The sequence below is a fragment of the Pseudomonas japonica genome, assembly GCF_900188455.1.
In the GTDB taxonomy this organism is placed as follows: domain Bacteria; phylum Pseudomonadota; class Gammaproteobacteria; order Pseudomonadales; family Pseudomonadaceae; genus Aquipseudomonas; species Aquipseudomonas japonica.
Genome location: NZ_FZOL01000022.1, coordinates 1 through 57,039 on the forward strand (window position 1 = coordinate 1; position 57,039 = coordinate 57,039).

Annotated in this window: 51 protein-coding genes and 1 pseudogene (1 of these 52 only partly in view); 25 read left to right on the top strand and 27 right to left on the bottom strand. The window is 64.9% G+C overall.

Features of this window, described 5'->3' with window-relative positions; translation table 11 throughout:
• Positions 1 to 262 precede the first annotated feature (262 nt).
• Entirely contained in the window at positions 263 to 496 is a 234-nt protein-coding gene (locus CHB99_RS29630) for a hypothetical protein (protein ID WP_141137323.1), read from the top strand.
• Between the two features lie 54 nt (positions 497 to 550).
• On the opposite strand, the gene CHB99_RS30200 is transcribed toward CHB99_RS29630, so the two are convergent.
• Positions 551 to 1,822, bottom strand: a complete 1,272-nt coding sequence (locus tag CHB99_RS30200; RefSeq protein ID WP_245655667.1) for a cyclic-phosphate processing receiver domain-containing protein — start codon at positions 1,820 to 1,822, stop codon at positions 551 to 553.
• Between the two features lie 126 nt (positions 1,823 to 1,948).
• The gene (locus CHB99_RS22800; protein WP_042129746.1) at positions 1,949 to 3,259 is read right to left on the bottom strand and encodes an SIR2 family NAD-dependent protein deacylase; all 1,311 of its coding nucleotides are present in this window, start codon (positions 3,257 to 3,259) and stop codon (positions 1,949 to 1,951) included.
• A 239-nt stretch (positions 3,260 to 3,498) separates the two neighbouring features.
• Here CHB99_RS22800 and CHB99_RS22805 point away from each other — a divergent pair, with 239 nt between their 5' ends.
• The 5 genes from CHB99_RS22805 to CHB99_RS22825 all read left to right on the top strand — a co-directional run bounded on the left by CHB99_RS22805 (position 3,499) and on the right by CHB99_RS22825 (position 9,324).
• Positions 3,499 to 4,011 carry an RNA polymerase sigma factor gene (locus CHB99_RS22805; protein WP_042129745.1) on the top strand — a complete coding sequence of 171 codons (513 nt, stop codon included), beginning with the start codon at positions 3,499 to 3,501 and terminating at the stop codon, positions 4,009 to 4,011.
• A gap of 3 nt (positions 4,012 to 4,014) precedes the next feature.
• Positions 4,015 to 4,968 (top strand): FecR family protein, encoded by a 954-nt coding sequence (locus CHB99_RS22810; RefSeq protein ID WP_042129743.1) that lies wholly within the window; start codon positions 4,015 to 4,017, stop codon positions 4,966 to 4,968.
• Between the two features lie 99 nt (positions 4,969 to 5,067).
• A complete protein-coding gene (locus CHB99_RS22815) occupies positions 5,068 to 7,512 on the top strand; it encodes a TonB-dependent siderophore receptor (RefSeq protein ID WP_042129740.1) in 2,445 nt (814 codons plus the stop codon).
• Positions 7,513 to 7,592: 80 nt separating this feature from the next.
• A complete protein-coding gene (locus CHB99_RS22820; protein WP_042129738.1) occupies positions 7,593 to 7,790 on the top strand; it encodes a DUF2986 domain-containing protein in 198 nt (65 codons plus the stop codon).
• A 190-nt stretch (positions 7,791 to 7,980) separates the two neighbouring features.
• The gene (locus tag CHB99_RS22825) at positions 7,981 to 9,324 is read left to right on the top strand and encodes an MFS transporter (RefSeq protein ID WP_042129736.1); all 1,344 of its coding nucleotides are present in this window, start codon (positions 7,981 to 7,983) and stop codon (positions 9,322 to 9,324) included.
• Between the two features lie 16 nt (positions 9,325 to 9,340).
• On the opposite strand, the gene CHB99_RS22830 is transcribed toward CHB99_RS22825, so the two are convergent.
• From CHB99_RS22830 to CHB99_RS22845, 4 genes are all read right to left on the bottom strand, one after another.
• On the bottom strand, positions 9,341 to 10,117 hold the full coding sequence (locus tag CHB99_RS22830; RefSeq protein WP_052419551.1) for a hypothetical protein: 777 nt from the start codon (positions 10,115 to 10,117) through the stop codon (positions 9,341 to 9,343).
• Between the two features lie 82 nt (positions 10,118 to 10,199).
• The gene (locus tag CHB99_RS22835) at positions 10,200 to 11,294 is read right to left on the bottom strand and encodes an HNH endonuclease family protein (RefSeq protein ID WP_042129732.1); all 1,095 of its coding nucleotides are present in this window, start codon (positions 11,292 to 11,294) and stop codon (positions 10,200 to 10,202) included.
• 111 nt (positions 11,295 to 11,405) lie between these two features.
• Positions 11,406 to 11,885, bottom strand: coding sequence for an MAPEG family protein (locus CHB99_RS22840; RefSeq protein ID WP_084702988.1), 480 nt, complete (start codon positions 11,883 to 11,885; stop codon positions 11,406 to 11,408).
• Positions 11,882 to 12,184: a DUF2834 domain-containing protein gene (locus CHB99_RS22845; protein WP_042129730.1), complete on the bottom strand. Its 303-nt coding sequence runs from the start codon at positions 12,182 to 12,184 to the stop codon at positions 11,882 to 11,884. Before CHB99_RS22845 ends, CHB99_RS22840 begins: the two co-directional genes overlap by 4 nt.
• 109 nt (positions 12,185 to 12,293) lie before the next feature.
• On the opposite strand from CHB99_RS22845, the gene CHB99_RS22850 reads away from it, so the two are divergent.
• The 7 genes from CHB99_RS22850 to CHB99_RS22875 all read left to right on the top strand — a co-directional run bounded on the left by CHB99_RS22850 (position 12,294) and on the right by CHB99_RS22875 (position 18,096).
• A complete protein-coding gene (locus CHB99_RS22850) occupies positions 12,294 to 13,118 on the top strand; it encodes a helix-turn-helix domain-containing protein (protein WP_042129750.1) in 825 nt (274 codons plus the stop codon).
• A 103-nt stretch (positions 13,119 to 13,221) separates the two neighbouring features.
• Positions 13,222 to 13,977, top strand: coding sequence for a nucleotidyltransferase domain-containing protein (locus CHB99_RS22855; protein ID WP_042129728.1), 756 nt, complete (start codon positions 13,222 to 13,224; stop codon positions 13,975 to 13,977).
• An 88-nt stretch (positions 13,978 to 14,065) separates the two neighbouring features.
• Positions 14,066 to 14,251: a hypothetical protein gene (locus CHB99_RS29635; RefSeq protein WP_141137324.1), complete on the top strand. Its 186-nt coding sequence runs from the start codon at positions 14,066 to 14,068 to the stop codon at positions 14,249 to 14,251.
• A 121-nt stretch (positions 14,252 to 14,372) separates the two neighbouring features.
• Positions 14,373 to 15,356 (top strand): DUF1852 domain-containing protein, encoded by a 984-nt coding sequence (locus CHB99_RS22860; RefSeq protein WP_042129727.1) that lies wholly within the window; start codon positions 14,373 to 14,375, stop codon positions 15,354 to 15,356.
• Positions 15,357 to 15,384: 28 nt separating this feature from the next.
• Positions 15,385 to 16,413 (top strand): methionine synthase, encoded by a 1,029-nt coding sequence (locus CHB99_RS22865; protein ID WP_042129725.1) that lies wholly within the window; start codon positions 15,385 to 15,387, stop codon positions 16,411 to 16,413.
• 200 nt (positions 16,414 to 16,613) lie between these two features.
• Positions 16,614 to 17,123 (top strand): flavin reductase family protein, encoded by a 510-nt coding sequence (locus tag CHB99_RS22870; RefSeq protein ID WP_042129723.1) that lies wholly within the window; start codon positions 16,614 to 16,616, stop codon positions 17,121 to 17,123.
• Between the two features lie 43 nt (positions 17,124 to 17,166).
• Positions 17,167 to 18,096, top strand: coding sequence for a LysR family transcriptional regulator (locus CHB99_RS22875; protein WP_042129721.1), 930 nt, complete (start codon positions 17,167 to 17,169; stop codon positions 18,094 to 18,096).
• 33 nt (positions 18,097 to 18,129) lie between these two features.
• Here CHB99_RS22875 and CHB99_RS22880 read toward each other — a convergent pair whose 3' ends face one another.
• Entirely contained in the window at positions 18,130 to 19,434 is a 1,305-nt protein-coding gene (locus CHB99_RS22880; protein ID WP_084702986.1) for a PDZ domain-containing protein, read from the bottom strand.
• Positions 19,435 to 19,713: 279 nt separating this feature from the next.
• Here CHB99_RS22880 and CHB99_RS22885 point away from each other — a divergent pair, with 279 nt between their 5' ends.
• Complete coding sequence (locus CHB99_RS22885; protein WP_042129718.1) at positions 19,714 to 19,971, top strand: hypothetical protein; 258 nt, start codon at positions 19,714 to 19,716, stop codon at positions 19,969 to 19,971.
• Between the two features lie 50 nt (positions 19,972 to 20,021).
• Here CHB99_RS22885 and CHB99_RS22890 read toward each other — a convergent pair whose 3' ends face one another.
• From CHB99_RS22890 to CHB99_RS22905, 4 genes and pseudogenes are all read right to left on the bottom strand, one after another.
• On the bottom strand, positions 20,022 to 22,532 hold the full coding sequence (locus CHB99_RS22890; RefSeq protein ID WP_042129716.1) for a TonB-dependent siderophore receptor: 2,511 nt from the start codon (positions 22,530 to 22,532) through the stop codon (positions 20,022 to 20,024).
• 105 nt (positions 22,533 to 22,637) lie between these two features.
• Positions 22,638 to 23,600 (bottom strand): FecR domain-containing protein, encoded by a 963-nt coding sequence (locus CHB99_RS22895; protein WP_245655666.1) that lies wholly within the window; start codon positions 23,598 to 23,600, stop codon positions 22,638 to 22,640.
• Positions 23,597 to 24,112: a sigma-70 family RNA polymerase sigma factor gene (locus CHB99_RS22900; RefSeq protein ID WP_042129711.1), complete on the bottom strand. Its 516-nt coding sequence runs from the start codon at positions 24,110 to 24,112 to the stop codon at positions 23,597 to 23,599. The genes CHB99_RS22895 and CHB99_RS22900 overlap by 4 nt, the downstream gene beginning before the upstream one ends.
• Positions 24,113 to 24,179: 67 nt before the next feature.
• Positions 24,180 to 24,335: pseudogene (locus CHB99_RS22905) on the bottom strand (XRE family transcriptional regulator); the annotation flags it as partial.
• A 451-nt stretch (positions 24,336 to 24,786) separates the two neighbouring features.
• On the opposite strand from CHB99_RS22905, the gene CHB99_RS22910 reads away from it, so the two are divergent.
• Positions 24,787 to 25,599 carry an aminoglycoside phosphotransferase family protein gene (locus CHB99_RS22910; protein ID WP_042128624.1) on the top strand — a complete coding sequence of 271 codons (813 nt, stop codon included), beginning with the start codon at positions 24,787 to 24,789 and terminating at the stop codon, positions 25,597 to 25,599.
• Here the strand turns inward: CHB99_RS22910 and CHB99_RS22915 are convergent.
• A complete protein-coding gene (locus tag CHB99_RS22915) occupies positions 25,563 to 27,302 on the bottom strand; it encodes a SulP family inorganic anion transporter (RefSeq protein WP_042128615.1) in 1,740 nt (579 codons plus the stop codon). The two genes, CHB99_RS22910 and CHB99_RS22915, sit on opposite strands and share 37 nt — an antisense overlap.
• Positions 27,303 to 27,433: 131 nt before the next feature.
• Entirely contained in the window at positions 27,434 to 28,066 is a 633-nt protein-coding gene (gene yfcF, locus CHB99_RS22920) for a glutathione transferase (RefSeq protein ID WP_042128613.1), read from the bottom strand.
• Between the two features lie 227 nt (positions 28,067 to 28,293).
• Between yfcF and CHB99_RS22925 the strand changes: the two genes are divergently transcribed.
• Positions 28,294 to 28,776 (top strand): hypothetical protein, encoded by a 483-nt coding sequence (locus CHB99_RS22925; protein WP_042128611.1) that lies wholly within the window; start codon positions 28,294 to 28,296, stop codon positions 28,774 to 28,776.
• Between the two features lie 55 nt (positions 28,777 to 28,831).
• Here CHB99_RS22925 and CHB99_RS22930 read toward each other — a convergent pair whose 3' ends face one another.
• From CHB99_RS22930 to CHB99_RS22955, 6 genes are all read right to left on the bottom strand, one after another.
• Complete coding sequence (locus CHB99_RS22930) at positions 28,832 to 31,816, bottom strand: autotransporter outer membrane beta-barrel domain-containing protein (protein WP_042128609.1); 2,985 nt, start codon at positions 31,814 to 31,816, stop codon at positions 28,832 to 28,834.
• Between the two features lie 119 nt (positions 31,817 to 31,935).
• Positions 31,936 to 33,549, bottom strand: coding sequence for a GMC family oxidoreductase (locus CHB99_RS22935; RefSeq protein ID WP_042128607.1), 1,614 nt, complete (start codon positions 33,547 to 33,549; stop codon positions 31,936 to 31,938).
• Between the two features lie 54 nt (positions 33,550 to 33,603).
• Positions 33,604 to 34,821, bottom strand: a complete 1,218-nt coding sequence (locus CHB99_RS22940) for a mandelate racemase/muconate lactonizing enzyme family protein (RefSeq protein WP_042128605.1) — start codon at positions 34,819 to 34,821, stop codon at positions 33,604 to 33,606.
• Between the two features lies 1 nt (position 34,822).
• On the bottom strand, positions 34,823 to 36,145 hold the full coding sequence (locus CHB99_RS22945; protein WP_042128603.1) for an MFS transporter: 1,323 nt from the start codon (positions 36,143 to 36,145) through the stop codon (positions 34,823 to 34,825).
• A 101-nt stretch (positions 36,146 to 36,246) separates the two neighbouring features.
• Positions 36,247 to 37,671, bottom strand: a complete 1,425-nt coding sequence (gene aldA / locus CHB99_RS22950) for an aldehyde dehydrogenase (RefSeq protein WP_042128601.1) — start codon at positions 37,669 to 37,671, stop codon at positions 36,247 to 36,249.
• A gap of 298 nt (positions 37,672 to 37,969) precedes the next feature.
• The gene (locus CHB99_RS22955; RefSeq protein WP_042128599.1) at positions 37,970 to 38,902 is read right to left on the bottom strand and encodes a LysR substrate-binding domain-containing protein; all 933 of its coding nucleotides are present in this window, start codon (positions 38,900 to 38,902) and stop codon (positions 37,970 to 37,972) included.
• Between the two features lie 195 nt (positions 38,903 to 39,097).
• On the opposite strand from CHB99_RS22955, the gene CHB99_RS22960 reads away from it, so the two are divergent.
• Positions 39,098 to 40,276: a hypothetical protein gene (locus tag CHB99_RS22960; RefSeq protein WP_042128597.1), complete on the top strand. Its 1,179-nt coding sequence runs from the start codon at positions 39,098 to 39,100 to the stop codon at positions 40,274 to 40,276.
• A 26-nt stretch (positions 40,277 to 40,302) separates the two neighbouring features.
• Positions 40,303 to 41,175 (top strand): LysR substrate-binding domain-containing protein, encoded by an 873-nt coding sequence (locus tag CHB99_RS22965; RefSeq protein ID WP_042128595.1) that lies wholly within the window; start codon positions 40,303 to 40,305, stop codon positions 41,173 to 41,175.
• Between the two features lie 70 nt (positions 41,176 to 41,245).
• On the opposite strand, the gene CHB99_RS22970 is transcribed toward CHB99_RS22965, so the two are convergent.
• From CHB99_RS22970 to fae, 4 genes are all read right to left on the bottom strand, one after another.
• On the bottom strand, positions 41,246 to 42,601 hold the full coding sequence (locus tag CHB99_RS22970; protein WP_042128593.1) for an MFS transporter: 1,356 nt from the start codon (positions 42,599 to 42,601) through the stop codon (positions 41,246 to 41,248).
• A gap of 82 nt (positions 42,602 to 42,683) precedes the next feature.
• On the bottom strand, positions 42,684 to 44,117 hold the full coding sequence (locus CHB99_RS22975) for an NAD-dependent succinate-semialdehyde dehydrogenase (protein ID WP_042128591.1): 1,434 nt from the start codon (positions 44,115 to 44,117) through the stop codon (positions 42,684 to 42,686).
• Positions 44,114 to 45,148: an aldo/keto reductase gene (locus CHB99_RS22980; RefSeq protein WP_042128590.1), complete on the bottom strand. Its 1,035-nt coding sequence runs from the start codon at positions 45,146 to 45,148 to the stop codon at positions 44,114 to 44,116. Before CHB99_RS22980 ends, CHB99_RS22975 begins: the two co-directional genes overlap by 4 nt.
• Positions 45,149 to 45,158: 10 nt before the next feature.
• Positions 45,159 to 45,671 carry a formaldehyde-activating enzyme gene (fae, locus tag CHB99_RS22985; RefSeq protein ID WP_042128588.1) on the bottom strand — a complete coding sequence of 171 codons (513 nt, stop codon included), beginning with the start codon at positions 45,669 to 45,671 and terminating at the stop codon, positions 45,159 to 45,161.
• Positions 45,672 to 45,991: 320 nt separating this feature from the next.
• Between fae and CHB99_RS22990 the strand changes: the two genes are divergently transcribed.
• The 7 genes from CHB99_RS22990 (at position 45,992) to CHB99_RS23020 (ending at position 53,404) form a co-directional block, all read left to right on the top strand.
• Positions 45,992 to 46,717, top strand: a complete 726-nt coding sequence (locus CHB99_RS22990) for a 2OG-Fe(II) oxygenase (RefSeq protein ID WP_042128586.1) — start codon at positions 45,992 to 45,994, stop codon at positions 46,715 to 46,717.
• Entirely contained in the window at positions 46,704 to 47,288 is a 585-nt protein-coding gene (locus CHB99_RS22995) for a 2OG-Fe(II) oxygenase (RefSeq protein WP_042128584.1), read from the top strand. Before CHB99_RS22990 ends, CHB99_RS22995 begins: the two co-directional genes overlap by 14 nt.
• A 104-nt stretch (positions 47,289 to 47,392) precedes the next feature.
• Positions 47,393 to 47,932, top strand: a complete 540-nt coding sequence (locus CHB99_RS23000) for a P-loop NTPase family protein (RefSeq protein ID WP_042128582.1) — start codon at positions 47,393 to 47,395, stop codon at positions 47,930 to 47,932.
• A gap of 125 nt (positions 47,933 to 48,057) precedes the next feature.
• On the top strand, positions 48,058 to 49,281 hold the full coding sequence (locus CHB99_RS23005; RefSeq protein ID WP_042128580.1) for a DUF1444 domain-containing protein: 1,224 nt from the start codon (positions 48,058 to 48,060) through the stop codon (positions 49,279 to 49,281).
• An 80-nt stretch (positions 49,282 to 49,361) separates the two neighbouring features.
• A complete protein-coding gene (locus CHB99_RS23010; protein WP_042128578.1) occupies positions 49,362 to 49,880 on the top strand; it encodes a sigma-70 family RNA polymerase sigma factor in 519 nt (172 codons plus the stop codon).
• A complete protein-coding gene (locus CHB99_RS23015; RefSeq protein WP_042128576.1) occupies positions 49,877 to 50,842 on the top strand; it encodes a FecR domain-containing protein in 966 nt (321 codons plus the stop codon). Before CHB99_RS23010 ends, CHB99_RS23015 begins: the two co-directional genes overlap by 4 nt.
• Before the next feature lie 114 nt (positions 50,843 to 50,956).
• The gene (locus CHB99_RS23020; RefSeq protein ID WP_042128573.1) at positions 50,957 to 53,404 is read left to right on the top strand and encodes a TonB-dependent siderophore receptor; all 2,448 of its coding nucleotides are present in this window, start codon (positions 50,957 to 50,959) and stop codon (positions 53,402 to 53,404) included.
• A gap of 255 nt (positions 53,405 to 53,659) precedes the next feature.
• On the opposite strand, the gene CHB99_RS23025 is transcribed toward CHB99_RS23020, so the two are convergent.
• The 4 genes from CHB99_RS23025 to CHB99_RS23040 form a co-directional block, all read right to left on the bottom strand.
• On the bottom strand, positions 53,660 to 54,346 hold the full coding sequence (locus CHB99_RS23025) for a DAPG hydrolase family protein (RefSeq protein WP_042128571.1): 687 nt from the start codon (positions 54,344 to 54,346) through the stop codon (positions 53,660 to 53,662).
• Between the two features lie 102 nt (positions 54,347 to 54,448).
• Positions 54,449 to 55,378, bottom strand: a complete 930-nt coding sequence (kce, locus tag CHB99_RS23030; RefSeq protein ID WP_042128569.1) for a 3,5-dioxohexanoate:acetyl-CoA acetone transferase — start codon at positions 55,376 to 55,378, stop codon at positions 54,449 to 54,451.
• Complete coding sequence (locus tag CHB99_RS23035; protein WP_042128567.1) at positions 55,365 to 56,312, bottom strand: 3-hydroxyacyl-CoA dehydrogenase family protein; 948 nt, start codon at positions 56,310 to 56,312, stop codon at positions 55,365 to 55,367. The genes kce and CHB99_RS23035 overlap by 14 nt, the downstream gene beginning before the upstream one ends.
• Positions 56,313 to 56,319: 7 nt before the next feature.
• Positions 56,320 to 57,039 carry the 3' portion of an SDR family NAD(P)-dependent oxidoreductase gene (locus tag CHB99_RS23040; protein ID WP_042128565.1) on the bottom strand. The gene runs 78 nt beyond the window's last position, so the window shows 720 of its 798 coding nt (coding positions 79–798); its start codon lies off the right edge, out of view — the gene reads right to left on this strand; the stop codon is at positions 56,320 to 56,322.

Sequence of the window (57,039 nt, forward strand, 5' to 3'; positions counted from 1 at the left end):
GCATTCGACCCTGGGCTATCTACCGCCCAACCGGTATGAGCGGCAGATAGCCTGAGCTCCCACATTGCGGTGTCCGGAAAAAGTTGACCAGCTCACATAACTACCCCCCCTGAAACAGATAACGCCCCCTCGCCACATCTCGTCGACCAGCCCCTCCACACCACCCCCAACTGGCACGAATTTCTCATACCCAAACAAATCCCACCCAAATAGGTAGTCAACTACCCACTTTCCCCACCCAACAACGACGTCAGGGGGTCCCATGAGCTGTCTGATCTGCGCCGGAAGCGCCGAATCCATCGAATGTTCCCCTGGCTGGGAAGAGCGCCGCTGCCCGAAATGCGGGTGTTACCGGATGTCCCAATCATTGGTGCTGCTGATGATGGACGAGGGGCAGATATTCGATTCCACGAAAATGCGCGAATGGCTGCAAGTTCGTCGTTATTCGGTTCCGGTGCCTTCCATCGATATGAACCAGGCGATCATCGTCCGCTAATCCGGCCTCTCATATTGCAGATGGCCAGTCGACCGTATCGACTGGCCACACCTCTTACACCAACCCGGCACATATCTCTTCGAGCAAGTGCCAATGCCCCCGGCTCAAATACCCGGGGTGATAAGTCCGCCACGCCTTCGCCGGCAACGCACCATGGGTCAGTTTCGAGAAGCGCCGCTGCCGGTGCTCTCCAACCATCCCCCACTCAAGCCCGGCAAATTCCAGTTCCAGATAACGGTCATAATCCGGCCCAGTGAAGAAGATCACCGCATCCGGCTTGAGGATCTCGATCTCCCTGGTCAGCAGCCCCGCGGAAATCCGCCAGACACTGTCGGCCTCCTCCCAGGTACCGTTCTTGACGATGCTCTTCTCGTCAACGGCGGTCTTGAACAGGTTGGTGTACAGCACCTGGGTGTCGAAACCGGTCTCCTCCTCCCCTATCGCCTGCCTGACCCGCCGGTGCGCGCGCCAGAACGGGCTGTTGAAGTTGCCCGGCTGATACCGCGCGAACTCGAAGGCGCGGTAGCCATGCATCATCGCTTCGACGCTGTCGGGTTGCGCGAGAAATTCCTCCAGACGGGTGATCGGCGCGTAGGGCCAGTCGTAGTAGTCACCCGGCTGGAAATCCCAGCCAAGGGTTTCCTGGCCCACGATCAGTACCCGCTGCCCCGCGCTCGCCCAGCCTTGCGGGACATCCATGAGGATCAGCGGTTCGATCTTGCCGGAGGGCAGGTCCTGCAGGCCCTGAAGACTGGTCTTGTGCTGCTCGTACAGCGCCCGCAGTTGCTCACGCGGCTTCAGCGCGCGCCATTGCGAAAGGGCGTGGTCTCGCTGGATGGCCCCCGCAGCCTCAAGACGACCCACCACCTCCGTCGCCCGCTGATGACCAAAGCCAGTGATGCGCTGCACCATCGCCACGCCAAAGGTTTCATGCTGTTCGAGGCGCGCCAGCAGTTCCAGGTCTTCCATCGGGTCGTTCCTTCCATGAGGGGGCATTTTTGCGGCGGGGATTATCTGGGTATCGCAACGCTCTGCGCCAGCCCGAAGGCGGTCGATGGCGCTCACCGCCAGGGCCCTGCGTCGCGCGGCGACAGGGTTGGCCGAGTGGATGAGCAGGGTGGGCGGCTTGAAGCCATGCAGCGCAACCGCCCGCTCGATCCACACCAGTACGTCGTAACCGGTACCACGGTTGTCGTCGCCCAGGTCGTGATCGAGGCTCAAGGCGGTGACCCGGCCACTTTCGAGGAGTCCGATGACCTCGTCCGGCCAGTACGCCCGAGTCCAGCCCGGGGGCGCGGGGCGCAGGTCATCCAGAAAGACTTTCATTGCAGTTCCACCTTTTCGGTTTGGGAATCGGTGGAAACCCTTTGAGGGGTCGATTTGCGTCAGGAATGTGAAATTTTTTTCGCAGCACCCGGTTTGGCTTCAGCGCGGGGACTCCGCCCGCTCACTTCACCCCAACGACTCCACAATCAACTGCGCATCACTACCAACCGCCTGCGCCGTAATGTACTCGCGAATCAGCAAGCGATTCGCCGCGCTGACCGACGCCCAGTTGCTCTGCCACAACTTGTACGCCTGCCAGGAATAGCCGAGCCGCTTCTCCCTGCTCATGGTCGCCATCGAGCGCCGTACCGCGTTCAGGTACACCGCCCTGATCGAGGTGTTGCCCACTTCGAACAACGACCCCAGATGGATCAGCCAGTTGGCCAGGTGCTCGTACTGCTCCCAGGCCCCGGGGAAAAGGGTGAACTGGCGCTTGCGTTCGAGAAAGTCGCCGATCACCGCGACGACCTTCGGGTCTTTCAGACTGAAGCCCTTGGCCGACAACGAGGCGATGACCTGGAAGAAGGAATCCTCCAGCTTGATGAACGACTCGACGAACTGATAGCCGTTGTTCATCACGTTGACGATCGACTCCAGCGACTCCTCCACCACCGCCGCAACCTGGTCCACCTGCCGATTGAGGCGGGTGAAGAACTGGTCGACTTCCATGCCGTCGATGACGCGAATGCCAAAGCTGTGGAAGTAGAAGTCCTTGATCACCTGGTCCACCGGCTTTCTCGACACGAAGAACAGGTTGGAGCCGATGACGTGGTTGTTGGCGAAGGTCTTGTAGTCGCTGATGATGCGCTTGAGGTTGGTGTCCGCCAGCGAGTAGCCGAGGATGACCACGGTGTTCTCGTGCAGGATGGTGCTCAACTTGCGCGAGAAGTAGGAGTCGCTGTTCATGAAGCGGAAATAGTCGTCGGAGGTGACCACCAGGTTTTCCGGCGAGTCCACCGAACCGTGTACGTGATACACCTTGACCTTGGCCGAAGAGCGCGGAATCGGCATGCCCGGGGCGATGCTCTGGACCCGCCTGGCACCCGCCAGTTGCTCGGACAACTTGTCGTAGTTGGTGGTGATCACCCGGAACGAATGATAGGAATAGAAGGCTTCGACCTCCGCGACATCACCCTTGATCCGCAGTGGCTGGATGAGGTCCTTGATGCAGTCGTTGATGTTCATGCCAACCCGGGTGAGGCGCAGGGCGATGACCTGCGCCGCCTCTTCCAGGCTCAACGGCGGCACGCCGGCCGCGGGAAACAGCGACGCGCGCAAGGCGGCGCCGTCCGGCAGGCAATCGCAGACCTGTTCCAGCAGGTGCTGCCAGCCCGGCGCGTCGTTCGCCGAAACCGCCTTGGAGAATCCGGTCCCGGTGAACAGGCACAGACGCTGGGTAGCGGCTGCATAAGCGATTTCAAACAGGCTGCTGCTCACCTTCAACTCCTGTAGTGCCTTACCCCGCCCAGACCCTGGCCCTGGCCGATAGCGCAAAGCCATCCCCGCACGCGGGTTCGAGCATGCCAGCAGCCAGCGCTGGCGCGCAAGCGACGCCCGGCGCGTGGTCAGGGCGGATCGTCGGCAACGGCAGATTTACGAACGATTCTTAATCACTATACTCTTCGCGTTTTCGCCGCCGCCCTTCCCTTCCGGCTTTCGCACATGTGAGGTTCGCCTTGGCTGACGATCTCGACCGCCTGTTTCGTCTCTACCACCGCGACCTGCAGAACATCGCCTACCGCCGCCTGGGTGATCGCGAGCTGGCGGCGGACCTCACCCAGGACACCTTCGTGCGCTACGCCGGCCTCGGCCGCGAGCAGCGCAGCGAGGGCATTCTCAACCCGCGGTTCTTTCTGATGCGGGTCCTCGGCAACCTGATCATCGACCTCGCCCGCGGGCGCAAGCGCCAAGGGACGCACAGCGCGCTGGCGGACGTGCAGGACGAGTTGTTCGATCCCCGTCCCGGTCCAGAGCGCCTGTTCGAACTGCGCCAGCAACTGCAGCGCCTGCACCTGGCCCTCGGCGAGCTGCCGCACAACTGTCGCAGCGCGCTGCTGCTCAACCGTGTCGAAGGCCTCAGTCACCAGGCCATCGCCGAACGCCTGGACGTGTCGCCAAGCATGGTCAGCAAGTACATCATGCGGGCCCTGCGCCACTGCGCGCGGCGTCTCGACCTGCTGGAGGACTGACGGATGGCGACGATCCCCGTGGAAGAACTCGACCGTCCCCTGCCCGGCCTCACCGACGAGGCCCTGCAATGGCTGGTGGACCTACACAGCGGCACGGCCGGCGACCGCGAGTGGGACGCCTACCAGCGCTGGTGCGAGCGCTCCCCCGCGCATCAGAGCGCGGCGCTGGCCGCCGAACGCCTGTGGGAACGGCTCGGCAGCGCCTTGCAGCGACCGCCGGCGAAACGCCGCGCCGCGCCGCTGCTCGGTCTGCTGCTGGCCCTGGGACTGGCCGGCGGTGCGACCTGGCAAGCCCGCGAGGACGGCTGGCTGGCCGACCAGCGCACCGGCGCCGGCGAGCGCCGCGAGCTGCGTCTGAGCGACGGATCGCAACTGGTGCTGGCACCGCACACACGCGTCGATGTAACCCTCGATGGCAACCGCCGCACCCTGCGCCTGTATGCCGGCGAGCTGTTCGTCCAGGTCGCCGCGGACGCCTCGCGGCCCTTCGAGGTGCAGGCGGCGAACGGTACCCTGCGCGCCTTGGGCACCGGCTTCGACGTGCGCCGCGACGGCGCGCGGGTACGCCTGGTGGTGACCGAACACAGCGTCGGCGTCAGCCGCGCGGGGGACGCGCAGCAGACCGTGGTCAAGGAGGGCCAGAGCATCACCTTCGACGCCGACACCCTCTCGCCACCGCGCAACGTGGACAGCGCCAGCCTCACCGCCTGGCGCCGCGACCGTCTGATCTTCGACCGCCAACCCCTGGGCGAGGTGCTCGACGAGCTGTCGCGCTACCACCACGGCCTGCTCTGGGTCCGCGATCCGGCCTTGCGCCAGTTGCCGGTCACCGGTCTGTTCGACACCCGCGACCTGGAGGCGCAACTGGCGCTGCTGCAACAGTCGCTGCCGATCCGCATTCGCAAGCTGCCGTGGTTGACCGTGGTGGAGCGCGACGAACAGCGCGGCGGCGACTGAAGCGAAAAATTTTCAGGGGCCGCTGTCAGGTTTTCAGCGCCCAGCGTCTTTCCCGTTTGAGAGTGATTTTTAATCAGCTGATTTTCAGCGGGGAGAACCATGCAGCAATCCTTCAAGCGCGCCGCCCTCGGCCTGGCCATAAGCACCGCCTGCGGCCTGGCGTTCATCAGCAGCACCCAGGCCCTGGCCGCGGAATCGGCGCAGCGTGCGACGCGCGCCTTCGCCATCCCGGCGGGACCGGTGGGCACGGCCCTGACCCGCTTCAGCGACCAGAGCGGCCTGCGCCTGATCGTCAACAGCGAGTTGCTGGCCGGGCGCAGCAGCCCGGGCCTGAACGGTCAATTCAGTGTCGCCGAGGGCGTGCAGCGCCTGTTGGCCGGCAGCGGCCTGCGCGCGGCGCTGAGCGGCGACACCCTGCTGATCGAGGCCGCGGCCGAAGCCGAACAAGCCATGGAACTGGGTCTGACCCGGATCAACTCCGAGCAGTTGGGCACCACCACCGAAGGCAGCGGCTCCTACACCACCGGCGCGGTCACCCTGGGCAAGAGCGCGCAGAAGCTCAAGGACATCCCGCAATCGGTCAGCGTGCTGACGCGCCAGCGCATGAACGACCAGAACATCGTCAGCCTCACGCAGGCCCTGGAAAACACCACCGGCCTCAGCGCGATCAAGTCGCCGGGCTCCGGTCTGTTCATCTTTTCCCGCGGCTTCGACATCGAGAGCATCCAGTACGACGGCGTGCCGGTGCCGCGCAACGTCTACTCGCTGGGCAGCTATATCAGCGAGAACATGTCGATCTACGACCGCATGGAAGTCATGCGCGGCGCCGCTGCCCTGCTGCAGGGCGCCAACAGCCCCGGCGGCGCCATCAACATGGTGCGCAAGCGCCCGCAGGCCGAACCGAGCCTGACCCTGACCACCAAGGCCGGCAGTTGGGACCGCTACGGCATGCAACTGGACGCCGGCAACGCGCTCAACGCCGAAGGCACGGTGCGCGGTCGCATGGTGGTGGATTATCAGAAAGGCAACTCGTTCACCGACTCGCTGTGGAACTGGGAACAGACCGTCTATGGCGCGCTGGACTTCGATCTGAGCGAGGACACCACCCTCGGCGTCGGCGTGAGCAACAAGAAGACCCACTACCAGCCCCACATGATCGCCCTGCCGCGCAACCGCGACGGCAGCCGCCTCGATGTCGGCCGCTCGACCTACATCGGCGCCGACTGGAACCGCGCCAGCAGCGACCAGACCAGCGTCTACCTCGACCTCGAACACCGCTTCAACGACGCCTGGCGCTTCAAGGCCTCGGCCCTGGGGATGCGCGAATCCAACGAAGCGGTGTACCAGTTCATCACCGGCGCCATCGGGACGGGCCCCGCGCCGATCTACGCCGACTACGGCACCGACTTCAGCAACCACAACCTCGGCCTGGACCTGTACGTCGATGGCCAGTTCGAGGGCCTGGGCTTCAAGCAGAGCCTGGTGCTGGGCGCCAACTACTCGAAGTTCACCACCGACGACGCCTACGCCCGCGCCTTCACCCCAGGCGTGGACATCAACCACATCAACCATGATCGTCCGTACCAGACCTTCGACATCATCGCCAACCGCGCCAACCTCACTGAAAGCGAGTACGACGTACGCCAGAAAGGTATCTACGGCAGCTACCGGATCAACCTGCTCGATCCGCTGACCCTGGTCCTCGGCGGTCGGGTGAGCTGGTACGAAATGAGCTACGACGCCAACAACTACCTGCGCCGCGAAGCCAACGGCGACCCGATCCACTCGCCGGCGCAGAGCAATGGCAAGGTCACGCCCTTCGTCGGCCTGGTGTATGCGCTGAACGAACAGTGGTCGGCCTATGCCAGCTACGCCGACGTGTTCATCCCGCAGAGCGAGCGCGGCCTCAACCAGGCGCCACTCAAGCCGATCACCGGAAAAAACTACGAACTCGGCATCAAGGGCGAGCTGTTCGATGGGCGCCTGAACACCTCGCTGGCGGTGTTCCGCTACCTGCATGAAAACCGCGCGGTGGCCGACCTCGACAGCGGCTTCGCCTGCGATGGCTGGTACTGCTCGGTGGCCAGCGGCAAGGTGCGCAGCCAGGGCATCGAGCTGGAGCTGAACGGCGAAGTGCTGCCAGGCCTGCAGGTGTCCAGCGGCTACACCTACAACACCACGCGCTTCATGGATGACCCGGAACTCAAGGGCAAGGTGTTCAGCACCCTCACGCCCAAGCACATGCTGCGGGTGTGGGCCGACTACCGCCTGCCGGGTGAGCTGGAAAAGGTCAGCGTCGGCGCCGGCGTCAACAGCCAGAGCAGCACCCTGGGCTTCGACCGCGCCTATGAAGCCAGCGGCTTCTCGATCTGGAGCGCGCGGGTGGCCTACAAGGTCAGCGACCAGGTCAGTGTCGCGGCCAACCTCAACAACCTGTTCGACAAGGACTACGTGATACCTTCGTACGGCACGCTGACCGGCAACAACTACTTCGGCGATCCGCGCAACGTGATGTTCACCCTGACCTATACCCCGACCTTCTGAGGCGTCGCTCCACGCCATGGACACGATGGCGGCCAGCCCGTAAGGTGGCGGCCGTCGTGCAACCCACCGGGCAGAGAACCATGAATCGCCGCAAGAAGATCAACCAGTTGCTCAAGGCCCACGCGAAGAAGGCCAGTGCCAAGCTGGCGCCGAAGAGCAAGCCGAAGTACATCAGCAAGGCCGACCGGGCGAAGCTGGCGGACGAGGCCGCCGCTGCTCCCGAGCCGACCACGCCTCTCCCGGACGCCGCACAGACCGGCGCTGTTACCCAGGACTGAACGGCGAGCGCCGGCGACACGCCCCCGGCCACATCCATTGCGACACCCACCATCCTGAACGAGACATGCACCTTGCCGAGCGCGAGGACGGCATTACATCGTGCGCAGAACCCGCGGAGCAGAAGCCCCCGCACCACGGCATCCACTGCCGTCCTTTCTGTCAGCCGCACGATCCAGGAGAGCACCGGTCATGAACGACCCGATCAACGTATCGCCCGCGACATTGCGCAAGGTGACCGCGGCGGCGGCCCTGGGCAACTTCGTCGAGTGGTTCGATTTCGCCGTCTACGGCTTTCTCGCCACCATCATCGCCAGGCAGTTCTTCGCCAGCGACGACGCCAATGCCGCCCTGCTGCAGACCTTCGCGGTCTTCGCCGTGGCCTTCGCCCTGCGGCCGCTGGGCGGCATCGTGTTCGGCGCGCTGGGCGACCGCCTCGGCCGCAAGCGCGTGCTCTCGGCGACCGTGTTGATGATGGCCGGCGCCACCACGGTGATCGGCCTGTTGCCGACCTACGCCAGCATCGGCCTGCTGGCGCCCGTGCTGCTCACCCTGACCCGCTGTGTCCAGGGCTTTTCCGCGGGCGGCGAGTACGCCGGTGCCTGCGCCTACCTGATGGAGCACGCACCGAATCACCGGCGCGCCTGGTATGGCAGTTTTCTTCCGGTATCGACCTTCTCCGCGTTCGCCTGCGCCGCGGTCATCGCCTACCTGCTCGACGCCAGCCTGAGCCCCGAGGCGATGGCCGAATGGGGCTGGCGCGTGCCGTTCCTGGTGGCGGCGCCGCTGGGTGTGGTCGGTCTCTACCTGCGCTGGCGCATGGAGGAAACCCCGGCATTCCGCCTGGCCATGGCCGAACAGAAGGAACACGCCCACTCGCCGCTGCGGGAAACCCTGACGCAGCAGAAAGGCGCGATGCTGCGCCTGGGCGCGTTCATTTCCCTGACGGCGCTGTCGTTCTATATGTTCACCACCTACTTCGCCACCTACCTGCAGGTGGTCGGTCACCTGAGCCGGGCGCAGTCGCTGATGGTGTCGACCATCGCCCTGCTGTTCGCCGCCGGCGCCTGCCCGGCGGCGGGGGCCTTCGCCGACCGCTTCGGCCGGCGCCGGACCATCGGTGTGACCTGCCTGTGGGTGATTGTCATGGTGTTCCCGGCCTACTGGCTGGCCAGTTCCGGCAGCGTTGCGGCGGCGGTCGTCGGCGTCATGCTGCTGGCCGTGGGCGCGGTCATGTCCGGGGTGGTCACCGCCGCGCTGCTCTCGGAAACCTTCCCCACCCGCACCCGCTATACCGCTTCGGCGATGACCTACAACGTCGCCTACACGCTGTTCGGCGGCACCGCGCCGCTGATGGCGACCTGGCTGATCGGCCTCAGCGGCAGCAGCCTGGCGCCGGCGTTCTATCTGGTGGTCATCGCCCTGCTGGCCTTGCTCGGCGGGCTGGCGCTGCCGGAGACGTACCGGATTTCGCTGCACGACGAACCTGTCGCGGTGCCGCGCGCGGGCCTCGGGGGCGCGCGCAACAGCGCCTGAACAACGGGCGGCAGGTTCATTCGAATACGTTTCGGGTACCGGGAAAAGTGTGATGCGGTCCGCTGCCGCGAAACAGGGCGGACTCACCGGGGTTGAAGCCTTCGATGAAGACATCCCGCCCTGCCGATTCGGCCGCGTCGACGAATATCCGCCGGCGCAGCCCGGGATCGCGCATGCGGGCAGCCGCCGTTGCGGCGGCGGACCAATAGCCGCTGAGCCCGGCCATCTGGCGAAACTGCTCGATGACGACCGATTCCAACCCGTATGAAAACGACCTCAGCACCCGTTTGGCCAACGCCTCGGCTTCGAGCCATGTGCGGGTCCGCTGCTCCATGCGCCGGTCTTCCAGCGAGAGGTGGTCCTGCCAGGGAATGCGCAGCGTCTGCGTCTCGTCGTCGTAGTAGCGGGTATTGAGCTTGAAGTAGTCGATCGTCGCCAGCGCACGGGCGCTGCGACCGTTGATCAACACGCTGGGAACGAGCTCGTGCGTCACCGGCCGAGCGTCGTCATCCAGCAGCGTGCGCAGCAGCGGCTGCAGCGAATAGTGCAACTGGCTTTCCCCGTGCAGGTCGAACACGTTCTCCTCCGTCGGCAACAGCAGCGTACCCGGATCGATCGCGCTCGACGCCTGCTGCGCCTGGTGGCAGTTGTGGTCCAGCAGGTAGAGATGCGACCAGTCGTCGACGTCGTACGACTCACGGTCAAGACAAGTGCCGGTGCGGGCGTTCCAGACCCAGTGCTGGTCAGGCAGGGGGCGCTCGCAAAACGCGCAGAAATGGCCGAAGGCACTCATCAGCAGACTCGCTGCCGTATAGCGCCCCCTGACCTGGTCCGGAAGTGGCGGACGTAGCAACGGTCTCATGCGGGTGCCTCTCTCACGGCAAGTGGGCCGTTTCGGTGTTGGGGTAATACAGCGGAACATTGGTGTCGGCAACCAGACGCGATGCGTAGTTCACCCCGGATGGGTCGCGGAAATGCTGCAGGACCGTCAACCACACCGAATAGAATGCCGAGCCCGCGGCCCAGCCGGGAATCGGCTGCCAGAGGAAGTCGAAGGTCTTCTGATCCGTTGCAATGCTGAGCTGGCGACAGGCATCCAGGGCATTGAACCAGGCCCGGGTTCGATTCATCTGCCGGCGGTCATAGGTAGCCTTCGCGGGGTTGACCAGATCCTCGTTGAGTTGCAGCAGGTCGATCATGTCGTCCACCCACGGTTTAAGGAGGACCGCCTCCACCCTGACCGCTACCTGGACGTTCTGCAGTATCGCGTTGCCGTGCTTGATGTCGGCGAGCACTCGATGATTCGGCACGTCATAAACAAGGAACTTGTTGGCGAAATCCACGCTGTCGGCCACGGAGACTGGCAGCCACTGGTTCGTCGCGACATCCAGGTAGAAAAGGTGTGCCGGCGCATCCTCCCAGCAGGTAGGGTCCAGATCGGGCCACAGGTAACGGCGACGGATTTCATCATAGAGATCCCGTTCCGTGGGCCTCTTCAATTTGCTCCACTGGATGACGTCCGCACGGGCAGGGCTTTGTCGTTTGGCCTTGTTGCAAGGGCTGCAGGACAGCAGAAAACCCCGCCAGTCGGTGGAGAACAGCGGATACAGCGACTTCGGCACGGTGTGCTCGACTTCGACCTGTGCAGGCAGATCGCTGCCGCAGTAGGAGCAGTACGCGCCCAGGTCCTGGACCAGCGGCGCGGCGGCGGTCTTGTAGATTGTCGCTATCCGTCCTTCCAGTGCTGCGACCAGGGTCTTCTGTTCAGCCGCGGTAAGCCTGGTGAAACGTCTGCCACGGGCGATCCCGAGCAACCAGCGCAGGACTTGCGCAAGCGAGACGGTGTAGTTGCCCACCGGCGGTACGGCCCCGGTCATTTTTCTCAGCAACTGGGCGTTGGCCCGGGCAAAGGTGATGGACGCCGGAGGGGCGTAGAGCGAGTTGCTGGAGGGCTTGTTGACCGGTCGCATCTGTTCGCAGCTCCGCACGATGAAGAAGAGTTCCCTGCCCGGCCGCGGGCCAAGCCCTGGCTTTCAGCATCACTTGGCATTCTTCGCACCGCGAAACAGCAACATGCCGCCTCATGAGGGTATAGCCAATGAAACCGGACCTTGCCTGGGCAGGACAACTGCCAGCGACGCTGTTGCTGAAGCCAGGATCATTGCGCAAAAGCCCAGCAGGCAGAGGATCCCGAGACCGTAGCACAGGGTTCGCCAGGGTTGCACGCCGGCGAGATAGGCCAGCGTGTGCAGGACCCGGGCGACGGTGAACAGGATGCTCAGGCCGATGCAGGCCGGCGCCGACGTGTCGAGGAGCAGCGCCAGGCCGCCGAGGACGAAGAACGCCGGGAGGTTTTCCAGATCGTTGGCCCAGACCCTGGCGGCCCGCCGCACCTGCGGATGCTCGCGGCGCTGGGCGGGCCGGGCGAACACGGCGGCATCCTCCGGGTTGGTGAAGGCCAGCCAGCGCAAGCGGAAATAGCCCTGGTAACAGGACACCGCGAACATCTTGCCGAACAGCACGACCACGCACAGCGCATACACGGACAAGGCGCCGCTCATTGCCGCTCCCCCCTGAGCGCCAGATACAGCAGCGGGCCCAATGAAACGAAGACCGCGGTCAGCAGCAGCCAGGGCAGCAGCGCCACGACCGAGCCGCCGCGCGCACGGTGGTCGCGCGCCATCCAGACGCAGGCCAGCCCGGCCATCAGGTACAGGTCGATGACCACCTGGGCGGTGTCGGGTCGCGACAGCAGTTGCAGACCGAAGGCGGCAAGGGATTGCTCGGCGATCAGCATCGTCCAGCCGGTATAGAGCGCAAACGGCACCAGCAGTGCCCACGCGATGTAGCGAAGCGGCATCGTGCCTCTCCCTGGTAGTGTTCGCCGCCACGGTAGTGATAGGGTTGCCCACCGCTCAATGACCTCACAGGTCATGGACGCTGCGCGCAAGGACGGCCAGAGTCGACACATGCCCCATCACCCTTTCCACCATAGCCATTCCCCAGCCCCCGACTCGGCGGGCCTGCGCCTGCGCCAGCTGCGGCGCCAGGCGGGGCTCAGCCAGCTGCAACTGGCACTGATCGCCGGCGTCTCGCAGCGTCATCTCAGCTGTGTGGAAACCGGGCGCGCCAAGGCCGGCCCGGCAACCCTGCATGCCTTGCTGGCGGCGCTCGGCACGCCGCTGGAGCAGTGCAACGAGGTCTTTCTCGCCGCCGGCTATGCCCCGCGCTACGCGGCCTCGGCGCTGGACGCGCCGGAGCTTGCGATGGTGCACGCCGCCATCGGCCACATCCTGCGGGCGAACAACCCGGCGCCGGCGATCGTCATCGACCGCAACTGGGACGTCACCGCGGCCAATGCCAGTGCCGGCGTGCTGTTCGCCCTGGCGGGTGTGGCCGCGGACCCGGCGGCGGGGCTCAACCTGCTGCACACCCTGCTGCATCCCGAGGGCCTGGGCAGTCGCCTGGCCAATGCCCGGGAGATCCGCGCTGTCGCCTGGCAACGCGCCTCGCGGGAGGCCGCCGACAATCCGCTGCTGGCCGAGCGCCTGCGCGAACTGCCGGTTCCAGATGATCCAGGCCAGGCCACGGCGGCCGCGCCGGTGCTGCTGACCCGGGTGAACACCGCGCAAGGCGAGCTGTGCTTCCTGTCCACCTTCACCACCTTCGGCATGCCACAGGACATCACCGTGGAGTCGCTGCGCATCGAGCACCTGATTCCCGCCGATGACCTGACCTGGCAGCGGATGAGTGCGGCGTTGCAGCAGTACACGGGGGTTGGCGGCGAGCATTGAGGACGCGCTCCGGCTGTTGCCAACAGGTCTGCTCAGGCGGCTTGACGCCAATCCGGCGCATGAGATGATCCGCCGATCACTCAAGCACGGATGCAATGATCTGATGAACACCGGACACCTCTCTCCCGCCGAAGCATTGGCTATCGCCGAAACGATCCTGCGCACCCGCTATCCCGGTGCATCCCTCGCCTGTGTCGCGGGCTCGATCATGCGCGGACAGGGCACCTATCTTTCCGACATCGACCTCGTCGTGGTCTACCAGCACCTGGAGGCGGCACGCCGAGAGTCGTTCGTGACTCAAGGCGTACCCGTCGAAGCCTTTGTCCACGATCAGCAGACCCTGGCCTGGTTCATCGACCAGGACGCGGAGCGTGGCCGTCCAAGCCTGCTCAACATGGTTACCGAAGGCGCTGTCATCGGCCCCGCGCCAGGGCTTGCGCAGGGGTTGAAGCAACGTGTCGCGGAGCGCCTGGCACAAGGCCCGGAACGCCTGACGCCCGCTGCGCTCAACACGCTGCGCTACGAAATCACCGATGCCGTCGATGACCTGCGCGGGACTCGACCCGCCAGTGAAACCCTGGCGATCGGCGCCCTGCTGCATGCCAGGCTGGTGGAGCTGGCGTTGCGCGGCAGAGGTCGCTGGTACGGCACGGGCAAATGGGCGCCACGCCTGCTGAGTGAAGTGGATGCGTCTTTGGCGGATCGATTCGACGAGGCCTTTCGCACGCTGTTCAGCGAGGGCAAGGCCGAATCCCTGATCGCGTTGGCCGAGGCCGAACTGGCTGCGCACGGTGGTTTTCTGTTTGACGGCGATTGCCGCACGGCGCCTGCGTCATGGCGCAGTCAAGCGCGATCATGAGCAGAACTAAATCTGTATGCAAAAAAAACGAGTTTGTCAGCTGAGCGTTTGAGCCCGACAATTCCCTGCGCTTTTGCAAGGAATGGCCATGAGCATCATCGATCGACCCCGATTACGTTCTTGCAAGCACTTGGAAAGTGCGGCAACGAAGATCCCAGAGCCCATGAATTCAGTCGTGCGCGGTTTTCTGCAACTGAGCACGAATTCCATCATGAATTTGGCTAAAGAACTTCCTCGATCCATTCATTATCAATCGATCAATGGATCGACCTAAAATACTTCCCCATTACAGACATTGAAAATACTGCCGAACAGGAAAGCCCTGAAGAACACCAGGCGCTGAAAGGCAGGGAACGCATTCGGATTCATTTCAAGATTCAGGGCAGCCGATCACCATGAGCAAAGAGTTTGCATTTGCCGTCAAAAGCATTTGTTTCGATGAAGACTATCAGCCGTCGAACAACACCCGCGCCACCACCAACTTTGCCAACCTGGCAAGAGGCAACAGCCGCCAGGAGAACTTGCGCAATACCCTGCAGATGATCGACAACCGTTTCAATGCCCTGGCGCACTGGGACAACCCCAAGGGCGATCGTTACGCCGTCGAGCTGGAAATCATTTCGGTCGAGATGAACTTCGATGCTGAACACAGTGACACGCCCCTGCCCCTGATCGAAATCCTGAAAACGACTATTGTCGATCGAAACACCGGCGAGCGTATCGAGGGTATTGCCGGGAACAACTTTTCCTCCTACGTGCGTGACTATGACTTCAGCGTCGTGTTGCTTGAGCACAACAAGGGCCAGTCCGGATTCAGCACGCCCGAGTGTTTCGGAGAGCTGCATGGCAAGCTGTTCAAGTCGTTCGTCAGTTCAAGCACCTACAACGATAATTTCAAGAAACCGCCGGTCATCTGCCTGAGTGTATCGAGCAGCAAGACCTATCACCGGACTGAGAACCAGCACCCGGTACTGGGCATTGAATACCAGCAGGATGAATATTCACTGACCGATGAATACTTCAACAAAATGGGCCTGAAAGTGCGCTATTTCATGCCGCCTAACAGCGTTGCGCCGTTGGCGTTCTACTTTACCGGTGACTTGCTCGGTGACTACACCAATCTCGAACTGATCAGCACCATCAGCACCATGGATACCTTCCAGAAGATCTACCGTCCGGAAATCTACAACGCGAACTCCGCGGCGGGAAAATCCTATCAACCCAGCCTGCACCATCAGGACTATTCACTGACCCGGATCGTCTATGACCGGGAAGAGCGCAGCCGTCTGGCCATCGAACAGGGCAGGTTCGCCGAGGAACACTTCATCAAACCCCATCAGGCCCTGCTCGAGCAGTGGTCGGCCAATTTCGCGCTCTGAATCAGGCAAGCACACAAGGTCATCCGTCATGAAAAAACTGCTCCCTACTTCAACTGCCGGCAGCTTGCCCAAACCTTCCTGGCTTGCCCAACCCGAGGCACTCTGGTCGCCGTGGAAACTCCAGGGCGATGAATGGGTCGAGGGCAAACAGGATGCCTTGCGCTTGTCGCTGCAGGAACAACAGCACGCCGGCATCGACATCGTCAGCGACGGCGAACAGACCCGCCAGCACTTCGTCACCACCTTTATCGAACACCTCAGCGGCGTCGATTTCGAGAAGCGCGAGACCGTCAGGATTCGTGACCGCTACGATGCCAGTGTGCCGACGGTTGTCGGTGCTGTTGCACGGCCCAAGTCGGTCTTCGTCGACGATGCCAGGTTCCTGCGCGAGCAAACCCGGCAACCGATCAAATGGGCCCTGCCAGGCCCGATGACGATGATCGATACGCTGTATGACAGCCACTATAAAAGCCGCGAAAAACTGGCATGGGAATTTGCAAAGATTCTCAATCAGGAAGCCCGGGAACTGGAGGCCGCCGGCGTCGATATCATCCAGTTCGATGAACCCGCGTTCAATGTGTTCTTCGACGAGGTGAACGACTGGGGCGTTGCCACCCTGGAGCGGGCGATCGAAGGTCTCAAGTGCGAGACGGCCGTGCATATCTGCTATGGCTACGGCATCAAGGCCAATACCGACTGGAAACAGACCCTGGGCTCCGAGTGGCGCCAGTATGAAAAGGCATTCCCCAGGCTGCGGGAATCCAGTATCGATATCGTCTCGCTCGAATGTCACAACTCGCGCGTCCCCATGGACCTGATCGAACTCATTCGCGGCAAGAAAGTGATGGTCGGCGCCATCGATGTGGCAACCCACACCATCGAAACGCCGGAAGAAGTCGCCAACACCCTGCGCAAGGCCCTGCAGTTCGTCGATGCCGACAAACTCTATCCGTGCACCAACTGCGGCATGGCGCCGCTGCCTCGTGGCGTGGCGAGAGGCAAGTTGAAGGCGTTGAGTGCCGGCGCGGAAATCGTTCGCAGAGAACTGTCGAACTAGGTTCCGTACGCACTGCATGTTTGCCAATAACCGTAGGAGCTGGCTTGCCTGCGATCGGCGGCGCAGCCGTCGTGAAATCAGGATCCACGGGGTGCCAGGCCCACTGAGGATTCAGGGTTTACGACGGCTGCGCCGCCGATCGCAGGCAAGCCAGCTCCTACAGGTTCAGCACCAGCCGAACCCTCATTCAGGATCTCCCCATGGCACTTCCCAGCACGGCCATCGAGCCACTGCGCTTTCGCGAAGCGCTCGGGCACTACGCCTCCGGCATCACGGTCATCACCTCACACATCGACGACCAACCGATTGGTTTCACCTGCCAGTCGTTCTACAGCGTGTCGATGAATCCGCCGCTGGTGTCCTTCAGTGTGATGTCCAGTTCGGCCAGCTATCCCGGGATTCGCCAGGCGGGTCGATTCGCCGTCAACATCCTTTCGGGCGAGCAGATCGGGATTTCCAACCAGTTCGCCCGGCGCGGCACGGACAAATGGCACGGTGTCGACTGGCGGAATTCGCCGCTGGGCAATCCGATCATTGCCGGCAGCCTGCACTGGCTCGACTGCGAAATTCACGCCGAACACGCCGCGGGGGATCACCTGATCGTCATCGGTGAAGTGAAAGCGCTCAACCTGCAAGAGGCTGCCGCCGCGCAGCCCTTGCTGTATTTCAGGGGACAGTATTGCAACCTCGCCGCGCCGGGCGCGGTGTGAGCCTGCTGCTGCCCTTCCCTCGCATACGACTGTAGTTCTGTTCATGATCGATTTGAGACACCTGCGCACCATCGAGGCCCTGCGGGAAACAGACAGCCTGCACGAAGCCGCCGAACGCCTGCACCTGACGCAGTCGGCGCTGTCCCATCATTTCCGCGAGATGGAAGAGCGCATCGGCATGCCGGTGTTCGTGCGCAAATCCAAGCCCGTGCGCTTTACCAACGCCGGCCTCAAGCTGCTGCAACTGGCAGGACAGGTGCTGCCGCTCATTCGCACCGCGGAGCGCGAACTGGGCAGGCTGGCGGGAGGCACCGCCGGACGGCTGCACATCGCGATCGAATGCCACAGCTGCTACCAGTGGCTGATGCCCTCGGTGGACGAATTCCGCAGCGCCTGGCCGGAAGTCGAGCTGGACCTGGCGTCGGGGTTTTCCTTCGCGCCCTTGCCGGCGCTGGAACGCGGTGATCTCGACCTGGTGGTGACGTCCGACCCCGTGCCCCTGCCAGGGATCACCTATGTGCCGCTGTTCGGTTACGAAGCCATGCTGGCCATCGACAAGCATCATGTCCTGCGCGACAAGGCCTGGCTGGAGCCTGGCGACCTCGCCAGCCAGACCCTGATCACCTACCCGATCGAACGCAACCGCCTGGATATCTTCACCCGCTTCCTCGACCCGGCCGACATCGAACCCGCCCAGGTGCGCACCTCGGAACTGACGGTGATGATGATGCAACTGGTGGCCAGCGGCCGCGGCGTGTGCTGCCTGCCGAACTGGGCCGTGCACGAGTACACCTCGCGAGGCTATGTCATCGCCAGGCGCCTGGGGCAGAACGGCCTGCAGGCCAGTCTGTTCGCGGCGGTCCGCAGCGACATGCTCGACGTGCCCTACGTGAGTGATTTCCTGCTTACGGCAAAGGACATTTCCTTCGCGACGCTGGAAGGCGTCAATGCGGTGGCGGCGGTCGCGGTCTGATCGATGGACCGCGCCGCCACTCGGCCCGGCCCATCAGTCTCCGTTCAAGACCAGCTTCAGTTCCTTCCGGCCCTGGTCACGCCACACCACCACCGAGGCGTTGTAGCCCTTGCGCGTTTTCGAGGCGACCGCGGCGAAGTCATCCGGCGAGCCGATTTCCTGTCCGGACACTTCGAGAATCACGTCCAGCGCCTTGAGGCCCGCGCGTTCGGCCTGTCCGCCCTTGCTGGTCTCGACCACCCAGGCACCCTTGGCTTCGACCAGGCCCACGGCCTTGGCGTAGTCGGGGCTGAGGCTCGCCAGTTGCATGTCCAGCAGTTGTGGACTCGCCGCCGGTTGCGCGCGGCTGGCCGTGCGGGTCGCGGGTACCGTGGAGGGCTTGCGCGGGCCGACCTGCACCGGCACGTCGATGAAGCCGTTGCCTCGCCAGACCTTGAGCATCGCGGTCGAACCCGTGTCCAGCTTGCCGATGGCGACGAGGAACTCTTCGGCGTCGGTCACCGGCGTGGCGTCCACCGAAACCACCACATCGGCGAACTTCAGCCCCGCCCGCTCGGCGTTGCCACCCGGCAGCACGCTCTGCACGGAAGCCCCCTGGGCCGGCATGTTCAGGCGTGACGCCTTCACCGGGTCCATGCTGCTGACGGGGGCGCCGATGCGTCCCGCGCCATTGCCATTCCAGGCGGGACAGTCGCGGCTGTCGAAGACCTTGCGCACGGCCACGCGCTTGTACGCGCCCCAGGCCTGGGCTTCAGGGGTCGTGAGGTCCTCCATTGCCCGGCTGTAGACCAACGCCTGGTTGAGGTAGTCGCAGGAGCGGTTCTGATAGCGCGCGGGCGTTTCCTGGGCGATCCACCCCGCCAGCGAGGTTTGTGGCAAGCCCGTCGGGGAGACACTGCCCCACCCCGGGGAAGGGTTCGCCAGCACCGCGGCGAAACTCGCCGGGTCACGTTCCACCGGCGCCGCGGCGGGAGACGCAGGATCGGCCGTGGCCATCGCCTGCGGCACGGCGCAGCCCTTTTCGCCGATCACCTGCTGCGCTGCTTCCAGCGCCGGCCGGCCACCCCAGCTGTTGGGGTCGCGGGCCACGGAAGCCATACGCTCCGGCCAGAAGGCGGTGATCTGGGCGCAGGTCTCGCCGCGGTACTCGTTGATGAAGACGTTCTTCATGTCCGCATCGAGCTGGGCCTTGTACTCGGCCTCGGTCGGACCCGCCGCGGCGGCGGCATACATGATCGGATCGGTGATGATGGAAATCGGGTCCAGCACGCAGCCGCCGAGCAACGTGAAGGTGGAACCCAGCGCCATGGCGCGCGAAACGGCAACGACGTCACTCATGGAGTTGAACGGTTTCAAGTTGGCGACCCTCCCCAGGGCAAACTGACATCATGTCTTACCGCTGCTTGTCCAGCATAGAGGGCATGGGCGGAATTTCCCTGCGCATCCTGCACTGCGTCGAAAAGGGGGGGCGTCAGCGTCGCCCCGGAGAGCGTAGCGGCCAACGCCGGCCTCAAGCCGATGGACGTCATCCTGGTGGCGGAACCCCCGGGCGTGGTCTAGTGTGCCGTTCAAGAGCCCGTTCCACGGGCTGTTGAGCCCATGCCCGGGGAAACAGTCATGAAGGCCACCCTGATCACCGCGTTGCTGCTGGGCATCCTCGGTGCCCACCTCGCCTTCGCCACCCTCGACGCCTCCCGGGCACCGGACGGCATCCTCCCCGACGACCTGCTGGACAAGCAGAACTGCCGCTACTTCGAACAGCAATGCCGCAGAAAGGGCGGACAGGATTGCACGAACCGGTGTGGCACCATCGCGGCCGGCAAGCGCGTCGCCTGGCCCGATCTGGCCAACCCGCCGGTGCTGGCCGGCAAATGAAACGGGGCCGCGGAAGCGGCCCCGTCGACGACAGCGAAGCGCATCCGCGATCAGAAGGTACCCTTGAGCGTCACCATGAAGTTGCGTGGCTCACCATAGAAGTTGCCCCACGAAACCGCGCCCACGCTCTGGTAGTACTTCCTGTCGAGCAGGTTGTTGCCATTGAGCGCGACCGACCAGTGATCGTCGATGCGGTAGCCGATGCGCCCGCTCCAGATGGCGTAGCCGGACTGCACCGACTCCACCGCCGGCCGCACGTTGGCGTCACGCACCGAGACGTCGCTCTGCGCGGTGACCCCCGCCCCGACACTGAAGCGCTCCAGCGCACCGCTCAACTGATAGTCGGACCACAGGCGGAACAGGTGGCGCGGGAAGTAGCTGACCGTGAACGTCGGCTCCTGCGGATTGGCGTTGGCGCTGTCCAGGTACTTGGTCTGGGTATAGGTGTAGCCCGCCAGCACCTGCAGGCGGTCGATCACCTCGCCGCTGATTTCCGCCTCGAAGCCCTGCGCCCGCACCTTGCCCGCGTCGGTGTAGCAGTAGCCGTCCGACGAGCCCGGGCAGGAGGTGTTGTAGTTGGCCTCGGCGCGATGTTCCTCGACGGTGCGGAACAGGTTGAAGGCGGTATTGACCCGGCCGTCCAGCAGCTCACCCTTGATCCCGACCTCGTAGCTGGCGCCGGTCTTGGGCTGCAGCGGGCTGCCGGACGCGTCGGTGTAGGTGCTCTGCGGCTGGAAGATATCGGCGTAGCTGGCATAGACCGACCACTGCGCGTCGAGGTCGTAGATCAGCGCGGCGAACGGCGTGACCTGGCCGTTTTCCTGGCTGCGGTCGTGCTGCCAGTAGTCCCAGGCCTGGGTGTAGGAGTCGCGGCTGTTGCGGTACCAACTGACCCGGGTGCCGAGCACCGCGGTCAGCGGCTCGGCCAGTTTCAGGCGCAGGGTGGCATAGGTGCCGAACTGGCGGGTGTCCGACTCGGTGGGGTGCGGACCGCCACGGTAGGAGTTCGGCGGGTAGTAGCTGTCCGGCGGCTGCGGCAGGTGGGCGTCGGGGTTGAACGGATCCTGGGACACCCCGAGCAGGCCGCTCATGTTGATCAGCGCCCAGTGGTCGCGGGTCTGGGCACGGCTGGCATTGGCGCCGACGACCAGTTCGTGGCGCAGGCCGAAAGCATCGAACTTGCCATTCAGGTAGGCATCGAAGCCGTAGTCGCTCTGGTCGTAGTCGAACACCCCGGAATACACCCCGGACGGCGCCGTGGTCGCGCCCGGCGTGACGCCGCCGCGGGTCTCCGACAGGGCGTACTTCATGTCCTGGTCGTTGTGGGTCCAGACGCCGGCGAACTTGAAGGCCCAGTCCTCGTTCAACTGGTGCGACAGATCGGCGAACAGCGTGGTGCGCTCGCTTTCCCAGCTGTTCCAGGACGCGCCGAGGCAGGTGGAGCGGCTGAGCTTGAGGTCCTTGCCGTTGCTGTAGCGCGGCAGGCCATGCCAGCACGGGGTGGCATCGAGCCGCTCATAGGCGACGCCCAGGCCCAGGGTGGTGTCCGCCGTGATGTCGTAGTCGAGGGCGCCATAGAGGATCTGGTCGTCACGCTGACCGAGGTCGTAGAAGTACTGGCGGTCCTGCAGCGCGACCACCGCGCGGCCACGCAGGGTGCCCGATTCGTTGAGCGGGCCGCCGCTGTCGACCTGACCGCGGTAGTTGTCCCAGGAGCCGGCCGACAGCGTCACGCTGGTGGTCGGCGTCGCCTGGCCACGCTTGCGCACGAAGTTGACCCCGCCGGCCGAACTGCCGGTGCCCTTCATCATCCCCGCCGTGCCCTTGAGCACCTCGACCCGGTCATAGAAGGCCATGTCGCCGGAGAAACTGTTGGCCTGCACGTACTCGCCGCCAACATCCAGCGGCACGCCGTCGTACTGGTACTGGCCCTGCATCATGAAGCCGCGCGAGTAGAAATACTTGCCGCCCATGGGCGACTCGTACACGGCGATGCCCGGGGTTTTCTCCATGGCCTGGTCGATGGTGGTGACGTTCTGGTCATCCATGTACTTGCGGGTGAGCACCGTCACCGACTGCGGGGTCTCGCGCAGCGTATGGGTGCCTTTGCCGAGGGTCAGGGCGCGGGCGGCATAGGCCTGGGTGCCTTCGCTGGTAGCGTCCAGACGCTGGCCGGAAACGCTGGTGGCATCCAGCTCCAGGGCCCCCTGCTCACTCGGCAGCGGGCGCAGCGCATAGCTGCCATTGCTCTGCGGCACCACGCGCAGGCCGGTGCCCTGGAGCAGCACGGCAAAGCCCTGGGCGACGCTGTAGCGTCCGTGCAGACCGGCGGACTGACGGCCCTGGATCAGCGCCGCGTCGAACGACAGGGCATTGCCCGAGGCCGAGGCGAAGGCACTGAGCACCGCGGTCAGGCTGCCGGCGGGAATCTGGTAGTTCTGCTCGGCGCTGGCTTCGACGGCGCTGGCCACGCTCGGCAAGGCGAAGCCGGCCAGGGCGCAGCAGCTCAGGCGAATGGCGATGGCCAGCGGCTGGAGCCGGCGGGCGTGCGGGTACTTCATGGTGTTCCTCCCCAGGAGCAAAGTGTGCGAACGGCACGTGTCTGAGGATTGGCCGAGCGGGATGGGCAAACAGTGCAAGTCGCCAATGATTTTTTTCGCAATCGCCTACGCCTGGGCCGGCAGCACGCTGACCCAGTAGTCGGTACGGCGCACGATGCGCAGGCCGAAACCGCTTTCCAGCGCCGCCAGGGCGCGATCGGTGTCGTCCAGGGGGAAGGCGCCGGAGATCCGCAACCCGGCGATGGACGGGTCGCAACGCAACCAGCCACGGCGGTAACGCGACAACTCGTCGAGCAGATCGTCCAGCGGGCGCTGGATGGCGATCAGGCTGCCGTTGCGCCAGGACGCCACCGAGGCATCGCTGCGCCAGGGATCGCCCAGCCGGACACGGTCGAAACGCACCTGCTGGCCCGCCTCCAGACGCAGGACCCGCGCGCTGTCGGCGGGACGCACCTCCACGGCCTTTTCCAGCACCGCCACCTCGCAGAACTGCGCTTCGGTCTGCACGCTGAAGCGCGTGCCGAGGGCGCGCACCTGACCCTGGGGCGTCTCCACCAGAAACGGACGCCCCAGGGTATCGGCGGCGGTCTGCACCAGCACCCGGCCGCTGATCAGGCGCAGCAGGCGCAGGTCGGGGTCGAAGCGCACGTCCAGCGCCGAGCGGCTGTCGAGCAACACCTGGCTGCCATCGGCCAGCACCAGCGGGCGCCGTTCGCCGACGCCCGTGTGGTGACTGGCCAGCAGTTCCCTGCCCCACTCGCTGTGCCAGCCGCTGCCGCCGACGACTCCGACCCCGGCCAGCACCAGCAACTGCCGCAGGACCCGGCGACGGGACTCCCGGGAACCGTGCAACGCCGACGCCGCGATGTTGCCCGGCACGCCCTCGACCATGTGCCGCACCGCCTCCACCTGCTCCCAGGCCCGGCGGTGCAGCGGATCGGCGTTGTGCCAGTGTTGCCAGCGCTGGCGCTCGGCATCGCAGTCCAGCCCGGAAGACAGTCGCGCATACCACTGCGCCGCGCTGCGCAGGGCTTCGCGCTCCGCGGGTGCCAGCGGCGGCGGTGTCACAGCAGGCCCATCCGCATCAGGCAGCAATGTTCCATGGCCTTGGCCATGTGGTTGTTCACCGTGCGCAGGGAAATCCCCAGGCGCGCGGCGATCTTCGGATAACTCAGGCCCTCGAACTGCGACAGGATGAAGGTCTGGCGCACCGTGTCGCCGAGGCTGTCGAGCATGCGGTCGATCTCCATCAGGGTCTCGAGGACGATGGCCTGGGTTTCCTGCGACGGGTAGACCTCCTCGGGCAGCCCGGCCAGGGCCTCCAGATAGCTCTGCTCCAGGGCGCGACGGCGGAACAGGTCGATCACCAGGCCTTTGGCCACGGTGCTCAGGTACTGCCGTGGCTGACGGATGTCCAGGGCCTGGCGCGCCCTGATCACCCGCACGAAGGTGTCCTGGACCAGGTCGGCGGCATCGCTGCCGCAGTCCAGGCGCTTGCGCAACCAGCCACGCAGCCAGGTGCTGTGGGTCGCGTAGAGGTCGTGGGTGGCGGCACGCAGGGCGAGGTCGTCGGCGGACATGGGAACAGGTCACTAATGAGAATTAGTTGCAATTTGACCTTTTTGTCGCGGATTTGGCAATGGGACGTTACAACCGCCACAAGGAAGTCGCTTTCTGCTTCACCGTGAAGTCCACCTCCAAGCCTGCGCTGGACAGCAGATTCACCAGAGCATCCAGAGAGAATTTGTCGATCTTGCCGTTCAACAGCTCACTCAGCCGTAGCTGCGTCACATGCAGCCGCCGATCGGTTCAAATTCATTTGGCGTTCGGATCGAGCTGATCACAGCATAGGTATATACACATCTCTGAAAGCCTGGCGGAAACCGCATCAAGGCCGCCAGGTGCGTGCCTTGAGCCCTGCAATGCCCTCCAGATCGAGCGCCGCCCGCGCGGCGCATCGCGAGCGCGCTCGCTCCTACATTTGTTGCAACGTGCCTATGTCTGTCAGGCCATAGTTGACCGCCTTGTGTGTACGACGCGGTATCGCGTCGCCCCCAAAAGCTTCCCCGCGCTAGATCGCCAGGCACCAAGGCTGGCGACGCCGCTCTCACAGGCCATGGTACGTTGCAAAAAATGTAGGAGCGAGCGAGCTCGCGATGCGCCGCGCGGGCGGCGCTCTATCTTCAGAGCGCTGCAAGACTCAAGGCAGGCACCTGGCGGCCTTGAAACTCATTCCAATCCAGAGAACCCCATGATGTTTGACAATTTTCTTCAGCACTGGCACCTCACCCCCGACGGCCACCCCATCACCACCCACGGCGCCGACCTTCTCCCCGTCCGCCAGCACGGCCGGCCGGCCATGCTCAAGCTGGCCCACGAAGCCGAGGAACAGGCCGGCGCCCAGTTGATGATCTGGTGGAACGGCGACGGCGCGGCGCCCGTGCTGGCCCACGACGAACGCGCATTGCTGCTGCAGCGCGCCACCGGGCCGGCGTCCCTGACGAAGATGGTCAGGGACGCCGACGACGACCAGGCCACGCGCATTCTCTGCCGTGTGGCCGCCCGCCTCCACGCCCCACGGCCCCAGCCCCTGCCAGCACTGGTCCCGCTGACCCGCTGGTTCGACGCCCTGCTCAACGGCAGCCATGACCCACTGCTGCAAACCTGCGCCGCCACCGCCCGCGAACTGCTCGCCACCCCCCGTGACGTCACGGTGCTGCATGGCGACATCCACCACGGCAATGTCCTCGACTTCGGCCCGTCCGGCTGGCTCGCCATCGACCCCAAGGGCCTGTACGGCGAACGCGGTTTCGACTACGCCAATCTCTTCTGCAACCCCGATGGCCACAGCGCCCTGTTCCACTTCGCGCAACGCCTCGACACGGTCAGCAACGCCAGCGGCATCGAGCGCCGCCGCCTGCTGCAGTGGATCCTCGCCTGGGCCGGGCTCTCGGCCTGCTGGATGGACGAGGACGGCGGCGACCCCGCACACCTGCGCGAAGTGGCGAAGCTGGCCGCCGCGGCATTGAATCAGGGCGTCCAGTCCACCCGGTGCTCCTCTAGGTAGGCATCCACCGCCGCCCCCACCGTCGGCTGGAACACGTCATGGCCGATCCGTGCCAGCACCTCCAGGCGCTGCAGCTTGTCCTTGACCGGGTCTTTCATCTCGGCGAATCGCAGTTCGATGCCGTCCGCGTGCAGCAACTGCTGCAGCTCGATGAGCATGTCCGCCGAGGTCACGTCCACGCTGGTCACCGGCTCCGCGGCGATGACGATGCGCCGCACCGGAACCGGCGCCTGGCGCACTGCCTGCAGCACACAATTCTGAAACAGCTCGGCATTGGCGAAGAACAGCGGCGCGTCCCAGCGGAACAGCACCAGGCCGGGCACCAGGCGTGCCTGGGGATAGCGGCCGATATCGTGATAGCCACGAATGCCGTCGACCCGCCCCAACACCGCGTAGTGCGGACGCCAGCCGTCCCAGAGGAATTCGATCACGGCAATCACCACCGCCAGGCCGATCCCCGGTACCGCGCCGAGCACCACCACGCCGACGAAGCAGGTGATCGACAGCCAGAATTCCCATTGCTGGATGCGGTAGATGCGCCGCAGGTCCTTGAACTCGAACAGCCCCACGGCCGCCGCGATCACCACCGCGGCAAGGGCGCTGCTCGGCAGATGCCTGAGCAGGTCGTGGGCGAACAGCAGCAACAGGGCCACGCCAATGGCGCCGAACACGCCGGCCAGCTGGGTATGGGCACCGGCGGCCTCGGCCACTGGCGTGCGCGACGAACTGCTGCTGACCGGAATGCCCTGGAACAGCCCGGTGGTCAGGTTGGCCATGCCCAGGCCGATCATTTCCTGGTTGGCATCCACCGCTGTGCGGGTCCTGGCGGCGTAGGTCCGCGACAGCACGCTGGTGTCGGCGAAGGACACCAGGGCCACGGCGAAACCGCCGATCAGCACGGCCTGCAGGTCGGCGGCATCGATCAGTGGCAGGACGAAGTCCGGCAGGCCCTGGGGCAGCGAGCCCACCACCCGCACGCCATGCCTGGCCTCCAGGTCGAACCACCACGCGGTCAGGGTCGCGGCGACCACCGCGATGAGAATTCCCGGCACCCGCTCGAAGCGCTTGAGCAGCAGGATGATCGCCAGGCTGCCGCCGCCGATGGCGAAGGCATAGGCGTTGGCCTTGCCGTCGAGCAGCGCGCCGAACAGATGCCAGGTGTCCTGCAGCGGGCCGTCGCTGTCCAGGGAAATGCCGAACAGCCTGGGCGTCTGGCTGATCAGCACGGTCAGGGCGATGCCGTTCATGTAGCCGTAGCGGATCGGCTTGGACAGCAGCTCGGTGATGAAGCCCAGGCGCAGTATCCCCGCGCCCAGGCAGACCAGCCCCGAGACCAGGGCCATGGCGCTGGCGAGCAGGATGGCGCGCTGCGCATCGCCGCCGGACAGCGGCAGGACCACGGCGAGGATGATCGCCACCAGCGCCGAGTCGGGCCCGAGCACCAGGATGCGGCTGGGGCCGAACAGCGCATAGGCCAGCAACGGCACGATGGTCGCGTACAGGCCGTAGATGCCCGGCACGCCGGAAGCTTCGGCGTAGGCGATACCGACCGGGACCAGCATGGCGGTGAGGACCAGGCCGGCGAGCAGGTCCCGCGACAGCCAGGCGGGAGAGTAGTCGCGCAGTAGCTGCAGGCCCGGCAGCCAGCGACGCCAGTTACGGCGGGACAACGGGGCGGACGGGTTCGACGACGGCGGTTGCATTGCACTTCCTTGGCGGCACGAGGACGGAGCGGGAAATCTAGCAAGGATCGCTATCCCCCGCACCGCGCTCGATCAATGCCCGGAAGGTGACACCAGAATGGGCGCTGGTTCGCCCTCGCCCCCTGCCGCCCCTACAGCGCCGGCCGCTGCTTGTTCACCCACTCCTGCACCGAAGGCCGCTGCCACTGACGCGCGGCATAGGCGCGCAGGCGCTCCGGCAGCGGATCGCCATTGAGCGCCAGGCGATTGAGCATCACCGCCAGCTCCACGTCGGCGATCGACCACTGCCCGGCCAGATAGTCGCTGCCCTCCGGCAGCAGCGCCTCGGCGGCGCCGATCAGCTTGCGCGCGGCCGCCTGGCCCGCGGCGGACAGCGGACCCAGCTTGACCCCGTAGAACACCACCACGGTGCTGCGCTCCTCGCGGATCGGCACCAGGTCGCTGCGCAGCCAGGCCTGCACCTGGCGTACCCGCGCGCGCTCCTGCGGATCGCTCGGGTACACCGGATTGCCGGGATGCAGATCTTCCAGGTACTCGGTGATGGCCGAGGATTCGGAGAGCGCGAAACCGTTGTGCAGCAGGGTCGGCACGCGCTGGGTCAGGGACAGGCGGGTGTAGTCGTCGGCCTGGTTGGCGCCGTCGTCGAGGTCGACCAGGACGGTGTCGAAATCGAGGCCCTTCTCCCGAAGGGTGACGTACACCGACATGGCATAGGGGCTGGCATGGCGGGCATCGACATACAGGTGGAACTGCGGTTGGCTCATGACGCGATCTCCTTGTGCGATGTGTCCACGCTAGGAGGTTTGCGCCGGGAAATACAATTCAAGGTTTTCATGGGGGTATTCCGGGGGGGAATAGCGGAATCACACACCCACGCCAGTCGCTCAGATTTGCTCAGATTCGAATCGGGTCCCCATCCTAGTATCAGTGCAAACGTTCGAGTCCCATGTAACGTTTTCCGTGTTCAATCTTCGTACACAGGTGGATATCCGTGGCAACTTTCAAACTGAAACCTAGCAGCCCTGTACCTGGCACAGCCTACAAGTTCTACATCAGGAACCGCTCCAAGGTCATTGGCCTCTACTACGACATCGGCTTGATTACGCAGGGCTCGGAAGTGGACTGGAAGTCTGGGACGCCAAGTGGAATAGTGCGTATCGGCGGTTCGATGATATGCAGTTTCGATCTCAAGCGTTCGAAGCAGCAGATTGCAAATCCGCAGACGGCCATGCCGCAGATGCTGGAAGAACCGACCCTGTCGCTGTTCAATGTGCATAACACGCCGCTGTCCTTGCGATTCTGGAGGAATGGCATGGAGCAGCACATCAACTTGCTGAAGGACGGCCCCGTGGGGGTCTTCAGGGATGAGCCGACATTCAATGAAGCGATATTCCACAGATTCCGGTTCACGCTGACTTGCGATGACCATGACAACGATACCCAGAACATCTACTGCCAGCTGTACGACTACTGATTCACGCTGAAGCAGCGCTTGCGCGCTCGTTGGCACGCGCAAGCGCCAGGCTGACTCAGAACTTCAACTGCCACTGCCCCATCACGGCATGGTTGCGGCTGTTGCTGCCCAGCTCGCCGCTGTAGCCGAGTCCCACCGACTGCGTCGCGCTGAGGCCCAGTTCCAGTCCGGCTTCCAGCACCAGGCTGTCGCGATCCAGCGCGCTGCCCTCGACGCTGAAGGCATCGCCACCGGCGATGAACGCCTGGCGGGTGCGGCTATCGACTTCGCCGTACACATGGCGCCAGCCCAGGCTCGCCCGCGGGGTCAGGCTCATGCCGTTGTCCAGTTGCCCCAGATGGGCCACGCGCACGCCGAAGGTGCTGCTGACGTTGTCCTGGGTGTCCTTGTCCACCGCCAGCGCGGCATTGCCGCCCTTCTCGCGGTAGCCGTCGCGGTGATAGCGCTGGTAGCCGAGGTTGGCGAACGGCTCGGCGCTGAAGCGGCCGCTGCCCAGGGCATAACCCAGCTCGGCGAAGGCCTGCTGGCTGTCGGCGTCGTAACCGCCCTTGAGACGCTCGCTGAAGCCGTTGAAGCCGACATCGCGCTTGCTGTCGCCATCGTGACCGCTGTAGGCCGCGCCCAGGCGCAGGGCCAGCGGCCCGCTCTGGCGCGCGGCATACACGCCGGCGTGCCAGCTGTTGACCTTGCCATCCAGGCCGGTCGCGTCCAGACGGGTACGCGAATAGCCGCCCAGCACACCCAGGCGCCAGTCGCTGCCCACGGCCCAGTCCAGACCCATCACCGCACCACCGGTACGCTGTTCCAGGGCGCTGCCGCCGTGGCTGCCGTCGACCTTGCCGTAGCTGCCCAGGGCCTGCAGCCACAGGCGTCCGCGGGCATTCGGGTCATTGAGGTTGCGCACGCCCTGAGGCAGACCGGTGGCGGCCAGGACCGGCGTTTCCTGCGCGTTCAGCCCGACCAGCAGACCGGCATTGCTGCCCATCGATTGCATGGCGCCGAGCATGCTGCCGCCGACCTGGGCGCTGCCGCTCAGGGTGGCGCCGGCAAGATTGGCGCTGTGGCTACCGGAGAGCTGCTCGATGGCGCCGCCGGCGCTGCCGGTGGAAGTGTTGAGCAAGGCGTTGTACAGCCGGCTGTCGCTGCCCAGGCTGCCCAGCGCATGGGCAGCGGCGCCGCCGTTGGCGGTCTGGGTGTACTGCTCGAAGGTCACGTCGTTGCGGGTGTAGGTCAGGCCCACCGTGGTGTTGCTGTAGCTCAGGGTCGGGGTGAGGAAGGCGTAGTCGCTGACCACCTTGGCGAAAGTGCCATCCACCGCGCCGGCGGTGAGCACGGTGTACTGGCTCTTCCACGGATACTCGCCGGCCGAAGGTTGCACGTTGAGGGTGGCGCCGTTGAGGTGCGCGGTACCGGTCACGCTGATCGGCGCGCTGCTGCCGTCGGCATTGACGCCGTACATCAGGCTGGCACCGCGGCCGAAGTTCAGGTCGCCATTGACCCTGGCCACGCCCAGGCCGGTGTTGGTCAGCAGGCGGCCGTTCACTGTCAGGCCGCCCACCGAACCGCCGCCGGCGTACACGCCACCGGCCTCCACCCGCATGGCGCCGAGAATGCTGCCCTGGTTGATCAGGGTCGCGCCGGCCAGCACGCTGCCGCCCTGGCTGAAATCGTTGGTGCTGCCGAGGGTCCAGGCTCCGCCGCTGACCACCAGCTTCTCGAAGTTGGCGCTGTTGCCGAAGCGGCCACTGCCATTCAGGGTCAGGGTGTCGATGCCCTCGCCCGCGTCCACCAGGCCCGTGAACACGCCACCGGTGAGCACGGTCAGGCTGTCGTTGCCGGCGCCCAGGCTCAGGGCCAGGCCGTTGCCGCCGCTGATGCTGCCGCCGTTGATCACCGTATCGTCCCATTCGCCGATCAGCTTGATGCCGAAGCCACCCTCACCGGCAATGCGTCCCTGGTTGGTGATGCTGGTGCTGCCCTTGCCCGGGCCTTCGGCGCCATCGTCGACGAGGATGCCGTTGTCGACGCTGCGGATCACCCCGCTGGCGGTGTTGACGATGCTCCCGCCGCCCATGGCGATGCCTTCGCTGCCGTTGGGCCGGCCGCCGCTGTCGACCCCCTTGGCGCCCAGGCCCTGGATGGTGCCTTCGTTGTAGATGTGGCCGATCAGGTCGATATCGACGCCATCGCCATCGCCGTTGATCTTGCCGCTGGCAATGGCCCCGGTGATCACCCCGCCGGCGTAGTTGAACACCGTACCGGAACCGTCGGAACCGAAGCCCGAGCCGTTGCGTCCGGTGACCTCGCCGTGGTTGTACAGGGTCGCGTCGGTCTTCAGGTCGACGCCGTGGCGGTCGGCGCTGATGCTGCCGTAGTTGTAGACGGTGACGCCGGTGGAGGTGCCGATCTTGATGCCGTCGAACTTCTGGTCCTGGCCGTTCTTGTCCTGTGGCGCGGTGTCGGTGTAGATGCGCCCGTAGTTGGTGACGACGGCGTTGGAACCGGTCTTGATCGCGTCGTTGCCCACCGAATGGATCACCCCGCTGGCCTGGTTGACCAGCGTGGTGGTGAATTTCGGGTTGTTCAGGGTTTCCAGGTCGATGGCCTGGCCGTCGGTGATCGATTCGATGGTCCCGGCGTTGTCGATCTTCAGCGTGCCGCCCGCACTCGGGTTGGTCTGCAGGCGCAGGCCGTCGTTGGTTCCCTGGATCAGCGCGCCGGCCTTGTTGCTGATCACCCAGGCGCTGGCGTCCTCGCCCGCGTCCTTGCTGTCGATGCCACGGGCCACGGTGGAGCGGATCACCCCGGCGTTGCTCACGGTCATCGTCGTGCCGCTGGTTTGCTTGGGCAGGATCACACCGTCGTCCTTGCTGGAGACGATGCTGCCCTTGGCGGAGACGCTGAGGTTGTCGCCCTTCTTCAGTTCCAGGGTGTCGCTGGTGGCGCTGCTGATCGAGTAGTCCTTGGCCAGCACATTCGGCGTGAACGAGGCGCTGGCGAGGGCGACGCAGAGGGCAAGGCGGTGCGGCGTGAAGAGCATGGTTCGGCGGCCGTTGTCGTTATTGAAGGCCGCCGAGTATGGCCAGTCGATATTACGGTTTGACTGACTGGCTCCTGGCTCCTGTAGGAGCTGGCTTGCGCAGGCAAAGCCACCCCATCTCAGGCATCCGCCAGGATCAGGTCCGCCCCCTTCTCCGCCACCATCAGCACCGCCGCATGGGTATTGCCCGAGGTCACGTTGGGGAAGATCGACGCATCCACCACCCGCAGCCCGTCGAGGCCATGCACCTTGAGGCGCTTGTCCACCACCGAGGTCTGCTCGTCCGAGCCCATGGCACAGCTGCCGCACAGGTGATAGATCGACCCGCAGTTCTCGCGGAAGTACGCGAGCATCTGCTCGTCGCTGTCCACCGCCGGCCCCGGCAGCACTTCCTCGACGGTGATGCCCGCAAGCGCCGGCGCCTGCATGACCCGGCGCATCAGGCGGCTGCCCTGGATGGCCTCGTCGATATCCTTCGCGGTGCTCAGGTAGTTCGGATCGATCAACGCCGCATCCCGCGGGTTGCCCGAGGCAATCTCGACATGCCCGCGACTGCTCGGCCGGCACGGGTTGAAACACAGCAGGAAACCGGAGTACGGCTCGGGCTTGAGGCTGGCCTTGTTGTTCTTCGGGATCTGGTACGACAGCGGATTGAAGTACAGCTGCAGGTTGGGATTCTGCTCGTCTTCACTGCCCCGGAAGAAACCGCCCGCCTGGTTGACGCTCATCGCCAGCGCGCCCTTGCGCGTGAACAGGTACTGGATACCCAGCTTGAGCTGGCCGAGCAGCGAACCGAGCTCGTCGTTGAGGGTCGGCACATTGGCCTTGTAGTAGTAGCTGACGCACAGGTGGTCCTGCAGGTTGCGGCCCACCGCCGGCAGTTGCCTGACCTGGGCGATACCGTGCCTGTCCAGCAGCGCGCGATCGCCGACGCCGGACAGCTGGAGGATCTTCGGCGTATCCACCGCGCCGGCGCAGAGGATGACTTCCTTGCGCGCGGTGAAGCTGCGGCTGACCCCGTTCTGGCTGACCAGCACACCGATCGCCCGTTGCCCGGCCACATCGAACAGCACGCGGTCGACCAGAGCATGGTGCTCGACCTTGAGGTTCGCCCGCGCGAGCGCCGGATGCAGGTGGGCGAAACTGCTGGAGCAGCGCTGGCCGTTGCGGGTGTTGACGTCGTAGATACCCGCGCCCTCGAATTTCGGCCCGTTGAAATCGTCGCTGCGTGGGTAACCCAGCTCTTCGCAACCCTTGAGGAAGACGTCGCAGATCGGGTGGGTCTGGCCCTTCATCGGGGTGATGCTGATCGGGCCGCTGCCGCCGTGGTACTCGCTGTCGCCCAGCGGATGGTTCTCCAGCTTGCGGAAGTACGGCAGCACGTCCTTGAAGCCCCAGCCATCGTTGCCATTGGCCGCCCAGTCGTCGAAGTCATGGGCCTGGCCGCGCACGTAGATCATCGCGTTGATCGAGCCGGAGCCGCCCTGCACCTTGCCGCGTGGGGCATACAGGGCACGGTTGGCGAGCTGCCGCTGCGGCTGGCTGTAGTACATCCAGTTGAAGGTCGGGTTGTAGTACATCTTGGCGAAGCCGACCGGGATCCTGAACCAGAACGAGTCGTCCTTGCCGCCCGCTTCCAGCAGCAGCACCGAATGCTTGCCCGAGGCCGACAGGCGATTGGCGAGGACGCAACCGGCCGCACCGGCGCCGGCGATGATGTAGTCGTAAGTCATGCAAATTACCGCGTAAGTCGGGAAAAACAGCGCCCGTTGCCAGGCGCGAAGTTGTCAGCCCTTGGCCGGCGAAGTGTCGCGCACGTCCACCGGATCGGCCGCCATCTGCAGGTGCAGGCGCTGGCCGGTGTACGGCGTGTGCCTGCGCACCACGTCCATGTTCAGCTCCACACCCAGGCCCGGCTCGCTGGACGGGATGATGTAGCCGTCTTCCCACTGCAGCGGCTTGTTCAGCACCTCGGCGTGGAAGCCGCCCCAGGTCTCGATGCTTTCCTGGATCAGGAAGTTCGGCGTGCACGCCGCCAGCTGGAAGCTCGCCGCGGCGCCGATCGGGCCGTTGTACAGGTGCGGGGCGATCTGCGCGTAGTACACCTCGGCCAGGCTGGCGATCTTCTTCGCTTCCAGCAGGCCGCCGCAGCGCGCCACGTTCATCTGCAGGATCGACGCACCGCCGGCCTGCAGCAGCTTGAAGAACTCGTACTTGGTGGTCAGGCGCTCGCCGCTGGCGATCGGGATGCTGGTCTTGCCGGCGACCTGGGCCATGGCGTCTTCCTGGCCGGGCGGAATCGGTTCCTCGAACCACAGCGGGTCGTACTTCTCCAGGCGTTTGGCCAGGCGGATCGCCGAGGACGGCACCATCTGCCCGTGGGTGCCGAACAACAGGTCGCACTGGTTGCCGACCGCCTCGCGGATCCGCCGGCAGAAGGTCTCGCAACGGTCCAGCACTTCGAGGGAGAGCTGGTGCCCGGAATAGGCGGTGTACGGGCCGGCCGGGTCGAACTTCAGCGCGGTGAAGCCCTTGTTCATGTTCTGCACCGCGCACTCGGCGGCCAGGTCCGGGTCGTCGTAGTCGTACTCGCCCTTGCCGTTCAGCGGGTACAGGTAGGTGTAGGAGCGCAGGCGCTCATGCACCTTGCCGCCGAGCAGTTCGTAGACCGGCTTGTTCGCCGCCTTGCCGACGATGTCCCAGCAGGCCATTTCCAGGCCGCTGACCACGCCCATCATGGTCAGGTCGGGGCGCTGGGTGAAGCCGCTGGAGTAGGCCTGGCGGAAGAAGCGCTCGATGTGGTGCGGGTCCTGGTCGAGCAGGTAGCGCTCGAACACGTCCTCGATGATCGGCAGCATGGCCTTGGGGCCGAAGGTGGCGGCGTAGATCTCGCCGACGCCTTCGATGCCGCAGGCGGTGCGCAGTTTGACGAACAGCCAGTACATGCCGCCGATGTGCGGGGGCGGAACGGCGACGATATGGGTTTCGAGCGCGACGATTTTCATCTCAGGCACCTGTGTTCAGAAGACGTTGTGTGCGTTTGACCCGGCCGCGCAGAGCCACCGCGGCAAGGGTGCCGACCAGGCCCACGGCGCCGATGTAGCCGAAGTACAGCTTGTAGCCCAGGGCACCCGGGTAGTGTTCGGTGAGGTAGCCGTTGATCAGCGGAATGAAGGTGTCCGGCAGGTAACCCACCACCGAGACGATGCCGATGGCCAGGCCCGTGATGCGCAGCGGGATGGCGCAGGTATCCAGGATCGCCCAGTACAGGCCGCGGATCGCATAGGTCATCAGGCCGATGAAGATCACCGTGGCGATCAGCAGGCCGAGGCTGTTCAAGCCCGGGAACACGATCAGGCCGAACACGCCGAGGGTGGCCAGGAGCATGGCGACGATCAACACCGAGACGTTGCTGAACTTGTCCCCCAGCCAGCCACCACCGATGCCGCCGATGGGCCGCATCCACAGCTTGATGGTGGTGATGGTGCCGGCCATGACCGCGGTCATGCCGCTGCCCTGCAGGTAGTCGGAGAAGCTGTAGGTGGCCCAGAAGATGTGGTAGCCGCAGAACACGATGGCGGTGACCAGCCACAGCTCGGGGATCTTCACCAGGGTGGCGAGGTCACCCAGCAGGTTGTATTTGCCCTGCTCCACCGGCTGGGTGTCCTCCATGGACTTCGGGTCCTTGAGCAGCACCAGCACGCAGCCGATGGCGATACAGGTGAAGGAGTACAGGTAGACCACATGCCTGAAGCCTTCGGCCACCGACTCGCCGCGGGTTTCCGTGGCCATGGCGAACAGGGCCAGGGCGATGGTGGCCAGCAGTGCTTCGACCAGGCCGCGGCCGCCGTCGAGGATGCCGAAGAAACGGCCCTGCTCGGAGTGCCGGGCGATCATCTTGACCCGCTTGAGCACCGAGGCCCAGAAGGTCAGGCCGGTGGTCAGGCCCCAGCAGCCGAAGATCACCAGCAGACCACTCATGCCCGGCGCGGTGGCGTACCACAGGCCAAGGGCACCGGTGGCCACCAGCGAGAAGAAGATCAGAAAGCGCGGGGCGATGCGGTCGGCCAGCCAGCCGCTGGGCAGGTAGCTGAGCAGGAAGATCGTGCCGAGCATGGAGTACAGGTAGCCGAGCTCGGCGTGGTTGATCTGGAACACCTCCAGCATGGTGGTCTGGTAGACCTGGCGCAGGTAGAGGATGGGGTAGATCGCGCCGGCGGCGAGCACCAGCAGCATCAGTTGGAAATAGCGACTTCCCTTGTCGCTGTTGCCCGCGACGCGGGCAGCGGATCCCTGGACAGCGGCAGCATTGGCAGCATGCTTGGACATGGATGAGACCTCGGGCACCCCGCTGCGCGGGTGTGCCGGTTAATTGTTGTTATTGAGGGTGAAACGGCTGCACGCAGTCCGTGCAGCTTGCTACGCAATGGTCAGTAGTTCATGACCACCAGTCGGGTCTGGGTGAATTCGAGCATCCCGTGCTTGCCGTCGTCGCCGCCCAGGCCCGAGCGTTTCCAGCCGGCGTGGAAGCCCTGGTAGGGGTCGGCCGGGGTGCGGTTGACGTACAGCTCGCCGGCCTCGATGGCGGCGGCGACTTTCATCGTGGTGCGGTAGTTCTCGCTGAACAGCACCGAGGACAGGCCGAACTGATGGTCGTTGGCCATCTCCAGGGCCTGGTCGATGTCGTGATAGCTCAGCAGCGCCAGCACCGGACCGAAGGTTTCCTCCTGGACGATCTCCATGTCCTGGCGGCAGTGGCTGAGCAGGGTCGGCGGGTAGAAATGCCCCGGCCCTTGCGGAATGAAGCCGCCGGTCTCCAGCACCGCGCCGGCGGCGACGGCGCGCTCGACCATGGCGTGGATGTTGCGCCGAGCCGCGGCATTCACCAGCGGGCCCATGCGCTGCGGGTCCTCGGCCCGGTCGCCGAAGCGCACCGCGGCGAACTTTGCCTTGAGCAGCGCCAGCAGGTGCTCATGCACGCTTTCGTGGACGTAGACCCGCTCCACCGCCGTGCACAACTGGCCGCAGTGGGTGGTCTTGGACGCGACGATGGCGCTGGCGGCCTGTTCCAGGTCGGCGTCGGCCTCGACGATCACCGGGGTCTTGCCGCCCAGTTCCAGGGATGGCTTGGCGATGTTTTCCTTGCAGTAGTCGAGAACGATGCGTCCCGCGTTGACGCTGCCGGTCAGGGTGATCAGGCCCACCGCCTTGTGCGTGCACAGGCTGGCGGCGGTGGCGTGGTCCATGGTCAGGATGTTCAGCACCCCCGCCGGCAGGCCGGCCTGCTGCGCGGCGCGGGCGATTTCGAAGGCCGACAGCGGGGTGTTGTTGCTCGGCCGCACCACCACGGTATTGCCGGTGATCAGCGCCGGGGCGATCTTGCGCAGCAGGGTGTAGACCGGGTAGTTGAAGGGGATCAGGCAGGCCACCACGCCGATCGCCTCGCGGTGCAGGAACAGGCGTTCGTCGGGGCTGTCGCTGGGGATGATCTCGCCTTCGATACGGCGTGCCCATTCGGCGTGATAGCGGGTGATCTGCGCCGCGTAGCGGGCTTCGTTGCTGGCGTCTTCCAGGCTCTTGCCGGACTCGGCGGCCAGGGCTTCGCCGATCGGCACGGCACGGGCTTCGAGGGCATCGGCGAAGGCGCGCAGGTAGTCACCGCGCTGGATGCTGGTCAGCTTGCCCCAGGTCTTCTGCGCGGCGGCCGCGGCGGCAACCGCGTTGATGGCCTCGCGGGCGGTAGCGGCCGCGACCTCACCGACCAGGGTCTCGGTGGCCGGGTCGTACACCGCGATCCGTGCCGTGCCGGCAGGCTCGATGAAGTGGCCATCAACAAAATTTCGCTCGATTCGCATCGCAATCCGCCCATCGTTGTCGCGTTGTTATTGACGGGCAGTGTTGTGATTCGGCGGGGGTTGGACAAACGATGAATTTCGCGGGGGAACATTCGAAAAAGGCATGTTACTGACTTCGCGGCGTGACATCTGTAGGAGCTGGCTTGTCGTGTGACGAACCACTGCGAAGGAGCGCGCAGCGGTCCCGGTTCCCGATCTGCAGCCAGGAGAAAGTCATTGTGCTGGCTTTGGATCAGGAACCGGGACCGCTTTGCGGTCCTTCGCAGGCAAGCCAGCTCCTACAGTTCGCGCAAGCCCTTCAACCCGCCGGACTGGACGGCTCCAACTGCCGCTGCGCCAGCCAGATCTCTTCCTGCAACCACTGGTGGAACAGCTGCAACTGCGGCGCATCGCGCTGCTCCGGACGGGTCACCAGCCAGTACGACTGATGCCCCTCCACATGCACGTTCAACACCTGGGTCAACTGCCCGCTGGCCAGCTCCGGCGCGACCATGTGCCAGTCGGCGATGGTGATCCCCAGACCATCCACCGCCGCGCGAATCGCCAGGTCGAGCAGGTCGAACTCGTAGCCGCCCTGGGTATCCACGCCACTGATCCGCGCCGCGTCCAGCCAGTGCTTCCAGGTCAGGTAGCGCTGGTCCTCGCGGGCCAGCACATGGAGCAGGGTCATGCGGTTGAGGTCGACGCCCTGCCCCTCCTGCTCGCGGGCATACAACGACGGCGCGCACACGGCGATATGCCGCTCCTGGATCAGCAGCGAACTGTCCAGCCCGTCCCATTCGCCATCACCGAAGCGGATCGCGCAGTCGAGGGTGGCGGTCTCGGCCAGGCTGTCACGCAGTTGCGTGGTGATGCTCAGCTCCAACTCCGGATGGGCCTCGCGCAAGCGGCCCAGACGCGGCATCAGCCAGCGGCTGGTGAACGTCGGCGGGGCATTGAGGTGCAGACGGTTGGAATGGGTCTTCTGCTGGATACTGCGCACGGTCATCTCGATCTTGTCGAACGACTGGTGCAACGCGCGCAGCAGCACGCGCCCGGCGTTGGTCAGTTCGAGGTGATGGTGACGCCGCTGCAACAGGTTCTCGCCAAGCTGCTCCTCCAGTTGCCGCACCTGGCGGCTGACCGCGCTCTGGGTGACGTTGAGCAGCTCGGCGGCGCGGGTGAAGCTGCCGGTGCTGCCGGCCACTTCGAAAGCCTTGAGAGCATTGAGACCTGGCATTTTGCGTTTCATGGAAGGCGCTCGCTGGCGAAGGGGAAATGTGTGAAGTATCCCACGCCATGTAAGACACACCCCACAAGCTCATCAGAATTTTCTGCAAGTAACTTGCGTTTAACGCAGGTTCGCCCCGCCATTTAATCGTTTGTGGCCCACCGCCTCGCTGGCAACACTGCGCGCGTCTCACATAACAACAACGAGAGCCGCGCCATGCCCTTCCCCGCTTCACTGCGCCTGCAGTCCGTCTGTCTTGCCACCCTGTCCGCCCTCGCCGTGCCGGCGTTCGCCGTGCAGGTCACGGACAACCTCGACCTCGGCGGCGCCGTCCGCGCCCGCTGGGACTACGACCCGGACCGGGATATCCAGAAGTTCAACTTCGACACCGCCTTCCTTACCGCCAAGTACAGCTCCGACACCTGGATCGGCGCCGCCAAGTACCGTTTCTACGGTCGCGCCTACCCCTACAAGTACACCAACAACGTCGGCGACGTCGCATTCGCCGAAACCGCCTGGATCGGCTACCGGTTCAATCCGGAGCAACAGCTCCAGGTCGGCCTCAACCAGATTCCGTTCGGCCTGCAGCCGTACTTCGGCAGCACCTTCTTCGAAACCCTGGGCAACGTCATCGGCCTGGAGGACGTCGAGCAGATCGGCGCCAAGTACATCCAGCAGGCCGGCGCCTGGAACCTGCAGGCCGGCTACTACCTGCGCCCGGCCTGGCAGGGCAAGGGCACCAGCAACGGCCGCACCTACTCCACCGTGGTCTCCTCCGCCGACGCCTACGTCGAGGACGGCAGCGACAACCGCGAGCGCAACACCGCGGTCCTGCGCGTGGCGCGGTCGGTTGACCTGGGCGCGTGGAAATCCGAGGTCGGCGTGTCCGGCATGACCTCGACCCTGAAGAACAACGACACCCACGACGAGGGCCGGCGCAATGCCGTGGCCGTGCACTATCTGGGCAAGAACGGCCCCTGGGGCGTGCAGTTGATGGCGGCGCGGCAACAGATGTCGCCGCGCAACGAAGGCACTGACGAACTGGTCACCTTCGGCGGCTACGACGGCACCTTCAACGTCGCCAGCCGCGGCAATTTCTATGTCGCCGACCTCAGCTACGACGTCGACGGCAAGTACCTGTTCGACCAGCTCAGCGGCATCAAGCTGTACGCCAACTACAGCGCCTTCGACAAATCCGCGGCGGACTTCGACACCTCCGAGCGGCTGATCCTCGGCTCGTCGTTCTCCCTGAGCAAACTGTGGATCGCCACCGAATGGCTGGTCGGCAAGAACGACCCGTACATCGGCGGCAGCAGCTACACCCAGAGCCTGGGTGCCGGCGGCAGCGACCAATGGGAAAACCAGGTCTACGTGAACATCGGGTACTACTTCTAAGTTTCTTCCTCCCGGGGGGCCTCGCCGTGCGTCAGTTGCCCCCGCTCACCATGCTGCGCGTCTTCGAAGAGGTCGCGCGGCATCGCAGTTTCAGCCAGGCCGCCGTGCAGTTGAACGTCACCCAGGGCGCGGTCAGCCGGCAGATCAAGCAGCTGGAAGATCACCTCGGCGTGGCGCTGTTCGTGCGCACCCACCAGGGCCTGACCCTGACCGACGCGGGCCTCGCCCTGTCGCCGCAACTGGGCGCCGCCTTCGACCAGATCGAGCGCGCGCTGCAGGCGGTACGCGTGCCCAACCTGCGCCAGCGTCTGCGCATCCTCGCCCCGCCGACCTGGGCCACACGCTGGCTGTCCTCGCACCTGCGCGACTTCTGCCGGCACTACCCGGAGATCAGCCTGAGCATCACCCACCAGGCCAGCCATGAACACCTGGCCGAAATCGACTGCCGCATCCGCTTCGGCCTGGGCCCGGCGGAGCACTGGCACAGCGAGTTGCTGGTGATGGAGCGGCATGTGGCGGTGGCCAGCCCGGAACTGTTCGTCGACGGCGTGGCGCCGGACCCGCGGGCGTATCCGTTGCTGCACATCCTGCATGACGGCAAGCGTCTGCCGGTGTGGGAGAACTGGCTGGGGGCCACGGGACGGGATGATGTGGACGTGGCCAGCGGGTTGGAGTTCAGCACCCTGGACCAGGTGATCCATACCGCGCTGGCCGGGGGTGGCGTGGCGGTGATCGACCGGCAGATGATCGATCGGGAACTGCACGAGGGCAGCCTCGTGCCCATTGCCCCACTGGAAGTGCCGGGGCCTTATGGCTACTGGCTGGATGTGGCAGGGGAAAAGCAGGGGTTGTCGAAGGTGAGGCTGTTTACCGGGTGGTTGCAGGGGATCACGGTCTAAAGACTGGCGCCGAACCCTTGTGGGAGCGGATTCATCCGCTCCCACAAGGGTTACGTGCAAGCCTTGAGGTTCAAGCCACCGAAACCACCACCCCCTTCTCCCCGCCCTCGGCACTCGGCACCGTACACGCCTGGCTCAGGGTCAGCGCCTTGGTCTCCGGCGCCCAGGCCCAGGAAATCAGCGCACCGAAAGCCAGGATCCCGGCGAGGATGCCCATGGTCGGACTCAGCCCGATCCCCGCCACGCTCAACGGCAACAGGAAGGTACTCACCGCCGACCCCAGCCGACTGACCGCCGTGGCAAGCCCAATGCCGCTGGCACGCACCGGCGTCGGGAAGCTCTCCGCCGGGAACACCCCGACCAGGTTGCTCACCGCCGACAGCACCAGGGTAAACAGGCCGAACACCAGGACCATCAGCCACGCCGCACTGCCCGGCAGCACCGCCAGCAGGAACAGCGCCGCCGCCAGGATCACGAACGAACCGATGAGGAACCCGCGCCGCGAGAACTTCACCGTGCACCAGATCCCCAGCAATGCGCCGATGATCAGCAGCATGTTCAGCATCAGCTCGGTACCAAAGCCCTCGGCCAGGCCCATCTTCGCCAGGATGGTCGGCAGGAAGGTGTAGATGGCGAAGTACGGCATGACGATGCAGACGAAGAACAGGCAGTTGAACGCCGTGCGCTTGCGGTACTCGCGGCTGAACAGCGCCCTGTAGCCGGAATGCCGCTCCACGGCAGGCTCCTCGTCCAGCACCACGTGGGCGCCGAGGTGCTTGCGCACGATGGCCCGTGCCTCCTCGATGCGCCCACGGTTGACCAGCCAACGCGGCGATTCCGGGGTACCGATGCGCGCCAGCAGGATCAGCCCGGCGGGAATCGCCGAGGACGCCAGCATGTAGCGCCAGGCATCGTCGCCGAGGCTGAGCATGGCGGTGCCGACGAAGGTCGCGGCCACATAGCCGAAGGTCCAGATCACACTGAACGACCCCAGCAGCACACCGCGGTGCCGGCGCGGGGCGAACTCGGCGAGCATCGCGTGGCCGACGCTGAAATCCCCGCCCAGGCCGATGCCGATGAGGATCCGGCAGGCCAGCAGCGCCGCCGCGCTTTCCACGTAGAACTGCATGACCGAGGCCAGGGTGATGAGGACGAAGCTGATCAGGAAGATCTTCTGCCGGCCGAGGTGATCGGAAATCCAGCCGAAGAACAGGCTGCCGAGAAACAGGCCGATCAGCGCCGAGGCGCCGATCAGGCCCTGCCAGAAGGCATCCAGTTGCATCTGCGGGCTCAGCAGGGTGAAGGCGATACCGATCAGGCCGAGGATGTAGCCATCGGTGAAGTGCGCGCCGAAGGTCAGCCCGGCGATTTTCAGGTGGAAGCGACCGATCGGCAGATCGTCGATCTTGATGGGTTCAACGGACATGTTCGTCTCCGGTTATTGTTCTTGAAGTAGAGATGAAGCCGAAAAGCCGCCGGCAGGGTTGCCGGCGGTGCCTGCCTGGGGCTCAGAGTCCGCCCATCAGCAGGTATTTGATCTCCAGGTATTCGTCCAGGCCGTACTTCGAGCCTTCGCGCCCCAGGCCCGATTCCTTGATGCCGCCAAACGGCGCGAGCTCGGTGGAAATCACCCCTTCGTTGATCCCGACCATGCCCGCCTCCAGGCCTTCGGCCATGCGCCAGACACGGCCGATATCGCGGCTGTAGAAGTACGCCGAGAGACCGTAGGGCGTGTCGTTGGCGGCCTGCAGCACCTCGGCTTCGTCCTTGAAGCGGAAGCAGGCGGCCACCGGACCGAAGGTCTCGTCGCTGGCGATGAGCATGTCGCGACCGGCCTCGGCGAGCACGGTGGGCTCGAAGAAGGTCCCGCCGAGGGCATGCCGACGACCGCCGCAGACCAGGCGCGCGCCCTTCTCCAGGGCATCGCCGACATGGGCCTCGACCTTGGCCAGAGCGGCGGCGTTGATCAGCGGGCCCTGCTCGGTCTCGCCCTCCAGCGCCGCGCCGACGCGCATGGCCTTGACCGCTTCGGCCAGTTTGTCGACGAAGGCGTCGTACACCCCGTCCTGGATGAAGAAGCGGTTGACGCACACGCAGGTCTGCCCGGTGTTGCGGAATTTCGAGGCCATGGCGCCTTTCACCGCCGCGTCCAGGTCGGCGTCGTCGAAGACGATGAAGGGGGCATTGCCGCCCAGTTCCAGAGAGACCTTCTTCAACGTGTCGGCGGCCTGGCGCATCAGCAGCTTGCCGGTGCGGGTCGAACCGGTGAAGGACAGCTTGCGCACCACGCTGGAGGCTTGCAGCGCGCCGCCAATCGCCACGGCATCGCCGGAGACGATGTTGAACACGCCGGCGGGAATACCGGCCTGCTCGGCCAGCACCGCCAGGGCGAAGGCCGACAGCGGGGTTTCCTCGGACGGCTTGAGCACCATCGTGCAACCCGCCGCCAAGGCCGGACCGACCTTGCGCGTGACCATGGCCAGGGGGAAGTTCCACGGCGTGATCGCGGCGACCACGCCGATCGCTTCCTTGACCACGACGATGCGCGCATCGGCCTTGTGGCTGGGGATCACATCGCCGTAGGCACGCTTGGCTTCCTCGGCGAACCATTCGAGGAAGCTCGCCGCGTAGACCACCTCGCCCATGGCCTCGGCCAGGGGCTTGCCCTGTTCGCGGCACATCAGGGTCGCCAGTTCGCGCTGGTTGCCCAGCATCAGCTCGGCCCAGCGACGCAGACGCTGGCTGCGCTCTTTCGCGGTCAGCCCGCGCCAGGCCGGCAGGGCGCGCTCGGCGGCGGCGATGGCCAGGCGGGTTTCCTCGGCGCCGGCCTTCCGTACCTGGGTGATCGGCTCGCCACTGGCCGGGTCGTTGACCGTGTAGGTGGCGCCGCCAGTGGTCCATTGGCCGTCGATGTAGTTGCCGTTGCGCAGCAGGCCGCTCATGCCACCGCCTCGCTCAGCAGGAAACGCTCGATGCCCGGGCGCGGGGTGCGCAGGATGCGCTTGCCGGCGGTGTAGTCGTTGATCACGTCGCACGGCGTGTAGTTGCGTTCCAGTTCGTGCAGCTCCTCGGCATCCAGACGGGTCTCCAGGGCCGCCAGGGCGCTGTCGAACTGCGCGGTGGTGTCGGCGCCCACCAGCATGCAGTCGACGCCGCCATGCTGCAGCGCCCAGGCCTGGGCCACCTGGGCGTTGGACACACCGCGGGCACGGGCCACGCGCTGCACCGAGCGGGCGATCTCGAAGGACGCCTCGTCGCTGTACATCTGCTGGGTGAAGAAGTCGGTCTGGTTGCGCGTCGACTGCACGTCGCCGGTCAGCAGGCCGCGGGCCAGCGGGCTGAACACCGAGACGCCAAGGCCCTGGTCGCGGCAGAACGGGATCATCTCGCGCTCTTCCTCGCGGTAGGCGAGGTTCAACTGCAACTGCATGTTGATCGGCTTGACCCAGCCATTGCGCTCGCAGCACAGGAGGATCTTCGCCAGTTGCCCGGTGAGCATGGTGGACACGCCGATATAGCGGGCCTTGCCGGCTTTGACGATGTCGTTGAGCGCGCCCATGGTCTCTTCCACCGGCGTGTTCACGTCGAAGAAATGCAGCATGTACAGGTCGACGTAGTCCATGCCCAAACGGGTCAGGGAGGCGTCGATGCTGTCCATGATGTGCTTGCGCGAATGACCGCTGGCGTTGATCCCGCCGCGGGTGCCGTAGCCGACCTTGGTGGTGATCACCAGGTCTGCGCGACGGGCCAGGCGCTTGACGATGCGCCCCACCACTTCCTCGCCGACGCCGGCGGAATAGAAGTCGGCCAGGTCGATGAAGTTGACCCCGTTGGCCAGGGCGTGGGCGACGATCGGCTCGCTCTGCTTCTCGTCGAAGATCCACGGTTTCCAGTCCGGGGTGCCCATGTTCATAGTGCCCAGGCACAGGCGCGAGACTTCCAGGCCGGAATTGCCCAAACGAATGGTTTGCATGGCGGCGACCTCAGGCTTTCGGGGTGTAGAACGGGTTGCTGATGCGGCCAACCACATCGGCCAGCTGCGCGCGTTCCGGCTTGCCGGTCAGGGCGGCGCGGATCGCGGTGCGGCAGGCGTTGTAGTTGTTCAGGTAGACAGCATCGAGGTCGTCGCAGGCGGGGTTGACCCAGTTGGCGGTGACGATCGCCCATTCGTCCTCGGCTTCGGCCGGCAGGGTACCGTCGAGCAGGGCTTCGCTGACCGCCCTGGCGATCCCGGCCTGGGATGCGCCCCAGGTGGCGTTGCCGTGCAGCTCGCCGTCGATGGCGGCCTTGTTCACGTACAGGGTCATCGGCTTGACCGGGATGTTCGGCTGGGCGATCACCATGAACGGGCAATGGCCCTGGCTCGGCGAGGCGAGGCTGTTGGCGAAGGCCTGGCCGGCGGGGCCGTTGCGCGGGCCGATGAGGATGTTGATGTGCGCCGCGTTGACGCCCGGGCCTTCGAAACCTTCACCGATGTACAGGTCAAGTTCTTTCATCTGCAAACACTCTTTGTTGTTGGTGGGTGTGTTTGCCGGTTTTGTATCACCGCGCCGGGGCGGGGCTGGAACCACATAAAGTCATGGGGGTATGAGGGAAAGTCATGGCACTGGCAACGGTGGTGTCGCGGCGCACGCCATCGCGGGCAACGCCCGCTCCCACAATGTCCTGGGCCGGCCCCAGGACGTGTGGCCGACGCGGTCCTTGTGGGAATGGGCGTTGCCCGCGATGAGGCCGTCAGGTTCGAACGCAAGGAACGGAGTTCTCCACTCGATCCGGACACCTATCCTGAACCCACCACAGGACCAGGGCCCACACCATGCAGACCAGTCTCCAGCTTGCCTTTCCCCCTACCCTCCCAGAACCGGACTGGCCCGCCCTGTACCAGTCCCTGAACCAGTCCGGCTACGCTCGCCTGCCCGCCCTGCTCGATGCCGGAAAATGCCGGGACCTCGTCGCCCTGTACCAGCGGGAGTCCCTGTTCCGCTCGCGCATCGTCATGGCCCGCCACGGCTTCGGCCGCGGTGAATACCAGTATTTCCGCTACCCGCTGCCAACCGTGGTGGAAGACCTGCGGCAATCCTTCTACCCACCCCTGGCCAGCCTCGCCAATGAGTGGAACGCCAGGCTCGGCAAGCCGACACGCTTTCCCGCGAGCCTCGCCGCCTTCCTCGCGCAATGCCACGCCGCCGGCCAATGCCGGCCCACGCCGCTGCTCCTGCAATACCGCGGCGGCGACTACAACTGCCTGCACCAGGACCTCTACGGCGACCTGCACTTTCCGTTGCAGATGGCGATCCTGCTGTCCCGCCCGGGCGTCGATTTCGAAGGCGGTGAATTCTGCCTGACCGAGTATTCCAGCCGCGAACATCGCGCCGAAGTGGTCCCGCTGGAACAAGGCGATGCGCTCATCTTCGCCGTGGCCGAACGTCCGCAGGCGGGGCTGCGCAAGGGCACGCGCAAGGTGCTGATGCGCCATGGCGTCAGCCGCGTGCGGGCCGGCCAGCGGCACACCCTGGGAGTGATCTTCCATGATGCCCGCTGACCTGCTCGAACGCCTCGACGAAGACGGCTTCATCCTGCTCCCCGGCTACCTGCGGGAGGCACACTTCGGCTCCTGGGGGTTGCTGCGCACCCTGCAGGCGACCTTCTATCCGGCACTGGCCGAAGTCGCCAACCACTGGCGCGCGCGCTTCGACCAGCCCGGTCGCTACCCGCGGCAGTTCAGCGAATTCCAGGCGCAGTGCCGCGCCGCCGGCCAGGCCGTCGACCCGTCCCGCTTCACCCGACTGGGCGAGCAGGACTACCTGGCGCTGCGCCACCGTGGCGCGGACACGCTGGCCTTTCCGCTGCAGATGGTCGCGCTGTTCTCCGCGCCCGGCGAGGACTTCAGCGGCGGCGAACTGCTGCTCACTGAACAGCGCCCGCGCCTGCAATCCAGGCCGTTGGTCGTACCCCTGCGCCATGGCGATATCGCCTTCTTCCCCAGTCACCGCCGCCCTGTCGCCGGCGGCCATGGCTACTACCCGATCACCACCCGGCATGCCATCAGCCGGGTGCGCGGCGGACAGCGGCTCGGGCTGGAACTGTACTTTCACCTGGTCGCTACGGCATGAGCCTGCCCCATGGATGCGGATGTCCTTCCCGACCGGGTCCAGTGTTTCCAAACCCTCGGCCGTTGCAGTAGACTCCCGCGCTTTTTTTGCGCAAAGGACTGCCCATGCAACGCATCGTCATACTCGGCAACGCCGGCAGCGGCAAATCGACCCTGGCGCGCCAGCTTGGCCAGCGCCTGGGGGTGCCGGTGGTGCACCTGGACCGATTGTTCTGGGAGCCGGACTGGATCGAAGCGGACACCACGCTGTTTCGCCAGCGGGTGCGCGAGGCCGTGGCGTCCGACACCTGGATCTGCGAAGGCAACTACGCACGCAAGACCTTCGACCTGCGCCTGCCCCGCGCCGACCTGGTGATCTGGCTCGACACCCCGCGCCTGACCTGCCTGCGCCGGGTGATCCTGCGCAGCCTGCTGAACCGGCCACGCCCCGATCTGCCGCACGGCTGCCGCGAGCGCATCGACAAGGCCTTCTTCGCCTTCCTCAAGTACGTCTGGACCTTCGACCGTGACTACCGCCCCGTCATCGACCAGGTGCGCCTGGCCGTCGCGGCGCAGGTACCGGTGATCCGCCTGCGCGATGCCGGTGACCGCGCGACCTTCCTCGCCAGCGCCGGCTGTGACCGATCGCTCATTTCCAACGGATAAGCGTCACCGATCGGTCATATTCGTCGGCACTAAATGAATTTCCCGCCGCACTCAGGGTCTTTGAGAAGCTCGTGCCGTCGTGGCGCGGCGCACGGAACATCCGCACTCATGGAGGAGCCTCCCGCATGCTCGGCGCCCTGCTCGACAAAGTCTTCAACCGCCCCCTCGACGCCCGGGGCTTCGCCCGCAAGCTGATCGCGGCCGCGCGCGACGCGGGCTATCGCGAACCGCTGGACTACCTCGCCGACGAATTTCGCATCCGCCATGGCGACGGCGCCTACTTCAACCTGCACAACGCCTTCCGCGACTACCAGAACGCCGACAGGCCAGGCAAGGCCGCGGTGCTGGAGGGCTACGTGGCGACCCTGCTGAGGTCGCGGGACAACACCGCGCGCGGCTTCGACGACGTCCGCGCGCGGCTGCGCCCGGTGATCCGCAACCGGGCCATGCTCGAAGAAGTACGCCTGCACCACCTGCGCAGCGAGGGCCGCGATGCCACCTACGCCGTGGTGCAGCGCCCGCTGGCCAGGGATTGCGTGGTGCTGCTGGCCATCGATCATCCCGAGTCCACCGCGACCCTGACCAAGGGCCCGGAGGCCCATTGGGGCGTGGACATCGACGAGGCCCTGGCGATCGCCCGCGACAACCTGCGCGCGGACACCCTGGAGGCGTTCGAGGAGATCATCCCCGGCCTGTACATCGGCCGCTGGGGCGACGGTTACGACATCAGCCGCGCGCTGTTGCCGGACGTGCTGCAACGCGCGCCGATCAAGGGCCAGCCGGTGTTCATGATCCCCACCAGCGACATCCTGCTGGTGGCCGGCGATCGTGACGAACCGGCCCTGCGGCAGATGGTCGAGCTGTGCTTCCAGGCCCAGGAAGGTGGCCGTGTCGTCTCCGGCCAGATGCTGACGTTCCAGGACCTGCGCATCGTGCCCTTCACCCCCGCCGACGAGCCCCTGCGGGCGCGCCTGGCAACCCTGCAGCAACTGATGTGGCAAGGCGCCTATCACACGCAGAAGGAACTCCTCGACAGGCTCCACGCCGAACGCGCCGAAGACCTGTTCGTCGCCACCTACCTGCTCTACGAACGGGCCGACAGCGGTGGCTGCACCTTCTCCCTGTGCAGCTGGACGCAAAGCGTCGCCAGCCTGCTGCCGAGGACCGACCGGGTAGCGCTGGTGGCGCTGGGCGAGGACGGCGTGAGCAATACCCGGCTGGTGGAATGGACGCAGATCGAGGAACACGCGGCGGGCTTGCTGGAGCCGGTGGAGGCCTACCCGCCCCGCTACCGAACCCTGGGCTTTCCCTCGAGCGCACAGCTGGAAAGAATGACGACCCTGAGCTGAGCGCCTGTTCCCAAACCTCTGAAGCCTGAATACAATTGCGACCCATTCTTATCCGTATCGGTGCGATTCAGGAGTTCCAGGTGGTCAGCGCAACGCCCCCTTCCCCGCTGCAACACGAACTGCACGGCCTGTACCGCGACCATAACGGCTGGTTGCAGGGCTGGCTGCGCAAGCGCCTGGGCGACCGCGAACGGGCGGCGGACATCGCCCACGACACCTTCCTGCGCCTGCTGGTCAGCGGCCGCCTGCCCAGCGTCGGCGAGGGCCGCAGCTACCTGGCGCAGATCGCCCGCAACCTGGTCATCGACCAGTGGCGCCGCCAGCGAATCGAACAGGCCTACCTGGACAGCATCGGCCATCTGCCGGAGCCGCAGTCGCCGTCGCTGGAAACCCGTGCCCTGGTCATCGAAACCCTGCTGCAGATCGACAGCATGCTCGATGCCATGCCGGGCAAGGTGCGCGAGACCTTCCTGCTGTCGCAGTTCGAGGGCCTGACCTACCCGCAGATCGCCGAGCGCCTGGGCATCAGCCTGAGCTCCGTGCAGAAGTACATGACCCGGGCGATCCAGGCCTGCTACCAGGTGCTCTACGCCGAATGAACCCGTCCCCGCATGCGCCCATCGCCCCCGCCGTGATCGAGCAGGCCAGCCACTGGCTGATGCTGCACTGGGGCGGTGAACTGGACGCCGAGCAGCAGAACCGTTTCGCCGCCTGGCAGGCCGCCGACCCCGAACACCGGCGCGCCTGGCAACGCCTGGAACACCTGCAGGGCACCCTTGCCGGCGTGCCCGCGGGCACCGCCAGCCAGGTGCTGCGGCAGTTGCCGGACGCGCGCAAGCGCCAGACCCTCAAGCTGCTCGGCCTGCTCCTGGTGGCCGGTGGCAGCGGCTATCTGGCCCAGCGCCAGTTGCCCTGGCGCGAGGCCATGGCCGATCTGCGCAGCGGCACCGGCGAACGCCTGCAACGGACCTTGAGCGACGGCAGCCGCCTGAGCCTGAACAGCGCCAGCGCGGTGAACATCCGCTACGACGCGACGCAGCGGCGCATCCAGTTGCTCAGCGGCGAACTGCTCCTGGACAGCGGTCATGACGCCAGCGCACGCCCACTGATCGTGGAGACCGCCGCCGGCGAAATCCAGGCGTTGGGTACGCTGTTCTCGGTGTACGAAGTCGACGGCGGCAGCCGCGTCGAACTGTATGAGGGCGCCCTCGAACTGCGTCCGCGCAACGCCGCGGCCCTGCGCCTGCGGGCGGGCCAACGGTGCTGGTTCGACGCCGCACGCTTCGGCCCGCTCGGCACGGCGCAGCGCGATGCCATGGCCTGGCGCGACGGGCGCCTGATCGCCGAACGCATGCCCCTCGGCCAGTTCGTCGGCGAGCTGTCACGCCATCGACCCGGGGTGCTGCGCTGCGACCCGGCGGTGGCGGCACTGCCGCTGACCGGCGTGTTTCCCCTGGCCGACACCGATCGCGTGCTGGCGGCGCTGGAGCAATCGCTGCCGGTCGAGATCCACCGCCTCACCCGCTACTGGGTGACCATCACTCCCCGCACCACTGCCTGACTGCCCGCAAAAAACGACCGCACAAAAAACTTCATCGGCTCGATGACGTTTTTTCCGACTCGCTCGGGATACCTCCTGAAACCAATAAAGACGCATTCTCAAGAGGATCCCGGAGTGCCCCATCTGCCCGCTTCCCAGCGCTCGCCGCTGAACCTTTCCATCAGCCGCGCCGTGTTCGCCGGCCTGCTCGCCAGCGCCCCGCTGCTGCCCGGCGCCATCGCCCCGGCGCAGGCGGCGACCGCCGAACAGAGCCGCACCTACGCCATCCCCGCCGGCAATCTCGACCAGGCCCTGAACCGCTTCGCCAGCGAGGCCGGCATCCTCCTGTCGGTGGACTCGCGCCTCACCGCGGGCAAGCGCAGTCCGGGCCTGGACGGCCACTTCACGGTGGACGAAGGGTTGCAGCGCCTGCTGCTCGGCACCGGCCTGGCACCGATCAATGCCGGCGGCAACTACGCCCTGGAGCCGACCCGCGCGCCGGGCGATGCCCTCGAACTGGGTGCCACCAGCGTCAATGCCACGGGCCTCGGCGCCACCACCGAAGGCACCGGCTCGTACACCACCGGCTCGACGAGCACGGCGACCCGGATGAACCTGTCGATCCGCGAGACCCCGCAGACCATCACCGTGGTCACCCGCCAGCGCATGGACGACCAGCACCTGGGCAACATGACCGAAGTGCTCAACCAGACCCCTGGCATCACCATGTCCCAGGATGGCGGCGAGCGCTTCAACATCTACTCGCGGGGCAGCGGCATCAATACCTATCAGTTCGACGGGGTGACCACCTTCCAGGACAACCAGACCCGCAACATGCCCAACACCCTGCTGGACATGGCGCTCTACGACCGTATCGAGATCGTCCGCGGCGCCACCGGCCTGATGACCGGCGCCGGCGACCCCAGCGCGGTGATCAACGTGATGCGCAAGCGCCCGACCCGCGAGTTCAAGTCCTACGTCCAGGCGGGGATCGGCTCCTGGGACTACTACCGCGCCGAAGCCGATGTCTCCGGCCCGCTGACCGAGAACGGCAAGGTACGCGGGCGTTTCGTCGCCGCCGAGCAGGACAACCACACCTTCATGGACTGGTACAGCCAGGACCGTGGCCTCTTCTACGGCGTGCTGGAAGCGGACATCACCGACAGCACCCTGGTGCGCTTCGGAATCGACCGGCAGACGTACAAGGTCAACGGGGCGCCGGGAGTGCCGCTGATCTACACCAATGGCGAAAAGACCCGCCTGTCCCGCTCGAACAGCTCGGACGCCCGTTGGGGCTACGACGACTACGAAACCAGCAACTACAGCCTCGGCCTGGAACAGCAACTGGCCAATGACTGGCAGTTGAAGGTCGCCGCCAACTACATGGATGTCGAGCGCGACACCTTCTCCTCCTACGTCTCGACCCGCACCAACCGCTCCTATCTGGAGCCGGACGGCTCGACCTCCATCAGCGCCGGGGTGGCCTCGGCGAACCAGTACCAGAAAGGCATCGATGCCAACCTTCAGGGACCGTTCGAGCTGCTGGGCCAGACCCACGAGCTGATCGTCGGCTTCAACTACCTGGAGTACCAGAACCAGCACCGCGAATATGCCGGCCCCGATATGGACATCAACTATTTCACCTGGCGCAACCAGACCCCCAAACCGGGAGACGACGAGCTTTCACCGAGCATCAAGTACGACATCTTCAACCGCCAGAGCGGCTACTTCGCCGCGGGCCGCTTCAACGTGACGGACAGCCTGCACCTGATCCTCGGTGCGCGGGCATCGAGCTACCGGTTCGACTACAGCCTGGGCATCATCGACAGCCCCGTGGCACCGACCACCTATTCGATGACCGAGCGTGGCGTAGTGACGCCTTACGCGGGTGTGGTCTATGACCTGACGCCGGAGCAGTCGGTCTACGCCAGCTACACCGACATCTTCAAGCCACAGAGCAACGTCGACATCTCTGGCAGGCCGCTGGATCCGGAAGTCGGCAAGAACTATGAACTGGGCTGGAAGGGTGAATTCCTCGACGGTCGGCTGAATGCCAACGTGGCTGCCTACCTGGTGCAACGCGACAACTTCGCCGAAGCCACCAACGAGCTGGCACCCAGTGGCGCGACCGCCTCGAAAGCGGTGGACGGAGCGCAAACCAAGGGCATCGACCTGGAACTGTCGGGCGAAGTACTGCCCGGCTGGAATGTCTACACCGGCTACAGCCATACCCGTACCGAAGACGCCGACGGCGTGCGCCTGACCTCGCAACTGCCCATGGACACCTGGCGGTTCTGGAACACCTACCGCCTGCCCGGGGCCTGGGAAAAACTCACCCTGGGTGGCGGGCTGAACTGGAACTCGGCGTCGTCGCTGTACTTCTCCCGCTACGCCAGCCGGGTCACCCAGGACGACTACTTCGTCGCCAGCCTGATGGCGCGCTACAAGGTCAACGAACACCTGGCCGCCACCCTCAACGTCAACAACCTGTTCGACGAGAAGTACTACGCCGGCATGGCTGGCAGCTACGGCCATTACGGCGCGCCACGCAACGCGACCGTGACCCTGCGCTACGACTTCTGATCGTCCTCCGAACGCTGGCCCCCAGGAGCTGGCTTGTCGGTGTGCCGACGAGCCAGCTCCAACAGGAAGCCAGTGTGCCTTCCTGCCGCCCTGGAATATGCCGATGTCGCTTTCAGCCAAGAACGCGGCAAACCCAGGCAACAGACACCTCACCGATCGGCCTAGCTTCCCTGGACGGACGCGAACGACGACAGCGACAGGAAACCGACCTGTCAACAGATCCTGGCCCGTAACTACCCTTGTCAATACCGGCTTTCACCACGGAAGGATCACGGGCCGCTCGTCACGATGTTCGCCTATGTAGAGCGACGGCAGGAACTTCGAAAGAAACACGAATTCGTTGTAGCAATGCATCAGCAAAGCCCTGCCGAATTCATCGGGCACAGCCTCAATGATTTCGTCTCGCGATTTGCCCAGGCTGGGCAGGTCCTGGCCCATGTAGAAGTGGCTCCGCAACACCAGTCCCCAGGCAGTATCCCGTCCGATGTGCAGGAGGCGACCGCCGCGTACCTTTCCACTTTCATCTCGCGGCGGAGTAAAACTCATCCCCACGTTGGCACAAATCGCTGCGCTGACAGCTCCGTCAGCCCTTGCACGCTTGTAATCATCTGGATCAAAGAATGTCGCAGCATCCTGGAATTGGATTGCCAGCTGCTCTGCTGGTAGCCCTGTGAAATACTCTTCAGCCAAATGAATCGAGCCTACGTGCGTACCTTCCTCGCCCTCAGCCCAATGACTGCCGATATGGTCCAATGGGTGCCACCAGATATATTTCTGAGTATCTGGCCGGCTCCTGAACCACCATTCAAACATTTCTCCTGTGCATCCGCGCATATCGGTTCGACAAGCCACATGCAACACGCCGTCCTCTAACCGCTCATAGCCCATTTCCAGAGGGAGAGGGGCAACATCGAGCAAGGGAGCGACTTCGGAAAATTTCATTTTGAGCACCTTTATTGTTATTGCTGAACGTCTGCGGAGGTTACTTGCAGTCCTGAAAATGCCGGCAATCACAAGCGGCGGGCCTGGCGGCCCGCGCGACGATCAGAAGTTGACGTTTTCGCCACCCTTCAGCGACAACATCTGACGCGCTTCGTCAGGCGTTGCGATTTCAAAGCCCAGCTCCTCCAGAATCCGGCGAATTTTGCTCACCTGTTCCGCGTTGCTCACCGCGAGCTGCCCGCGATTGATGAACAAGCTGTCCTCCAACCCCACCCGGACATGCCCCCCCAGCAAGGCGGCCTGGGTGACCATCCCCATTTGGGCTTTACCCGCGGCAAGTGTGGACCAGATCAGATCGTCACCGAACAGGCGATCAGCTGTCCGTTTCATGAACATCAGATTGTCGGAGTCCGCTCCAATCCCCCCCAGGATCCCAAACACACCCTGAACGAAAAGCGGTGGCTTCAACAACCCCTTGTCGAGGAAGTAGGCAAGGTTGTAGAGATGCCCGACGTCGTAGCATTCGTGTTCGTATCGGGTACCGTGCTCACGCATCAGATCCAGCGTGCGCTCGATATCCTTGAAGGTGTTACGGAAGATGAAAGCATCGCTGGTTGCGATGTAGTCACGCTCCCAGTCGAACCGCCACTCCCTCTCCTTCGCTGCCAGCGGGTGGAAGCTGAAGTTGATCGAACCCATGTTCAAGGAACACATTTCCGGACTGAACCTCAACGCGGCGGCTAGCCGGTCCTCGGGTGTCATGTCCGGGCTGCCACCAGTAGTGAGGTTGATCACCGCCTTGGTAGCCTCTTTGATGCGTGGCAAAAACTGGCCGAACACATCCGGATTTCCGGTCGGTCGGCCGTTGCTTGGGTCACGCGCATGCAGGTGCAGAATTGCGGCACCTGCCTGAGCAGCTTCGATTGCCTGCTCTGCGATTTGATCCGGGGTGTACGGCAGATACTGCGACAACGTAGGGGTGTGAATCCCACCCGTGATGGCACAGGTGATGATGACCTTATTCTTGCTCATGGTTGTGCTCCGACTTTTCTGCCAGGTTCTTTCGCGCCACGTCGAGCAGATACTTCGACAGCCGCTCGCTAGTGGCTTGTTGACGGCCTGCCGGCCATTCCAGAAAACCCCGGCCGGATTTGGCGCCCAGCTCTCCGCGGGCTACACGCTCGGTCAAAGCGGGCAGCGGACCGGTTGCCTGGCTCAGATCAGCCAGAACTACGGAGTGGATGTCCTGAGTCAGATCAAGACCAACCATGTCGGCATTTTCAATCGGCCCGAACACCGGAAGCCTCAAGCCGAAACTGTTTTTGACGACCAGGTCGATGGTTTCACCATCGCAAACGTCGTCGCTGATCAGCGCTTGAGCTTCACGCCACAAGGCATGCTGCAGGCGGTTACCCACGAACCCAGGGACGTCTTTGTTAACGCGGACAGCTTGCTTGCCGCATGCCAACAGCAGATCAATGGTGGAAGTGATTTCGGACTCACCTGAATCGGCCGTGCGAACGACTTCCACCAAAGGAATGAGGGGAGCAGGGTTCCACCAGTGGGCACCTACCACCCGATAGCGCTTTGATGCTGGAACACCCTTTGCGATTTCAGTGATCGGGATGACCGAGGTGTTGCTCGCGAGCACTGCATGCGGCGGTGTGAACTCTGCCAATTGAGCAAAAATGTCCTGCTTGACGGCCAGCTTCTCTGGGCCGGCTTCAAACACGAAATCCGCACTCGCTACAGCATTTCGTAGATTGGAAAACGTGGTGACTGCTTCAGCGTGGTGAATGGGTAGATCAAGCAACTGGAGGTTATGACGCAGCCGGTCCGGTACCTGCCCGAGCACCTCTTCCGAGGTGTCGAACAGGGATACACGGTGACCATGAGACGCGAAAACCTGCGCGATGCCCAAGCCCATCAAACCGGCGCCGATGACGCTGATATTGAACGCTTGCATGGTGGCATTACCCGGCGGTGTAACCGCCATCAATGTAAAGAATTTGCCCGGTGCAGAAATCCGAGGCATCCGAGAGCAGGAACTGGGCAGCCCCCACCAGATCTTCGGGCTCTCCCAGGCGCCCAAGCGGAATCCGGGCGAGCATCCCGGTGCGCGCGGCAGCGCCACGCTCGGAGTCGTCAAACATCCAGGCAGTCAGCGGGGAGCGAAACACGGTCGGGGCTATAGCGTTGACGCAAATTCCCTGACCACCCCACTCGCATGCCAAAGAACGGGTTAGCCCGTCGATGGCGTGCTTGGACGGGCAATAGGCGCTGTAGCCTGCTGAGTGCCCTAACTTGCCGCGGGTAGAGGAAATAAGGATCACCTTGCCGCCCCAGCCCTGTTTGATGAACTGCCGAGCTGCCGACCGTGCCATCAACCAGGACCCCAGGACGTTGGCATCCATGACGGCTTGCCAGTCTGCCACCGGAAAGTCCACCGCAGGCTTGACGTCATTCACGCCGGAGGCAACCAGGATCCCGTCCAGACGGCCAAAATGCTCGACTGCTTGCGCAACTATCCAGTCGGTGGTCGTTTCGCAATCTGGACGCGCAGTTAAAGCCAGAACCTTACGGTCTTCTGTACTGAGCTCATTGCTGAGCTCAATCAGTTTGTCCCGGGTTCCAGCTACCAAAACCAGCTTGGCACCTTCAGCCGACAGGGCGCGAGCTGCCGCGGAACCCAA

Coding starts and splice junctions, on each gene's coding strand:
- CHB99_RS29630 (WP_141137323.1), top strand. CDS start 263: ATGAGCTGTCTGATCTGCGCCGGAAGCGCCGAATCCATCGAATGTTCC.
- CHB99_RS30200 (WP_245655667.1), bottom strand. CDS start 1,822: ATGAAAGTCTTTCTGGATGACCTGCGCCCCGCGCCCCCGGGCTGGACT.
- CHB99_RS22810 (WP_042129743.1), top strand. CDS start 4,015: ATGGCGACGATCCCCGTGGAAGAACTCGACCGTCCCCTGCCCGGCCTC.
- CHB99_RS22815 (WP_042129740.1), top strand. CDS start 5,068: ATGCAGCAATCCTTCAAGCGCGCCGCCCTCGGCCTGGCCATAAGCACC.
- CHB99_RS22820 (WP_042129738.1), top strand. CDS start 7,593: ATGAATCGCCGCAAGAAGATCAACCAGTTGCTCAAGGCCCACGCGAAG.
- CHB99_RS22825 (WP_042129736.1), top strand. CDS start 7,981: ATGAACGACCCGATCAACGTATCGCCCGCGACATTGCGCAAGGTGACC.
- CHB99_RS22830 (WP_052419551.1), bottom strand. CDS start 10,117: ATGAGTGCCTTCGGCCATTTCTGCGCGTTTTGCGAGCGCCCCCTGCCT.
- CHB99_RS22835 (WP_042129732.1), bottom strand. CDS start 11,294: ATGCGACCGGTCAACAAGCCCTCCAGCAACTCGCTCTACGCCCCTCCG.
- CHB99_RS22840 (WP_084702988.1), bottom strand. CDS start 11,885: ATGAGCGGCGCCTTGTCCGTGTATGCGCTGTGCGTGGTCGTGCTGTTC.
- CHB99_RS22845 (WP_042129730.1), bottom strand. CDS start 12,184: ATGCCGCTTCGCTACATCGCGTGGGCACTGCTGGTGCCGTTTGCGCTC.
- CHB99_RS22850 (WP_042129750.1), top strand. CDS start 12,294: ATGCCCCATCACCCTTTCCACCATAGCCATTCCCCAGCCCCCGACTCG.
- CHB99_RS22855 (WP_042129728.1), top strand. CDS start 13,222: ATGAACACCGGACACCTCTCTCCCGCCGAAGCATTGGCTATCGCCGAA.
- CHB99_RS29635 (WP_141137324.1), top strand. CDS start 14,066: ATGAGCATCATCGATCGACCCCGATTACGTTCTTGCAAGCACTTGGAA.
- CHB99_RS22860 (WP_042129727.1), top strand. CDS start 14,373: ATGAGCAAAGAGTTTGCATTTGCCGTCAAAAGCATTTGTTTCGATGAA.
- CHB99_RS22865 (WP_042129725.1), top strand. CDS start 15,385: ATGAAAAAACTGCTCCCTACTTCAACTGCCGGCAGCTTGCCCAAACCT.
- CHB99_RS22870 (WP_042129723.1), top strand. CDS start 16,614: ATGGCACTTCCCAGCACGGCCATCGAGCCACTGCGCTTTCGCGAAGCG.
- CHB99_RS22875 (WP_042129721.1), top strand. CDS start 17,167: ATGATCGATTTGAGACACCTGCGCACCATCGAGGCCCTGCGGGAAACA.
- CHB99_RS22880 (WP_084702986.1), bottom strand. CDS start 19,434: ATGAGTGACGTCGTTGCCGTTTCGCGCGCCATGGCGCTGGGTTCCACC.
- CHB99_RS22885 (WP_042129718.1), top strand. CDS start 19,714: ATGAAGGCCACCCTGATCACCGCGTTGCTGCTGGGCATCCTCGGTGCC.
- CHB99_RS22890 (WP_042129716.1), bottom strand. CDS start 22,532: ATGAAGTACCCGCACGCCCGCCGGCTCCAGCCGCTGGCCATCGCCATT.
- CHB99_RS22900 (WP_042129711.1), bottom strand. CDS start 24,112: ATGTCCGCCGACGACCTCGCCCTGCGTGCCGCCACCCACGACCTCTAC.
- CHB99_RS22910 (WP_042128624.1), top strand. CDS start 24,787: ATGTTTGACAATTTTCTTCAGCACTGGCACCTCACCCCCGACGGCCAC.
- CHB99_RS22915 (WP_042128615.1), bottom strand. CDS start 27,302: ATGCAACCGCCGTCGTCGAACCCGTCCGCCCCGTTGTCCCGCCGTAAC.
- yfcF (WP_042128613.1), bottom strand. CDS start 28,066: ATGAGCCAACCGCAGTTCCACCTGTATGTCGATGCCCGCCATGCCAGC.
- CHB99_RS22930 (WP_042128609.1), bottom strand. CDS start 31,816: ATGCTCTTCACGCCGCACCGCCTTGCCCTCTGCGTCGCCCTCGCCAGC.
- CHB99_RS22935 (WP_042128607.1), bottom strand. CDS start 33,549: ATGACTTACGACTACATCATCGCCGGCGCCGGTGCGGCCGGTTGCGTC.
- CHB99_RS22940 (WP_042128605.1), bottom strand. CDS start 34,821: ATGAAAATCGTCGCGCTCGAAACCCATATCGTCGCCGTTCCGCCCCCG.
- CHB99_RS22945 (WP_042128603.1), bottom strand. CDS start 36,145: ATGTCCAAGCATGCTGCCAATGCTGCCGCTGTCCAGGGATCCGCTGCC.
- aldA (WP_042128601.1), bottom strand. CDS start 37,671: ATGCGAATCGAGCGAAATTTTGTTGATGGCCACTTCATCGAGCCTGCC.
- CHB99_RS22955 (WP_042128599.1), bottom strand. CDS start 38,902: ATGAAACGCAAAATGCCAGGTCTCAATGCTCTCAAGGCTTTCGAAGTG.
- CHB99_RS22960 (WP_042128597.1), top strand. CDS start 39,098: ATGCCCTTCCCCGCTTCACTGCGCCTGCAGTCCGTCTGTCTTGCCACC.
- CHB99_RS22970 (WP_042128593.1), bottom strand. CDS start 42,601: ATGTCCGTTGAACCCATCAAGATCGACGATCTGCCGATCGGTCGCTTC.
- CHB99_RS22975 (WP_042128591.1), bottom strand. CDS start 44,117: ATGAGCGGCCTGCTGCGCAACGGCAACTACATCGACGGCCAATGGACC.
- CHB99_RS22980 (WP_042128590.1), bottom strand. CDS start 45,148: ATGCAAACCATTCGTTTGGGCAATTCCGGCCTGGAAGTCTCGCGCCTG.
- fae (WP_042128588.1), bottom strand. CDS start 45,671: ATGAAAGAACTTGACCTGTACATCGGTGAAGGTTTCGAAGGCCCGGGC.
- CHB99_RS22990 (WP_042128586.1), top strand. CDS start 45,992: ATGCAGACCAGTCTCCAGCTTGCCTTTCCCCCTACCCTCCCAGAACCG.
- CHB99_RS22995 (WP_042128584.1), top strand. CDS start 46,704: ATGATGCCCGCTGACCTGCTCGAACGCCTCGACGAAGACGGCTTCATC.
- CHB99_RS23000 (WP_042128582.1), top strand. CDS start 47,393: ATGCAACGCATCGTCATACTCGGCAACGCCGGCAGCGGCAAATCGACC.
- CHB99_RS23005 (WP_042128580.1), top strand. CDS start 48,058: ATGCTCGGCGCCCTGCTCGACAAAGTCTTCAACCGCCCCCTCGACGCC.
- CHB99_RS23015 (WP_042128576.1), top strand. CDS start 49,877: ATGAACCCGTCCCCGCATGCGCCCATCGCCCCCGCCGTGATCGAGCAG.
- CHB99_RS23025 (WP_042128571.1), bottom strand. CDS start 54,346: ATGAAATTTTCCGAAGTCGCTCCCTTGCTCGATGTTGCCCCTCTCCCT.
- kce (WP_042128569.1), bottom strand. CDS start 55,378: ATGAGCAAGAATAAGGTCATCATCACCTGTGCCATCACGGGTGGGATT.
- CHB99_RS23035 (WP_042128567.1), bottom strand. CDS start 56,312: ATGCAAGCGTTCAATATCAGCGTCATCGGCGCCGGTTTGATGGGCTTG.